This window comes from Pseudomonas sp. Leaf58 (genome assembly GCF_003627215.1).
Taxonomy (GTDB): domain Bacteria; phylum Pseudomonadota; class Gammaproteobacteria; order Pseudomonadales; family Pseudomonadaceae; genus Aquipseudomonas.
In genome coordinates this window covers 1,601,091-1,658,761 of record NZ_CP032677.1, presented here as the reverse complement: position 1 = coordinate 1,658,761, position 57,671 = coordinate 1,601,091, and the positions used below count along the sequence as shown (strand labels likewise).

General features: G+C 64.8%; 48 protein-coding genes and 4 tRNA genes (2 of these 52 cut by a window edge). 19 read left to right on the top strand and 33 right to left on the bottom strand.

Annotated elements, in window-relative coordinates; genetic code table 11:
* Positions 1–685, bottom strand: partial view of a 4-oxalomesaconate tautomerase gene (locus tag DV532_RS07760; protein ID WP_082477173.1) — the 5' portion only. The gene continues 395 nt to the left of window position 1, outside the view; the window shows 685 of its 1,080 coding nt (coding positions 1–685); the start codon lies at positions 683–685; its stop codon lies beyond the left edge, outside the window.
* Between the two features lie 146 nt (positions 686–831).
* On the opposite strand from DV532_RS07760, the gene DV532_RS07755 reads away from it, so the two are divergent.
* Positions 832–1,725 (top strand): LysR family transcriptional regulator, encoded by an 894-nt coding sequence (locus DV532_RS07755; protein WP_056806308.1) that lies wholly within the window; start codon positions 832–834, stop codon positions 1,723–1,725.
* 63 nt (positions 1,726–1,788) lie between these two features.
* On the opposite strand, the gene tcuB is transcribed toward DV532_RS07755, so the two are convergent.
* From tcuB to DV532_RS07740, 3 genes are all read right to left on the bottom strand, one after another.
* Positions 1,789–2,970 (bottom strand): tricarballylate utilization 4Fe-4S protein TcuB, encoded by a 1,182-nt coding sequence (gene tcuB / locus DV532_RS07750; protein ID WP_056806305.1) that lies wholly within the window; start codon positions 2,968–2,970, stop codon positions 1,789–1,791.
* Positions 2,951–4,405, bottom strand: a complete 1,455-nt coding sequence (gene tcuA, locus DV532_RS07745) for an FAD-dependent tricarballylate dehydrogenase TcuA (RefSeq protein WP_056806302.1) — start codon at positions 4,403–4,405, stop codon at positions 2,951–2,953. The genes tcuB and tcuA overlap by 20 nt, the downstream gene beginning before the upstream one ends.
* A gap of 144 nt (positions 4,406–4,549) precedes the next feature.
* Positions 4,550–5,470 carry a LysR family transcriptional regulator gene (locus DV532_RS07740; RefSeq protein WP_056806299.1) on the bottom strand — a complete coding sequence of 307 codons (921 nt, stop codon included), beginning with the start codon at positions 5,468–5,470 and terminating at the stop codon, positions 4,550–4,552.
* A 191-nt stretch (positions 5,471–5,661) separates the two neighbouring features.
* Here DV532_RS07740 and DV532_RS07735 point away from each other — a divergent pair, with 191 nt between their 5' ends.
* The 4 genes from DV532_RS07735 to DV532_RS07720 all read left to right on the top strand — a co-directional run bounded on the left by DV532_RS07735 (position 5,662) and on the right by DV532_RS07720 (position 9,957).
* Positions 5,662–6,444: an aldolase gene (locus tag DV532_RS07735; RefSeq protein WP_056806297.1), complete on the top strand. Its 783-nt coding sequence runs from the start codon at positions 5,662–5,664 to the stop codon at positions 6,442–6,444.
* A gap of 42 nt (positions 6,445–6,486) precedes the next feature.
* Positions 6,487–7,374 (top strand): dihydrodipicolinate synthase family protein, encoded by an 888-nt coding sequence (locus tag DV532_RS07730; RefSeq protein ID WP_056806294.1) that lies wholly within the window; start codon positions 6,487–6,489, stop codon positions 7,372–7,374.
* A gap of 111 nt (positions 7,375–7,485) precedes the next feature.
* Positions 7,486–8,700: a benzoate/H(+) symporter BenE family transporter gene (locus DV532_RS07725; protein ID WP_056806291.1), complete on the top strand. Its 1,215-nt coding sequence runs from the start codon at positions 7,486–7,488 to the stop codon at positions 8,698–8,700.
* Positions 8,701–8,757: 57 nt separating this feature from the next.
* Positions 8,758–9,957, top strand: coding sequence for an MFS transporter (locus tag DV532_RS07720; protein ID WP_056806288.1), 1,200 nt, complete (start codon positions 8,758–8,760; stop codon positions 9,955–9,957).
* Positions 9,958–9,997: 40 nt separating this feature from the next.
* Here DV532_RS07720 and DV532_RS07715 read toward each other — a convergent pair whose 3' ends face one another.
* Positions 9,998–11,308 (bottom strand): DUF2235 domain-containing protein, encoded by a 1,311-nt coding sequence (locus DV532_RS07715; protein WP_056806285.1) that lies wholly within the window; start codon positions 11,306–11,308, stop codon positions 9,998–10,000.
* 229 nt (positions 11,309–11,537) lie between these two features.
* On the opposite strand from DV532_RS07715, the gene DV532_RS07710 reads away from it, so the two are divergent.
* The 9 genes from DV532_RS07710 (at position 11,538) to DV532_RS07670 (ending at position 23,968) form a co-directional block, all read left to right on the top strand.
* Positions 11,538–12,497: a MoxR family ATPase gene (locus DV532_RS07710; RefSeq protein WP_056806282.1), complete on the top strand. Its 960-nt coding sequence runs from the start codon at positions 11,538–11,540 to the stop codon at positions 12,495–12,497.
* Positions 12,498–12,501: 4 nt separating this feature from the next.
* Positions 12,502–13,446 carry a DUF58 domain-containing protein gene (locus DV532_RS07705; protein ID WP_056806280.1) on the top strand — a complete coding sequence of 315 codons (945 nt, stop codon included), beginning with the start codon at positions 12,502–12,504 and terminating at the stop codon, positions 13,444–13,446.
* Entirely contained in the window at positions 13,443–13,937 is a 495-nt protein-coding gene (locus tag DV532_RS07700; protein WP_056806278.1) for a DUF4381 domain-containing protein, read from the top strand. Before DV532_RS07705 ends, DV532_RS07700 begins: the two co-directional genes overlap by 4 nt.
* Positions 13,930–15,006: a VWA domain-containing protein gene (locus DV532_RS07695; RefSeq protein ID WP_056806276.1), complete on the top strand. Its 1,077-nt coding sequence runs from the start codon at positions 13,930–13,932 to the stop codon at positions 15,004–15,006. The genes DV532_RS07700 and DV532_RS07695 overlap by 8 nt, the downstream gene beginning before the upstream one ends.
* Positions 15,003–16,721 carry a tetratricopeptide repeat protein gene (locus DV532_RS07690; protein ID WP_056806273.1) on the top strand — a complete coding sequence of 573 codons (1,719 nt, stop codon included), beginning with the start codon at positions 15,003–15,005 and terminating at the stop codon, positions 16,719–16,721. Before DV532_RS07695 ends, DV532_RS07690 begins: the two co-directional genes overlap by 4 nt.
* Complete coding sequence (locus DV532_RS07685) at positions 16,718–18,352, top strand: BatD family protein (RefSeq protein WP_056806270.1); 1,635 nt, start codon at positions 16,718–16,720, stop codon at positions 18,350–18,352. The genes DV532_RS07690 and DV532_RS07685 overlap by 4 nt, the downstream gene beginning before the upstream one ends.
* 146 nt (positions 18,353–18,498) lie before the next feature.
* Positions 18,499–19,737 carry an exonuclease SbcCD subunit D C-terminal domain-containing protein gene (locus DV532_RS07680; RefSeq protein ID WP_056806268.1) on the top strand — a complete coding sequence of 413 codons (1,239 nt, stop codon included), beginning with the start codon at positions 18,499–18,501 and terminating at the stop codon, positions 19,735–19,737.
* Complete coding sequence (locus DV532_RS07675) at positions 19,734–23,378, top strand: AAA family ATPase (protein WP_056806265.1); 3,645 nt, start codon at positions 19,734–19,736, stop codon at positions 23,376–23,378. The genes DV532_RS07680 and DV532_RS07675 overlap by 4 nt, the downstream gene beginning before the upstream one ends.
* A complete protein-coding gene (locus DV532_RS07670; RefSeq protein WP_056806262.1) occupies positions 23,375–23,968 on the top strand; it encodes a glutathione S-transferase in 594 nt (197 codons plus the stop codon). Before DV532_RS07675 ends, DV532_RS07670 begins: the two co-directional genes overlap by 4 nt.
* Before the next feature lie 25 nt (positions 23,969–23,993).
* On the opposite strand, the gene DV532_RS07665 is transcribed toward DV532_RS07670, so the two are convergent.
* From DV532_RS07665 to DV532_RS07620, 10 genes are all read right to left on the bottom strand, one after another.
* Complete coding sequence (locus DV532_RS07665) at positions 23,994–25,124, bottom strand: lactonase family protein (RefSeq protein ID WP_177339554.1); 1,131 nt, start codon at positions 25,122–25,124, stop codon at positions 23,994–23,996.
* Positions 25,090–25,380, bottom strand: a complete 291-nt coding sequence (locus DV532_RS07660) for a DUF5629 family protein (protein ID WP_056806259.1) — start codon at positions 25,378–25,380, stop codon at positions 25,090–25,092. The genes DV532_RS07665 and DV532_RS07660 overlap by 35 nt, the downstream gene beginning before the upstream one ends.
* A 163-nt stretch (positions 25,381–25,543) precedes the next feature.
* Positions 25,544–27,943, bottom strand: a complete 2,400-nt coding sequence (locus tag DV532_RS07655) for an RND family transporter (RefSeq protein WP_177339553.1) — start codon at positions 27,941–27,943, stop codon at positions 25,544–25,546.
* Complete coding sequence (locus tag DV532_RS07650; RefSeq protein ID WP_056806257.1) at positions 27,940–28,959, bottom strand: YCF48-related protein; 1,020 nt, start codon at positions 28,957–28,959, stop codon at positions 27,940–27,942. The genes DV532_RS07655 and DV532_RS07650 overlap by 4 nt, the downstream gene beginning before the upstream one ends.
* 187 nt (positions 28,960–29,146) lie before the next feature.
* The gene (gene pepN, locus DV532_RS07645) at positions 29,147–31,804 is read right to left on the bottom strand and encodes an aminopeptidase N (protein ID WP_056806254.1); all 2,658 of its coding nucleotides are present in this window, start codon (positions 31,802–31,804) and stop codon (positions 29,147–29,149) included.
* A gap of 13 nt (positions 31,805–31,817) precedes the next feature.
* The gene (locus tag DV532_RS07640; RefSeq protein WP_056806253.1) at positions 31,818–32,648 is read right to left on the bottom strand and encodes a DUF2797 domain-containing protein; all 831 of its coding nucleotides are present in this window, start codon (positions 32,646–32,648) and stop codon (positions 31,818–31,820) included.
* Positions 32,645–32,905: a YeaC family protein gene (locus DV532_RS07635; RefSeq protein WP_056806251.1), complete on the bottom strand. Its 261-nt coding sequence runs from the start codon at positions 32,903–32,905 to the stop codon at positions 32,645–32,647. The genes DV532_RS07640 and DV532_RS07635 overlap by 4 nt, the downstream gene beginning before the upstream one ends.
* A 13-nt stretch (positions 32,906–32,918) precedes the next feature.
* Positions 32,919–33,806, bottom strand: a complete 888-nt coding sequence (locus DV532_RS07630) for a rhomboid family intramembrane serine protease (RefSeq protein ID WP_056806249.1) — start codon at positions 33,804–33,806, stop codon at positions 32,919–32,921.
* Positions 33,803–34,774 carry a metallophosphoesterase gene (locus tag DV532_RS07625; RefSeq protein WP_056806246.1) on the bottom strand — a complete coding sequence of 324 codons (972 nt, stop codon included), beginning with the start codon at positions 34,772–34,774 and terminating at the stop codon, positions 33,803–33,805. Before DV532_RS07625 ends, DV532_RS07630 begins: the two co-directional genes overlap by 4 nt.
* Positions 34,774–35,664 carry an NAD(+) kinase gene (locus DV532_RS07620; protein ID WP_027596710.1) on the bottom strand — a complete coding sequence of 297 codons (891 nt, stop codon included), beginning with the start codon at positions 35,662–35,664 and terminating at the stop codon, positions 34,774–34,776. Before DV532_RS07620 ends, DV532_RS07625 begins: the two co-directional genes overlap by 1 nt.
* 88 nt (positions 35,665–35,752) lie before the next feature.
* On the opposite strand from DV532_RS07620, the gene DV532_RS07615 reads away from it, so the two are divergent.
* The gene (locus DV532_RS07615; protein ID WP_056806244.1) at positions 35,753–36,685 is read left to right on the top strand and encodes a DUF1853 family protein; all 933 of its coding nucleotides are present in this window, start codon (positions 35,753–35,755) and stop codon (positions 36,683–36,685) included.
* A gap of 193 nt (positions 36,686–36,878) precedes the next feature.
* Entirely contained in the window at positions 36,879–37,424 is a 546-nt protein-coding gene (gene cybB, locus DV532_RS07610; protein ID WP_056806243.1) for a cytochrome b561, read from the top strand.
* On the opposite strand, the gene DV532_RS07605 is transcribed toward cybB, so the two are convergent.
* The 3 genes from DV532_RS07605 to DV532_RS07595 form a co-directional block, all read right to left on the bottom strand.
* Positions 37,415–38,305: a 1-aminocyclopropane-1-carboxylate deaminase/D-cysteine desulfhydrase gene (locus DV532_RS07605; protein WP_056806239.1), complete on the bottom strand. Its 891-nt coding sequence runs from the start codon at positions 38,303–38,305 to the stop codon at positions 37,415–37,417. The genes cybB and DV532_RS07605 overlap by 10 nt on opposite strands.
* A 73-nt stretch (positions 38,306–38,378) precedes the next feature.
* Entirely contained in the window at positions 38,379–40,415 is a 2,037-nt protein-coding gene (locus DV532_RS07600) for an NADPH-dependent 2,4-dienoyl-CoA reductase (protein WP_056806238.1), read from the bottom strand.
* 204 nt (positions 40,416–40,619) lie between these two features.
* Positions 40,620–41,069: a tautomerase family protein gene (locus DV532_RS07595; RefSeq protein WP_056806851.1), complete on the bottom strand. Its 450-nt coding sequence runs from the start codon at positions 41,067–41,069 to the stop codon at positions 40,620–40,622.
* A gap of 96 nt (positions 41,070–41,165) precedes the next feature.
* Between DV532_RS07595 and DV532_RS07590 the strand changes: the two genes are divergently transcribed.
* The 3 genes from DV532_RS07590 (at position 41,166) to DV532_RS07580 (ending at position 44,463) form a co-directional block, all read left to right on the top strand.
* Positions 41,166–42,131, top strand: a complete 966-nt coding sequence (locus DV532_RS07590; protein WP_056806235.1) for a GlxA family transcriptional regulator — start codon at positions 41,166–41,168, stop codon at positions 42,129–42,131.
* A 168-nt stretch (positions 42,132–42,299) separates the two neighbouring features.
* The gene (locus DV532_RS07585; RefSeq protein ID WP_056806233.1) at positions 42,300–43,418 is read left to right on the top strand and encodes a nitrilase-related carbon-nitrogen hydrolase; all 1,119 of its coding nucleotides are present in this window, start codon (positions 42,300–42,302) and stop codon (positions 43,416–43,418) included.
* Between the two features lie 4 nt (positions 43,419–43,422).
* Positions 43,423–44,463: an AraC family transcriptional regulator gene (locus tag DV532_RS07580; protein ID WP_056806231.1), complete on the top strand. Its 1,041-nt coding sequence runs from the start codon at positions 43,423–43,425 to the stop codon at positions 44,461–44,463.
* 271 nt (positions 44,464–44,734) lie between these two features.
* Here DV532_RS07580 and DV532_RS07575 read toward each other — a convergent pair whose 3' ends face one another.
* From DV532_RS07575 to DV532_RS07505, 15 genes are all read right to left on the bottom strand, one after another.
* Entirely contained in the window at positions 44,735–45,565 is an 831-nt protein-coding gene (locus DV532_RS07575) for a DUF2242 domain-containing protein (protein WP_056806229.1), read from the bottom strand.
* Positions 45,566–45,765: 200 nt separating this feature from the next.
* Positions 45,766–45,842 (bottom strand) — tRNA-Asp (locus DV532_RS07570).
* A 141-nt stretch (positions 45,843–45,983) separates the two neighbouring features.
* Positions 45,984–46,060 (bottom strand) — tRNA-Asp (locus tag DV532_RS07565).
* A gap of 100 nt (positions 46,061–46,160) precedes the next feature.
* A tRNA-Asp gene (locus DV532_RS07560) sits at positions 46,161–46,237 on the bottom strand.
* Between the two features lie 66 nt (positions 46,238–46,303).
* Positions 46,304–46,379: transfer RNA gene (locus DV532_RS07555), tRNA-Val, on the bottom strand.
* Positions 46,380–46,577: 198 nt separating this feature from the next.
* Positions 46,578–47,351 carry an SDR family oxidoreductase gene (locus DV532_RS07550; protein ID WP_056806228.1) on the bottom strand — a complete coding sequence of 258 codons (774 nt, stop codon included), beginning with the start codon at positions 47,349–47,351 and terminating at the stop codon, positions 46,578–46,580.
* Positions 47,348–48,559 (bottom strand): O-succinylhomoserine sulfhydrylase, encoded by a 1,212-nt coding sequence (locus tag DV532_RS07545; RefSeq protein WP_056806225.1) that lies wholly within the window; start codon positions 48,557–48,559, stop codon positions 47,348–47,350. Before DV532_RS07545 ends, DV532_RS07550 begins: the two co-directional genes overlap by 4 nt.
* Positions 48,560–48,575: 16 nt before the next feature.
* Positions 48,576–50,081: an amidophosphoribosyltransferase gene (gene purF / locus DV532_RS07540; protein WP_056806223.1), complete on the bottom strand. Its 1,506-nt coding sequence runs from the start codon at positions 50,079–50,081 to the stop codon at positions 48,576–48,578.
* A gap of 42 nt (positions 50,082–50,123) precedes the next feature.
* A complete protein-coding gene (locus tag DV532_RS07535) occupies positions 50,124–50,681 on the bottom strand; it encodes a CvpA family protein (RefSeq protein WP_013971612.1) in 558 nt (185 codons plus the stop codon).
* 198 nt (positions 50,682–50,879) lie between these two features.
* Positions 50,880–51,530, bottom strand: a complete 651-nt coding sequence (locus DV532_RS07530) for an SPOR domain-containing protein (protein WP_056806222.1) — start codon at positions 51,528–51,530, stop codon at positions 50,880–50,882.
* Positions 51,514–52,821 carry a bifunctional tetrahydrofolate synthase/dihydrofolate synthase gene (gene folC, locus DV532_RS07525; protein ID WP_056806221.1) on the bottom strand — a complete coding sequence of 436 codons (1,308 nt, stop codon included), beginning with the start codon at positions 52,819–52,821 and terminating at the stop codon, positions 51,514–51,516. The genes DV532_RS07530 and folC overlap by 17 nt, the downstream gene beginning before the upstream one ends.
* Positions 52,821–53,714: an acetyl-CoA carboxylase, carboxyltransferase subunit beta gene (accD, locus tag DV532_RS07520; RefSeq protein WP_056806220.1), complete on the bottom strand. Its 894-nt coding sequence runs from the start codon at positions 53,712–53,714 to the stop codon at positions 52,821–52,823. Before accD ends, folC begins: the two co-directional genes overlap by 1 nt.
* 233 nt (positions 53,715–53,947) lie before the next feature.
* Positions 53,948–54,568 (bottom strand): phosphoribosylanthranilate isomerase, encoded by a 621-nt coding sequence (locus DV532_RS07515; RefSeq protein ID WP_056806219.1) that lies wholly within the window; start codon positions 54,566–54,568, stop codon positions 53,948–53,950.
* 61 nt (positions 54,569–54,629) lie between these two features.
* Positions 54,630–55,490, bottom strand: coding sequence for a tRNA pseudouridine(38-40) synthase TruA (gene truA / locus DV532_RS07510; protein WP_056806218.1), 861 nt, complete (start codon positions 55,488–55,490; stop codon positions 54,630–54,632).
* Between the two features lie 101 nt (positions 55,491–55,591).
* Positions 55,592–57,671: the 3' portion of a FimV/HubP family polar landmark protein gene (locus tag DV532_RS07505; RefSeq protein WP_056806216.1), read on the bottom strand. It continues 638 nt past the right edge of the window; only the last 2,080 of its 2,718 coding nucleotides appear in the window; its start codon lies off the right edge, out of view; it ends in the stop codon at positions 55,592–55,594.

Here is a 57,671-nt window from a genome sequence, read left to right as displayed (position 1 = left end):
CTTCAAGGCGCTTGAGCAGCGGGCCATTGGCGTCGAGTTCGGCCGGGGTTTCCGAGCCAGTAATACCCAACTGGCTGGCCTCGACCACCATCATCGGCATGGCCATGTCGATGCAGGTAACGGTCACCCCGTCGAGCACATCCTTGGCCTGGCCGGTGGGGAACAGCTTGCCGGTCTTGCTGCCCACGGCGTCGAGGAAGGTCAAGTGTACCGGGGCAGCAGTACCCGGTACGCCATCGATCGCCGTGCGGCCTTCGTAGCGCACGATACCGCCGGGGGTTTCCACCAGTGAATTGACGAAGGTGCCGGTGTTCAGGTTGCGGATACGTACCAGCGTCTTGCCTTCCTGCCCCTTGACCAGGCCCTGCTCGATGGCGAACGGGCCAACCGCGCACAACATGTTGCCGCAGTTGGGGGCAGTGTCGACCCGGCGCTGGGCGACCATGACCTGGACGAACAGATAGTCGACGTCGGCGTCGGCATGCAACGACGGGCTGACGATCGCAACCTTGCTGGTCTGCGGGCTACCGCCACCGATGCCGTCAATTTCCAGCTCATGGCCGGAACCCATCAGGTTGAGCAGCAATTCGTCGCGCTCGACCACATTGGCAGGCAGATCCCAGGCATGGAAAAACGGCCCTTTGGAGGTGCCGCCGCGCATGAGTACGCAAGGAATTCGTTGCATGATTTCGCACTCTAGGTGATCAATGGACATCATTGATGCTGTGGGCAAAAGAGTGACAGGGATGGATAAATCATTCCAATGCAAATATCGTAGCGATTATTGCTTTTCACAAAATAATCCTCCGTCAGTCGGGCTAGGGTTTTCTTATGGAATATGAGCTTCAAGACATTCGATCTTTCGTGAAAATCGCCGAACTTGGCAGCTTTCACGAAGCTGCAGAGGCACTTCATCTTTCCCAGCCGGCGCTGAGCCGGCGGATCAAGAAACTGGAGGAAGGGCTGGGTACCTCGCTGCTCGAGCGCACCACCCGTCGTGTCAGCCTGACCAGCGTCGGGCGTGACTTTCTGCCCAAGGCCCGGCGCTTGCTGGACGACTTCGAGGACTCCATCCTGAGCATCCGCGAGCTGGCAGAACGGCAAACCGGCCAGGTCACCCTGGCCTGTATTCCAACGGCGGCGTTCTACTTCCTGCCATCGGTGATCCGCGACTACAACGAGCAGTACCCGAAAATCCGCATCCGCCTGCTCGATCTCAGCGCCAACGAGGGGCTTGAAGCGGTGCTGCGTGGCGAGGCCGACTTCGGCATCAACATGATGAGCGGGCAACACCCGGACATCGAGTTCGTCTCGTTGGTGCAGGAGCACTTTGTATTGGCCTGCCGGCGCGACCACCCACTGGCCGGCCGTGAAGCCGTGACCTGGGCCGAGCTTGCCGACTACCGCCTGATCGGCGTTGGCCGGCTGAGCGGCAACCGCATGCTGCTCGACCACGCGCTGTCTGGGCTCAACCTGCGCCCCAAGTGGTTCTACGAGGTGCAGCACCTGTCCACCTCGCTGGGGATGGTCGAGGCCGGGCTGGGCGTGTCCGCCATGCCCAGCCTGGCCATGCCCAACGCTGACCACCCCACCCTGGTTAGCGTGCCACTGATCGAACCCCAGGTGACCCGCACCCTGGGTTTGGTCTACCGGCGCGGGGCCTCGCTGTCGCCTGCCGCAGAAAAGTTCGTCTCGATCCTGTTGGAGCAGTGGCCCAACCGCTGAGTGGGTGCGGCCGTAAGGCCGACACCCGGTTTTGGCTAACGCTGCTGCCGCGGCGCCCATGGCTCAGTCCCCACCCAGGCCAAGCGTGTCGGGGCGGCGCTTGTCGATGGCGAACTTCAGCAACGCCGCGCTGCGGAACAGGCCGTGGGCGAACTTGCCATAAGGCAACGTGATGAACAGCGCCATCACCGTGCCCAGGTGGATGGCCAACATTATCGCCATAGCCCCGGTGTCGCGCAGCGCCAGCAAAGCCAGCCCGCTGGCACTGACCAGCAACAGCAGCAAGATGAAGGCTCTGTCCATCGGCCGTTGGGCGGGGTCGCCGTGTTCCGGCGCACGTCGCAGGTTCAGCAGCAGCAGGCCCGCCGGGCCAATCAGCAAACCCACCCCACCGGCGGTGCCGAGCAGCACCGGCAGGCTCAGCAGCGGGTAAGGCGCGGCCAGGCCGAGCAAGTAGTGATAACCGGTAGCCACCACCGTGGCCGCGAAGCACAGCATGAAGCCGTAGAAGGTCAAGTGGTGGAAGCGGCGGCGCCACTGGGTGTAGCGATCGTCCTCATTGTTGCAGCCCTGGCCATGCCCACCGTCCAGGTACTTAAGTGTCAGCACTGCCGTCGAGGCCTCGAGTACCGCACCATCGGTGGCCGGCGCCTGGCGTTCGGCGGGCGACACCTGGCGCCAGAACTGCCTTACCGCTACCGCCAGCGCCACAGCGGCCAAGCTGAATACCCCGCCAAACAGCAGTGCCAAGGTGTTGTGCGGGAAAACCGCATAGAAATCGCCCGCCAGCCGCCCCGGCAGCAAGGTGCCGTTGACAGACAAGGCCAACAGCAGGAACAGCGACAGCGCAACGGCAAGCGCGCTGGCGACATACACGCCATTGTGCCGATACAAACGGCCGAACGCGGCCGGCCAGGCATAGTCGGCGTAGGTCTGGCCGCGCACCTTGGCCATGGCCTGGGGCACGTTCACCGCGAACTCATGCGGCGCCGCGTATTGGCAGGCGTGCAGGCAGGCGCCGCAGTTGTGGCACAGGTTCGCCAGGTAATGGATATCGGCCTTGGCAAAGGTCAGCCGGCGGGTCATCGCCGGGAACACCGCGCAGAACCCTTCACAGTAGCGACAGGCATTACAGATACTCATCTGCCGGTTCACCTCCTGCTCGTCCAGGTTCAACAACGGGATCAGGCCCGGGCCTGTTGCAGCAGGGTCGTAATGGCGGGGTTCAGGCAGTTGCGCGGTCATGGCGGGCCTCGTCAGGGGAAGGAATGCGCTGGGCGGCGGCAGCAGCGTGGGTGCCGGCAATGCGGCCGAAGGCGGTGCCGATGGACATGCCGACACCTGCGGTGTAGCCCTTGCCGAGGACGTTACCGGCCATCATTTCACCGGCCACGAACAGGTTCGGGCTGCGCCGGCCAGCGAAGTGCACGGCGGCGGTCTCGTCGGTGCGCAGGCCCAAGTAGGTAAACGTGACGCCTGGGCGCAGTGGGTAGCCGTAGAACGGCGGTGTATCGAGGGGCCGGGCCCAGTGGCTTTTCGCCGGGGCAACACCGACGGTGTGGCAGTCGTCCAGCCGGGTATGGTCGAAGGTGCCGCCCTGGCAGGCCTGGTTGTAGGCCTGCACCGTGTCGAGAAAGGCTGCCACCGGAAGCCCAAGCAGGCCTGCCAGCTCTTCGAGCGTGTTGGCTGTGGTGCCCGGAAACACCGGCGGCATGAACCGGCCCAGGGCCTTTTGGTCGATGATGGAAAACCCCACTTGGCCAGGCTGATGGGCCACCAGCCGGCCCCAGATCGCATAGCGCTTGGGCCAGAAGTCTTCGCCCTCGTCGTAAAAGCGCAGCCCGTCGCGGTTGACCACCACCCCCAGCGACACGCAGTCGATCCGTGTGCAGATACCGCCGTCGTACAACGGCGCGCGGGCATCGATGGCGACCATGTGCGCTTGGGTCGGGTCGCCGATGGCGTCGGCCCCCTGGTCGATCATGCGCCGCAGTAACACCCCCTCATTGAACCGGGTACCGCGCACCAGAAAATTGTCCGCCGGCCACTCGCCGCGCTCGTTCTGCCCCCACGCCTCACGCAACCAGGCGCGGTTGGATTCGAAGCCACCGGCGGCCAGCACGCAGGTACGCGCCTGGATGCGCTCGGCAGGCAAATGGCGCCCCGCCACCTCACGGGCGGGTACATGGGCGGCAACGAAGCGATCGCCGTGCAACTCGATGTCGCACACCGGCGTGTCGTAGCGAATCTGCACGCCCAAGCGCTCGGCACTGCGGAAATAAGCGTTGACCAGCGCCTTGCCGCCGCCCATGAAAAAGGCGTTGGTACGGGCCGTGTGTAATGCCCCAGACAACGACGGCTGGAAATGCACCCCGTGGCGGCGCATCCAGCCCCTGCAGTCGGACGACGCCCTGATCACCAGCCGGGCCAGTTTTTCGTTGGTCTGGCCGCCGGTGACCTTGAGCAGGTCTTGCCAGAACTCCTCCTCTGGGTAGGCGTCGACCAGCACATCCTGCGGCGCATCGTGCATGCAGCGCAGGTTGCGGGTGTGTTGGGAATTGCCACCACGCCAGGCGCGCGGCGCGGCCTCCAGCAGCAGCACACTGGCGCCCGCCTCACGGGCCATCAGCGCCGCGCACAAGGCAGCGTTGCCGCCGCCAATGACAAGCACATCGATCATTTTGCCTCCAGGTCTAGAGGAGCCAGAACGGTCGGTGTGCTCCTCGCGGACCACGGAATCTAATGACACCCTGCACCTGTCGAAACCCGGCTAGTGGGGGGTGGTGTTCAGTTTTTCTAAAGGGTGCGCGGCACCTACGTGGGCTTAAAGCAGGTGCGCCCCTGGCCATTGACCATTGGCGACCAAGTCGCGGGCTACCTCATGCAGCACAATGCGCGCCGCAAGCGCCGCAGGCGAAAGCTCGTCTTCACTCAGGCTGACCACCAGGTTGCGGCGCTGCGCCTGGGCATCGTCGATGGCGAAAACCCGAACGCCCGCCTGCACTGCCCGGGCCACGGCTGCGCCAGGCTGCAAGGTGGCCGCATGGCCGGCCGCTACGCAGTCCATGAGCAACGACAGGCCATCGACCTCCATGACGATGTTGGCTTCAAGCCCCGCCCGCACGAAAATAGCCTGCAAGGTCGAGCGCAAGCCATGCTGGGTGCTGGGCATAACCAGCGGCAGCGTGGCGATTTGCTGCAACGTCAACGATTCGCCCCAGCCGCGCTGCACCAGGGGCGACGGCACCAGCGCGAACAACCGCTCCTGCAGCAAGGGGCGTACGTCCAGGCGCGCCCCCGCCTCCAGCTGAAACAGCACTGCCAGGTCCAGGTGGCGGGCGTTGAGCTGGCTCACCAGGTAGCCCGAGAGCATTTCTACCAGGTGCAGTTGGATGTCTGGGTAGCGTTGGCGCATGCGCTCGATCAGGGCAAGGCCCAGCACCGATGCGGTGGTCGGCGCCAAACCGACGCTGACGTAGCCGCTCATGCGCCCGCTCTGCGCTGCCAGTTTGGCGTGCTCGGCCTGACGCAGCGCCAGCCGCGCATGGTATTCAAAGGCAAGGCCCGCTGCGGTCGGCGCAACGCCGGTACTCGAGCGTGTCAGCAAGCGGGTGCTGAGTTCACTTTCAAGCTTTGACAGCTGCTGGCTCAGGGCGGAGGCGCCCACCCCAAGCTCGAGCGCGGCCCTGCCCAGGCTGCCGTGCTCCAGCACACTCAAGAAGTAGCGAAACTGGCGTAACTCCACATTGACCTCACGATGCCTCGACCCTGCCCCCATTGTACGCATGATCGGCAACTCGAATGGCAATGCCGCCAAGCGCAGTGATGACACATCGCTTGCAAATGACACCTTGTGTCATTAGTATCAGCCATGTGTCCTGATGACGCCCACGTCCATCAGCAATCCTTCGCCCCTTTGCCATGCAGGTACCGCCCATGACGACCACCATGCAGACCCCCAAGGACCAGCTGGTCAAGCTCGCCCAGCAGCAGATGCAGACGGCGCTGGCCGATAGCACCTACACCACGCGGCAGAAACTCGCCCTCACCTGCCGCATCCTGTTCGACGGCGGCCACGACTCTGGCCTGGCTGGGCAGATCACCGCACGGGCGCAGGCGCCGGGTACTTACTACACGCAACAACTTGGCCTGGGCTTCGACGAAATCGCCGCATCCAACCTGCTGGTGGTGGACGAGGACCTCAACGTGCTGCAAGGCCGCGGCATGGCCAACCCGGCCAACCGCTTCCACAGCTGGCTGTACCGCGCCCGGGCCGACGTCAACTGCATCATCCACACCCACCCGCTGCACAGCGCCGCGCTGTCGATGCTTGAAGTGCCGCTGGCCATCTCGCACATGGACCTGTGCCCGCTGTTCGACGACTGCGCGTTCCTCAAGGAATGGCCGGGTGTACCGGTGGGCAACGAAGAAGGCGAAATCATCGCGAAGGCGATCGGCGACAAGCGCGCCATCCTGCTTTCCCACCATGGCCTGTTGATCGCTGGCCGCTCGATCGAGGAAGCCTGCGTGCTTGCCCTGCTGTTCGAGCGCGCGGCAAAAATGCAGCTGCTGGCCATGGCCGCCGGTGACATCCGCCCCATCCCCGCAACACTGGGCAAAGAAGCCCATGACTGGATTTCCACCCCCAAACGTCATGGCGCCGCGTTCAGCTACTACGCGCGGCGTGCCTTGCGTGCCCACGGCGACTGCCTGGGCTGACTGAAGCAGTACTCTTTCTCAACAATGGCAGAGGTGCCTGGTATGTCTACACCTGTAATTCGCGGCGTTATCGGCTACACCATCACGCCCTTCACGGCTGACGGCACGCTTGACCTGGAGGCCTTGGGCACGTCCATCGACCGCCTGATCGCAGACGGCGTGCACGCCATCGCACCGCTGGGCAGCACGGGCGAAGGCGCCTACCTGGCCGACAGCGAATGGGAAGCGGTGGTGCGCTTCAGCCAGGCGCGCATTGCCGGCCGCGTGCCCAGCGTGGTCAGCGTGTCCGACCTGACCACTGCCCGCACCGTGCAGCGCGCGCGCCTGGCGCAGGCATGTGGGGCCACGGCAGTGATGGTGCTGCCCATCTCCTACTGGAAGCTCACCGAGGCCGAAGTGCTTGCCCACTACGCGGCGGTCGGCGCAGCCATCGACATCCCGATCATGCTCTACAACAACCCGGGCACCAGCGGCACTGACCTGTCCGTGGAGCTGATCCTGCGCATCCTCGCTGAAGTGACCAATGTAACCATGGTCAAGGAAAGCACCGGCGACATTCAGCGTATGCACCAACTGTTCAAGGCCACCGATGGCCAGGTGGCGTTCTACAACGGTTGCAACCCGCTCACCCTGGAAGCCCTGGTGGCTGGCGCCAGCGGCTGGTGCACCGCCGCCCCCAACCTGATCCCGGCACTGAACCTGGCGCTGTGGGACGCGGTGCAGCACGGCGACCTGGCCGCAGCCCGCGCACTGTTCTACCGCCAGTACGAACTGCTGGCATACATCACCCGCCGTGGCCTGCCCACCACCATCAAGGCCGGCCTGAACATGCTCGGCCAGGACGTTGGTGCCCCGCGCCTGCCACTGCAGCCGCTGGATGCGCAAGGCAGCAGCTACCTCAAAGGGCTGCTTGACCAACTGGCCAGCTGAGCCTGAGACCTGCCCGGCAGTATGCGCTGCCGGGCAGTCTCTCCCACAGGGCGCCCGCTAACTCACCGAGTTATGCGCTGCTCTTACGCCTGACAACTACCCGAGGCAACCATGGACGCGCCTATACAACGTTCTTCAACCCCGCTACGGCTGGCAGACATCCTCCACCCCGTGGTAGCAGGCATCGTGTCGGTCATCGTCAACTACGGCGGCACTTTCATCCTGGTGTTCCAGGCAGCCAAGGTGGCTGGGCTTAGCCCCGAGCTGACTTCGTCGTGGGTCTGGGCCGTGTCGATCGGCGTCGGCCTCAGCGGCTTGGCCCTATGCTGGTACAGCCGCGAACCGGTGATCACCGCCTGGTCCACACCTGCCGCTGCGTTTCTGGTTACCGCGCTGGCCAGCGTGCCCTATAGCGACGCCATCGGCGCCTACCTGCTATCCGCCGCCGGCTTCGTGGTGCTGGGGCTGACTGGGTGCTTCGAGCGCTTGGTGCGGGTCATCCCCGGCGGGATTGCCGCCGGGCTGCTGGCGGGCATCCTGTTGCAATTCGGCATTGGTGCATTCGCCGGCCTGTCGGTTGACCCCGCCCTGGCCGGGCTGTTGATCGCGGCTTATGTGGCGTTCAAACGCTTTACCGCCCGCTACGCGGTAGTTGGCATTCTGCTGCTGGGCCTGGGCTACCTGCTGCTCCAGGGCCAGCTGGGCCTGGCAGGGCTCACGCTGGCGTTCGCCGCGCCGGTGTTCACCGCGCCCACCTTTTCGCTAAATGCCGCCCTGAGTGTGGCCCTGCCGTTGTTTTTGATCACCCTCACTGGCCAGTACATGCCCGGCATGCTGGTGCTGCGCAACGACGGCTTCAAGACCAGCGCCAACCCGATCGTGGCGGTTACCGGCCTGGGGTCGTTGCTGATGGCGCCGTTCGGCTCGCACGCGTTCAATATCGCCGCCATCACCGCTGCCATCTGCACCGGCAAAGAAGCCCACGAAGACCCGGGCAAGCGCTGGGTCGCGGGCATCGCTGCCGCTGTTTGCTACATCTTGGTAGGGGTGTTCGGGGTGACCCTGGCCAGCGTGTTCATGGCCCTGCCGGCCACCTTCATCACCACCTTGGCCGGCCTGGCCCTATTGGGCACCATCGGCGCCAGCCTGGCCAGTGCAATGGCCGATGCACGTTCGCGCGAGGCGGCACTGATCACCTTCCTGGCCGCCGCTGGCAACATCAGCTTGTTCGGCATTGGCGGGGCCTTCTGGGGGCTGGTCATTGGCCTGCTGGCCTATGCCGTGCTGAACGGCCGCCTACCCGGCTTCAGCCGCTCGCCCCGCTGAGCGGGCCTTCCCCCCTTGCCATGCGCCCGCTGCGCCCACCGCTCAACAGGTATAGACATGCCCTACGCTGGCCCTAAGCTACTGACTCAAATCGCTGCCGTGCACTTTGTCAGCCATGTGCACATCATGCTGATCCCGGCGCTGCTGCCCGTGCTCCCCGGCGTGCTCGGGGTGGGTTTCGTCGAACTCGGCGTGGCCCTGGCCGTGTTCAACATCACCAGCGCCCTGGTGCAGGCGCCGCTGGGCTATGCCGTCGACCATTACGGTGCGCGCAAGGTGCTCAAGGCCGGCTTGCTGCTGGGCAGCCTCAGCTTCCTGCTGATTGCCGCGAGCCCCGGCTATCCGCAACTGCTGGTGGCGATGGCCATGGCCGGCCTGGCCAATGGCGTGTACCACCCGGCCGACTATGCCCTGCTGGCCAACGGCATCGAACAACGCCGCCTGGGGCGGTCGTTTTCGATCCATACCTTTGCCGGCTTCCTCGGTTCGGCAGTAACGCCAGCGGCGTTTCTCGGCATCGCGGCCGTGTTCGGTACACCAGCAGCCCTGGCAGCAGGCGCGGCAGCCGGGGTGGCTGCCTGGCTGCTGATATCGGTGCCGGGCAGTGGTATCTATCAAGTCACCAGGCCTGACACCCAAGGTGGCGGCGGGCCCGCTGCAGTGGGCCGGGTGCGCTTGTTCACGCCCATGCTCGGGGTGCTGACGCTGCTGTTCATCCTGCTCAACCTGAGCACCAGCGCCATCGAAAAGTTCTCCGTGGCCGCCCTCGTCCAGGGCCAAGGCTTGACCCTCGCCTGGGCCAATACAGCGCTCACGGCCTTTCTGCTCAGCAGTGCCGTGGGCGTGCTGTGCGGTGGGGCCTTGGCTGACCGCACCCGGCGCCACGGCCTGGTGGCGGCATTGGCCTTTGCCCTGGCCGCTGGGTTGACGACGCTGGTGGCCCTGGGCCTGCTGTCGGGCTGGGCATTGGTGCTGGTGCTGGGCGCTATTGGCTTGCTGACCGGGGTCATCGCCCCGTCGCGGGACATGCTGGTCAAGGCGGCAGCTCCGCGCGGGGCGGAAGGCAAAGCCTTTGGGCTGGTCTCGACCGGCTTCAACATCGGCGGCGCCCTCGGGCCGGTGGCGTTTGGCTGGATGCTCGACCAGCGCCTGCCCAATGGGGTGTTCGTGGCGTCGATCGTGTTCATGCTGCTGACCGTGCTGTTGACCCTGGCCCAGGAGGCGTACCTGGCCAAAAGGCGCCGACAGCCGGCCTAGGCCGTGGGGCTGCCGGTGCTTGCAGCCCCCCAAAGACGACTCAAACGACTGGATTGGTATGCACCACCCGCCCAGCCGCCGCCGGCCGATTCACGAACAACACCTCCAACACACTGGTGTGCAAGCCCTTCAGCGCATTCCAGTTGGCCGACGCATGCACGTACTTGTCGCGCAACAAACGCTGCTCATCATCGCTCAACCCAGGCTGGTCACACTCACCCAAGGCAAATGCATGCAGCTTGCGGCTGATACCTAGCAACTCCTCCGGTAGCAAATGCTCAGCCTGCCCGCCCAGTGGCGCAAACGGTACGCCTGCACGCACGGCCAATTCACGCATTACGCTCAAGTACACACGGGAAAGCTGCCCCGCCACCTCCCGCTGCCGAAACACCGCCGCATACACTTGCTTTTCCGCCTCATTGCGCTGGCCACCGGCAATTGGCACCTCCCAGGCCAGCACCTGCGGCTTGGGCGCGGCCAGTTCAGCAAACGTCGAAGCCAGCAAGGCCTCGACCGCCGCATACACCCGCGTGCGCTCGGCGCGCATGCCCAGCGGCACGCGTTGTGACTGCGGTTTGCACAGCAGCACCTGCTCTTGCGTGGTTTGTGGGTAACCACCGCCAATGTTCGAGTGCACACCCGGCAGCACGATGTCATGGCTGCTGCCCACCAGCGGGAAGTTGTGCCGCTGCTCGTCCGCCGCTACCAATTGCACCACCTGCTTGGCAATGCCCGCGCCAAGGCCCAGGCGCAAGCCCGCATGGCGCTTGTCGGCAGTGGCGAAGTCACCCTGCAACGGCGCGACGATCGCCGCCACGGTGTCGAACAGGCCAATGAAGTTGATCTCGATGGCGCAGGGCACGGCCAGCAGCCGGCCGCCGCCATCGTGCAGCAGGTTGGCCAAATGCCGCACCGCCGCCGCGCCCCGGCTGAAGCCGAACAGGTCGAACACCACCCGCTCGAGCCTGGCCTGCGGATGCGCCTGGCGCCAACCCCGCAGTTGCTCGGCAATACCCGCCAACGCCTCGGCGACCCGCGCCTCGACCCCCGTGCGCCCACAGCCGGTGGCCGAGGCATACACATGATCTGCCTCGCCCGCCACGGTGCCGATGCCCTCGACATAGCGTTTCAGCAACGCCAGGGTGCCGGCGCCAGTGCCCTCGCCCACCGGGTAGAGTGCGTACAACAGGGCTATATTGGTGAGCGCATTGCCATAACTCCCCTCCTTCCCCCCCGGCTCATCCCCGCGCCTGGCATTGTCCTGGTTGTTACCGGTGCCATCGAAGAACACCCCAAAACGCAGGGTGACCTGCGTAGGAAGGTTCGTGCTGCAGCTGTTCAGGTCCATCATCGTGCCTCTGCTTGCCCAAAAAAGCACAAGCAGGCGCCAGCACCCCGTAGCGAAACATCAGCCAAAGGCCAGCCACCTGCAGGACATTTCTGTACCTGCATGGCCCCTGACACGGATAAATTTCCCAGCCGCCATTGGTCGCCACCCCCCCGGATGGATTAAAGTATCCCCCCTTGCCAGGGCAGCTGCGTTCAGCCCGCCCGCGGCCCCATACCAGGAACCGTCGCCGATGGAACACCGTGACGCGCTGATCGCGCTGCGCACTTTTCTTTCTTCCCAAATCCTGGGCCAGGAAAAACTGGTCGAGCGGCTGCTGATCGTGCTCTTGGCCGACGGCCACATGTTGGTCGAAGGTGCGCCGGGCCTGGCCAAGACCAAAGCCATCAAAGAGCTCGCCGAAGGCATCGAGGCGCAGTTCCATCGTATCCAGTTCACCCCCGACCTGCTCCCGGCCGACATCACCGGCACCGAAATCTACCGCCCAGAAACCGGCAGCTTCGTGTTCCAGCAGGGGCCGATCTTCCATAACCTGGTGCTGGCCGACGAAATCAACCGCGCCCCGGCCAAGGTGCAGTCGGCGCTGCTCGAAGCCATGGCCGAGCGCCAGGTCAGCGTAGGCCGCAGCACCTACGACCTGTCGCCGCTGTTCCTGGTCATGGCCACGCAGAACCCGATCGAGCAGGAAGGCACTTACCCGCTGCCCGAAGCGCAGCTCGACCGCTTCTTGATGCACGTGAAAATCGGCTTCCCCGACGCGGCGGTGGAACGGCGCATCCTGGCCCAGGCCCGTGGTGAAGCCCTGGGCGGCGAAACCAAGCCCGAGCGCCGGGTCAGCCAACAGGCCATTTTCGCCGCACGCAAGGAAATCCTCGGCCTGTACATGGCCGACGCGGTAGAGGAATACCTGGTGCAACTGGTGATGGCCACGCGTACCCCGGCCAAGTTCGACAGTGAACTGGCCGACTGGATCGCCTACGGCGCCAGCCCGCGTGGTTCCATTTCACTGGACCGCTGCGCACGCGCCCACGCCTGGCTGGCCGGGCGCGACTTCGTCAGCCCCGAAGACATCCAGGCGGTACTGTTCGACGTGCTGCGCCACCGTATCATCCTGTCCTTCGAGGCCGAAGCGGCGGGGATCGACCAGGACCGCGTGGTCCAGCGCATCCTCGACGTCGTCGCCGTTGCCTGACCCCATGCCCACCACGCCGTTGGCCGAACCTGGCATCCGCACCGGCCTTGCCGAGCTGATCGACATGCGCCACCGCGTGCGTGAAATTCAGCTGTTTTCCCGGCCCGGCCAGCGCAGCCCGCTGGTGGGCCTGCACCACTCCAAACTGCGCGGGCGCGGCGTGGACTTCGACCAGGTGCGGGTGTACCAGGCCGGCGACGATGTGCGCAACATCGACTGGCGCGTCACCGCGCGCACCCAGGAGCCGCACACCAAGCTGTTCCACGAAGAACGCGAACGGCCGATCTTCATCCTCGTCGAACAAAGCCAACGGCTGTTCTTCGGCTCGGGGCTGATGTTCAAGTCGGTGCTCGCAGCGCATGCCGCCGCGCTGTTCGGTTGGGCCGCACTGGGCCATAACGACCGCATCGGCGGGCTGGTGTTCGGTGACAACGAGCACCACGAAATCAAACCCCGGCGTAGCAAGCAGAGCCTGCTGCAACTGCTCAACCGCCTGGCCAAGGTCAACCAGGCCCTGCACACCGAGGCCACGCCTGGGGCCGACAGCCTCGGCCTGGCCCTGCGCCGCGCCCGCGAAGTGCTGCGCCCGGGCAGCCTGGCCATCGTGATCTGCGACGAACGCTCGCTCACCGCCCAGGTGGAACAGCACCTGGCCATGCTCTCGCGTCATTGCGACCTGTTGTTGCTGCCGGTTTCCGACCCACTGGACCACGCCCTGCCCGCCGCCGGCCTGTTGCGTTTTGCCCAGCGCAGCGCGCAACTGGAGCTCGACACCCTGGATGCCAACCTGCGCCAGGCCTACCGCCAGCAGGCCGAAGCGCGCATCGAACGCTGGGAGCTGATGGCGCAAAAGCTGCGTGTGCTGCTGATGCCACTGAGCACGCAAAGCGAAATGATCGAGCAACTGCGTGAGTACCTCAACGCCCAGCGGCCGCGGAGCGCGTCATGAACCCGCTCGACCAACTGCAGCCGCTGATCGCTCCCGCGCCCATCAGCCTGTGGCCACCCGCACCGGGCTGGTGGGTGCTGCTGGCCGTGCTGCCACTGCTGGGCTGGGGCGTGTGGCGGCTGCGCCGCTGGCGCCCAGGCAAGCGCCGTATCGTGCGCGCCGAACAACCACTGGACCCGGTGCGCGTAGAAGCCCTGGCCGAGCTGGCCCGGCTGCCCCGCCCCTACGACGGCGCCCCGGCTGGGGCCTGGCTGCAACAGATCAACGCCCTGCTCAAGCGCCTGTGCCGCAGCCACTATCCCGGGGCCAACAGCCATACCCTCAACGGCCGGCAATGGCTGGCGTTTCTCGACAACCGCTGCCCGGCCGCCGGCCTGACGCGCTGGATGGTGCTGGTCGAAGGTGCCTACAAGCCCGAGTGCAAGCTCGACGACAAAGCCATCATCGGGCTTAGCCAAGCCGTCGAAACCTGGATCCGCAAGCATGTTTGAACTGGCCTGGCCGTGGGTCTTCGCGCTGTTGCCGCTGCCGTGGCTAGCGCGCCTGGTGCTGCCTGCCGCCGACAGCGGCGAGCCGGTGCTCAAGGTGGGCTTCCTCAACGAACTGGAAGGCCTGGCTGGGCGCCGGGCGCGGCTCAACCTGCCGACTTGGCGCCAACAGGCGCCGTACGTCGTCATCTGGCTGTTGTTGCTGTGCGCCGCCGCCCGCCCGCAATGGCTGGGCGACCCGGTACCGGTGGCGGCCAGCGGCCGCGACCTGCTGGTAGCGGTGGATGTGTCCGGCTCGATGGACTTCCCCGACATGCAGTGGCAAAACGAAGACATCAGCCGCCTCGACCTGGTCAAGGCGCTGCTCGGCGACTTTTTGCAAGACCGTGAAGGCGACCGCGTAGGCCTGATCCTGTTCGGCAGCCAGGCCTACCTGCAGGCCCCGCTCACCTTCGACCGGCGTACCGTACGCACCTTCCTCATGGAGGCGCAGATCGGCATCGCCGGCAAGAACACCGCCATCGGCGACGCCATCGGCTTGGCGGTGAAGCGCCTGCGCCAACGCCCGGCACAAAGCCGAGTACTGGTGCTGATCACCGACGGCGCCAACAACGGTGGGCAGATCCACCCGCTGACCGCCGCCCGCCTGGCCGCCCAGGAAGGCGTGCGCATCTACACCATCGGCATCGGTGCCAACCCCGAGGCCAGTGGCACCCCTGGCCTGCTCGGCCTCAACCCGAGCCTGGACCTGGACGAAGCCTCGCTCAAGGAAATCGCCGAGATCACCCACGGTGCCTACTTCCGCGCCCACGACGGCGCCGAGCTGGGCGCCATCGGTGACACCCTCGACCAGCTCGAACCGGTGGCCCAGCAACCGACCCAGGCACGCACGGCCAAGGCCCTGTACGCCTGGCCCCTGGCCCTGGCGTTGCTGCTCAGCGTGCTGCTGGTGGTGGCCGTGCAATGGCCTGACAACCTGCTGCAGCGGGTGCTGCGCAAGCCGCGCTTCCTGCAGCCGCACCCGGAATGGCGCCAGCGCCTGAAGCGCCTGCGCCTAAGGAGGCGGCGATGAGCGAACTGTGGCCCGAATGGTTACGCCCGCTGTGGCTGCTGGCCGTGCCCCTGCTCGGCTGGCTGTTGTACAAGTTGTGGCACCGCCGCAAGCGGGCCGGGCGCTGGCAGATGATTCTGCCGCCGGCCTTCCATGGCGTGCTGCTGGGCGGCGGCAGCGGCAGCTCCAGCAAGCTGCCGTGGGTGGCGCTGGGCCTGGCCTGGGCGCTGGTGATCATGGCCCTGCTGGGGCCCAGCTGGCAGCGCGTGGAAGAAAGCCAGCAGCGCCCGGCGGACCCGCTGGTGATCCTGCTGGAACTGACCCCGCAGATGCTCGCCGAAGACACCCCGCCCAACCGCCTGGAACAGGCGCGGCGCAAGATCCTCGACTTGCTCGAGCAGCGCCGCGACAGCCAGACCGCACTGGTGGTCTACGCCGGCTCCGCGCACACCCTGGTGCCGTTGTCCGATGACCTCGCCACCACCCGCAACCTGCTCGAAGCGATCGAACCGTCGATCATGCCGCAAGCTGGCCAGCGCGCCGACCTGGCCGTGCAAAAGGGCCTGGCCCTGCTGGCCCAGAGCGGCCTGGGCCAAGGCCGCCTGCTGCTAATTGGCTCGTCGCTCAGCGCCCCCGAGCGCCAGGGCATCAGCCAGGCACTCGGTCGCCAGGGCCCAAGCCTGCTGATGCTGGGGATCGGTAGCCGTGAAGGCGCGCCAGTGCGCCAGGCCAACGGCGAATACCTCAAGGATGACCAGGGCGGCATCCTCCTGCCACGCCTGGACAGCGCCAGCCTCAAGGGCTTTATCAGCAGCACCGGCGGGCGCTACCGGCATGCCCGCATCGACGACCTCGACCTGCGCGGCCTGGGCCTGTTCGACACCCCGCACACCACCCGCCATGACGGCCAGACCCTGCAACTGGACAGCTGGGCCGACCAGGGTTACTGGTTGCTGATCCCGTTGTTGCTGCTGGCGGCCTGCGCCGGCCGGCGCGGCTGGCTATTCTGCCTGCCGCTGCTGCTGGCCCTGCCGCAACCCAGCCAGGCGTTCGAATTCAACGACCTGTGGCTGCGCCCCGACCAACAAGGCCAGCGCCTACTGCTGCAGAACCGCCCGGCCAGCGCTGCGCGCCACTTCCAAGACCCACAATGGCGCGGCATGGCGCTTTATCAGGCCGGCGACTATGCCGCTGCCGCCGAGGCGTTTGCCCAAGGCGATACCGCGCCAGCCCACTACAATCGAGGCAATGCCCTGGCGCGCAGCGGCGAACTGGAAGCCGCCCTGGACGCCTACGAGCAAGCCCTGGAACGCCAGCCCGACCTGCAAGCGGCGCTGGCCAACCAGGCGCTGGTGCAGCAATTGCTGCAACAGCGTGAAGCCAAGGCCGAGGAACAGCCGGCCAACAACGCTACCCAAGGCACGCCTGGCAGCGAAACCGAAGGCAACAGCAGCTCGGCCAGCAGCCCTGCGCAGGGCACACCCGGCAACGACGAACCCGCCAGCGCCGAACAACCCGGTGAAGGCAGCAACAGCAGCCAGGCCACAGCCGGCAACCAGGCGGGTGGCGACGACAGCGTCATTCAGCCGCCGCAGCGCCCGGTGTCGACCAGCCTTGACGCCGAACAGCGCCAAGCGCTGGAACAATGGCTGCGGGAGATCCCCGACAACCCGGCGGAACTGCTGCGGCGCAAATTCTGGTATGAACAGCAATTGCATCAGGAAACCCCACGATGAGTCGCTTCGGCGTCCTTCTGCTTACTACGTTGTGGGCCGTGCTGGCCCAGGCCGAACCGCTGCTCCAGGCCAGTGTCGACCGTACTCGCCTGCAAGCCGGCGAAAGCCTGGAGCTGACCCTGGAAAGCCAGGACGTCACCGAGTTCGGCAAGCCCGACCTGCGCGCATTGGAAGGCGACTTCGAAGTACGCGGCACGCGTCAGCTCAATAGCCTGCACACCCTCGACGGCGAAACCCGCGCCAGCACCCGCTGGATCATCACCCTGCTGCCGCGGCGCAGCGGCAGCCTGCGTATCCCCGAGCTGCAACTGGGCCAGTCACACAGCCAGGCCATCGAACTGCAAGTGCTGCAGGCCGATGCCAGCCGCCAGGACAGCGCCTCACAAGTGTTCATCGAAGCAACGCTGGACAGCGCCGACGTCTACGTCCAGGCCCAGGCCGTGCTGACCCTGCGCATCTACCATTCAGTGGCACTGTACGACGACAGCAGCCTCAGCCCACTGCAACTGGAGAACGCCAAGGTCGAGCCGCTGGGCGAATCGCGCACCTATGAAAAAGAGATCAACGGCGTTCGCCACGGCGTGATCGAAACCCGCTATGCCGTGTATGCCCAGCAAAGCGGTACCCTCGACATCCCGTCACTGACGTTCACCGCCACGGCCGCCGCCAGCTCGGACGAAGCGCCACAGGGCACAGGCACGGTCCGCGCCGGCCGCCAGCTGCAGGTGAGCTCGTTGCCGCTGCGCCTGTCGGTGCGCCCTATTCCTGCCGCCTGGCCCGCGGGTGTCGCGTGGCTGCCGGCCCGTAGCCTGACCCTGGAAGAGCACTGGAACCCCGAACCCGGCAACCAGCAGGTGCAAATCGGTGACTCGCTGACGCGCAACATCACCTTGCGCGCCGAAGGCTTGTCCAGCACCCAGCTGCCGCAGCTGCCGGCTACCGAAATCACCGGCCTGCGCCGCTACCCTGACCAGCCGTTGCTACGCAACGAAATCAGCGAGCGCGGCATGACCGCCAACCGTGAAGAGCGCGAAGCGCTGGTGCCGACCCACAGCGGCACGCTAGCCCTGCCGGCGTTGGAAGTGGCCTGGTGGAACACCCGCGAAGACCACCTGGAGCACAGCAGCCTGCCGGCGCGCACGCTGAATGTGCAGGACAACCCGGCGCTGAGCGCCGACACCCCGGTGAGCGACAGCAGCAGCGCCAGCACCCTGCTGTGGCCTTGGCAACTGGCCACCTTGGTATTCGCGCTGACCAGCGTGCTGGGCTTCGCCCTGTGGTGGCGCGCCCGCTCGCGACCGGCGGTGCTGCGCGCCGCGCAGAGCGGGCCAAGCCCGCGTACCTTGCTGGATGATCTCAAACGCGCCTGCCAGGCCAACGATCCCCACGCTACCCGCCAGGCACTGGATGCCTGGGCCCGCCAGCAGCCGGAAACCCTGGCCGAAATGGCGGCACGGTTCGTGCCGTTGTCGGATGCGCTGGATGGGTTGAACGGGGCGTTGTATAGCGAGGGCGGGCAGTATTGGCAGGGTGAGGATTTGTGGCGGGCGATTGGTACGATACCGCCAGCGGAGCAGGTGTTGTTGCCAGCTGGGGAGAATGGCAGCTTGCCGCCGCTGTATCCCAAGTGAGGTGGGTGGGGGCTGGAGATTGGGTTAGGGCCCCAATCCCCCACCATGCACCCCGAAGCCAGCTTGGGTTACCATACCGCCCTTGCGCAACGCCCATCTCCCAAGCCAAGCCCTCGCTTGCTCGACTCGATACCAACAGGTCATCCATGCGTCTGTTTCATACCTCCGACTGGCACCTGGGCCAAAGCCTGCACGGCCAGGAACGCGATTTCGAACACGCCTGCTTCCTCGACTGGCTGCTCGGCCAGCTGCACCTGCGCCAGCCGGATGCGTTGCTGATCGCCGGCGATATCTTCGACACGGTCAACCCACCGGTCAAAGCCCAGGAGCGCCTCTACGACTTCATCGTCAATGCCCACGAGCAACAGCCCAAGCTGGACATCGTGATGATCGCCGGCAACCACGACTCGGGCTCACGCATCGAGCTGCCCGCCGCCCTCATGCGTCGCCTGCGCACCCATGCCCTGGGCCGTGTGCACTGGCTGGACGAGGGCCAGCTGGACGCCGAGCGCCTGCTGATCCCGCTGACCAATGGCCGTGGCAAAGTCGCCGCCTGGTGCCTGGCTTTGCCCTTCCTGCGCCCGGCCGAGGTCACCGGCCCGAACCTTGGCGATGACTACCTGCAAGGCATCACCCAGGTGCACCAGCAACTGATCGCCGCCGCGCAAAAAAAACGCAAGAAAGACCAGGCGCTGATCGCCATCAGCCACGCGCACATGGCCGGTGGTGCAGTTTCTGAAGACTCCGAACGCAGCCTGATCATCGGCAACGCCGAGGCGCTGCCGGCCAAGCTGTTCGACAAGGCCATCAGCTATGTCGCCCTGGGCCACCTGCACAAGCCGCAGAAGGTCAACCGCGAAGAACGCATCCGCTACAGCGGCTCGCCAATCCCGCTATCGTTCGCCGAAATCAACTACCCACACCAGGTGTTGGAAGTGGAGCTGGATGGCACCGGCCTGGTCAGCGTCGAACCGCGCCCAGTACCGCGCGCCGTGGCCCTGCAACGGGTCGGCCCGGCACCGTTGGGCGAGCTGCTGGAACAACTGGCCAGCCTACCGGTAATCGACCTGCTCGAAGACCCCAACCGCCAGCCCTGGCTAGAGGTGCGGGTGATACTCGACGAGCCGCAGCCCGACTTGCGCCAGCAGGTCGAAACCGCACTGCAAGGCAAAGCCGTGCGGCTGATCCGCATCAACGCCGAATACGCCGGCCGCAACAACGCCGAAGACGATGACCTGGCCTTTGTCGAACTGGCCCAGATGACCCCGCACGATCTGTTCAGCCGTGCCTGGGAGCAGGCCTACGGCAACCCCGCCGACGAGCAGGCCCTGGCCGACTTCGCCCTGCTGTTGCAGGACGTGCAGCTGGAAGAGGAACAGCCATGAAAATTCTCGCCATCCGCCTGAAGAACCTGGCATCGCTGGCCGGCCCGGTCGACATCGACTTCACCGCCGAGCCCCTGGCCAGCGCTGGCCTGTTCGCCATCACCGGGCCGACCGGTGCCGGCAAAAGCACCCTGCTCGACGCCCTGTGCCTGGCGCTGTTCGGCACCGTGCCACGGCTGAACGACATTGGCCGCGAAGCCAAAGTGCCAGACGCGGACGGCGATATCCCCACCTCCGACCCGCGCAACCTACTGCGCCGGGGCACCGGCAGCGGCTTTGCCGAAGTCGATTTCGTCGGCATCGATGGCCGCCGCTACCGCGCCCGCTGGGAAGCCAACCGCGCCCGCGACAAGGCCAACGGCAAGCTACAGCACAGCCGCCAAAGCCTCTGCGACCTGGACAGCGAGCAGGTGCTGGGCAGCGGCAAAAACGAATACAAACAACTGGTCGAAGCCCGCCTGGGCCTGAACTTCGAGCAGTTCACCCGCGCGGTGATGCTGGCCCAGAGCGAGTTCGGCGCGTTCCTCAAGGCCGACGACCGAGAGCGCAGCGAGCTGCTGGAAAAGCTCACCAACACCGCCATCTATACCCGCCTGGGCCAGCGCGCCTTCAGCAAGGCCCGCGAAGCCGGCGAAGCCCACAATGCCCTCAAAGAGCGCGCCAGCCACCTGTTGCCAATGGCCGCCGACGCCCGCACCGACCTCGACCAGCGCCTGGAGCAGGCGCAGCAGCAGTTCAAGGCTGACCAGGCCGGCGAGCGCCAGCTGGAGCAGCAACGCAACTGGCTGAATGAACAATGCCAACTGCAGGCCCAGTACGCCGCAGCCGGCACCGCGCTGCAAGCCGCCGAACAGGCCTGGCAGCAGCTGGCTGAACAGCGCCAGGACCTGATGCGCCTGGAGCGGCTGGCCCCGCAGCGCCATCAGTTCCACCGCCAGCAGACGCTGAGCGCACAACTGGCGCCAGTGGCGGAAAAAATTGCCGAACAACAGCGCCAGCAAGCTGATCTTCAGCTGCGCACCAGCGAACTCGAACAGGCACTGGAAGCCGCGCGCCAGGCGCTTGCCAACCGCCAGGCCCAACACAGCGAAAACGCCCCAGGCCTGCGCCAGGCCTTTGCTGCCCAGGACAACCTGGCCCGCCTGGAGCTGGAGCTGACTGCGCAACGCAACGCCAGCCAGCAGGCCGACCAGCAGGTCGTCGAAGGCCAACAGCAGCTGCAGCAACTGGAAGCCAACCAGCAGCGCAGCCTGCAACAACTGGCGCAAATCGACAGCGCACTCGCCGACAGCCAGCACCTGGCGGGCCTGGCCGATGCCTGGCATGCCTACCTGCCGCAATTGAAGCAGGTGATGCTGATCGGCGGCCGCCTGGCCAAAGGCCGTGAAGAACTGCCCGGCCTGCAGGCCCAGGCCAGCCAGGCCAATGCGCACTTGCAAGCCGAGCGCGACGCCTACGACCTGTTGTTCCGCGAAGCCAAGGCCGAGCCCCAGGCCCTGGCCGAACAGATCGACCTGCTGGGCGGCATGCTGCTGGACAACCGCAAGCAGCAGCGCGCCGTCGAAGAATTGTCGCGCCTGCATGGCCGGGAACTGGAACTGCGCCAGCAACTGCAGAGCGTGCGCGAACGGCAGCAGCAGGCCCAGCAGCAGCGCCAGCAACTGATCGGCGAAGGCACTGCCGCCAAGGCCGAGCTGGAAGCCGCTGAGCAGGCGCTCAACCTCACCCGCCAGTTGCTGGAGCGCCAGCGCCTAGCACGCAACACCAGCGTCGAAGCGTTGCGCGACCAGCTGCGCGACGGCGAACCCTGCCCCGTGTGCGGCAGCGCCGAGCACCCGTTCCACCAACCTGAAGCATTGCTGCAAAGCCTGGGTCGCCATGACCAGGCCGAGGAAGACGCCGCGCACAAGCAGGTCGAAACCCTCAATACCAGGCTGGTGGAGCTGCGTACCCAGCTGGGGGTGGTCAACGCCCAGCTCAAGGACTACCAGCAGCAACAGCAGCAACTGGGCGAACAGCTGCAACCGCTGGTAGCCCAAGTGCAGGCGCACAGCCTCTGGCCCGCGCTTGCGCCGCAGGACGACAAGGCCCGCAGTGCTTGGCTGGACAGCCAGCTACGCCGGCTGGACGCAGAAATCGGCCAGGACGAGAAACGCCAGAGCGCCCTGCTCGCCCTGCAAAAAAACGCCGCCCGCCTCAACCAGCAATTGCAGGCTGCCTACGACGCCCAACAGCAGGCCCAGCGCCACCTGGAGCAACAGCACCAAGCGCTGGCCAACGATGAGCAGCAGTTGCAGCAAGGCCTGAGCGACCTGGCCTGCGTGTTGCCCGAGCAGGCCCTCAAGGCCCTTAACGACGACCCGGCCAATGCCTTCCTCGCCCTCGACCAGCAAATTGCTCAGCGCCAGCAATACATGGAGCAGCGCAAGGACGAGCAAGAAGAACTGCAAGCCCGCCAAACCCAGCTGGACAAGCTGCGCGACCAGCAGCAAGCGCGTGTGCAAACCCAGCAACAGTGGCAACAGAAACTCGCCGCCCTTGACCAACAACGCCAGCAGGCCCAAGCCTCGCTTGGCGAACTGCTAGGCGAACATGCCAGCGCCGAAGCCTGGCAACAGCACATGGACGCCGCCCTGGAGCAAGCCCGCGCCCTTGAGGCCGACACCGCCCAGCGCCTGCAAGCGCTGCGGACCCAGGGCGTGCAACTGGCCGGCGAGCTCAAGGCCAACGCCCAGCAGCAACAGGCGCTGGAGGCCGAGAGCCAGCAGTTGCAGGCCCAGATCGCCCAGTGGCGCAGCGAACACCCAGAGCTGGATGACGCCGGCCTGGGCCGCTTGTTGGCCATGGCGGATGCCCAGGTGAATGAGCTGCGCCAGCACCTGCAAGGCGCCGAGAAGGCTATCGAACAGGGCCGCGTGCTGCTGCAGGAGCGTGAGCAACGCCTGCAACAACATGCCGCGCACATGACCGTGGCCACCTCGGCCGAAGCCTTGGAGCACGCCCTGGCCGAACTGCGTGAACGCCTGGCCGGCCATGAGCAGCAATGCGCCGAATTGCGTGCCCAGCAGGCCGATGACCAGCGTCGCCAGCAGGCCCACCAGGCGTTGGCCGCAGAAATCGAGCAGGCCCGTGAGCAATGGCAGCGCTGGGCGCGTTTAAGCACACTGATCGGCTCGGCCTCTGGCGATGTGTTCCGCAAGATCGCCCAGGGCTACAACCTCGACCTGCTGCTGCACCACGCCAACGCCCAGCTGCGCCAATTGGCTCGGCGTTATCGCCTCAAACGCGGCGGCAGCGCCCTGGGCCTGCTGGTGCTGGACACCGAGATGGGCGATGAACTGCGTTCGGTGCACTCGCTGTCGGGCGGGGAAACCTTCCTGGTGTCGCTGGCACTGGCCCTGGGCCTGGCGTCGATGGCCTCCAGCACCCTGCGTATCGAATCGTTGTTCATCGACGAAGGTTTCGGCAGCCTCGACCCCGAGTCGCTGCAACTGGCCATGGACGCCCTCGACGGCTTGCAGGCCCAAGGCCGCAAGGTAGCGGTCATTTCCCACGTGCAGGAAATGCACGAACGCATCCCGGTGCAAATCCAGGTGCGCCGCCAGGGCAACGGCCTGAGTGACGTGGAGGTGTGCGGGTGATCCTCTACTCGTTCCGCCGCTGCCCCTGGGCCATGCGCGCGCGCTTGGCGCTGCGCTATGCCGGGTGTGAGGTGGAGATTCGCGAGGTGGCGATGAAGCACAAGCCGGCGGAACTGCTGGCCTTGTCGCCAAAGGGCACGGTGCCGGTACTGGATACCGGTGCCGGCGTGCTGGAAGAGAGCCTGGACATCATGCGCTGGGCGCTGGCGCAAAACGACCCGCAGGATTGGCGGCTGCAGGCCGACCCTGCGGCGGCGCAGCTGGCTGAAACGTTGATTACGCGTAACGACAGCACGTTCAAGGCGCAAGTGAACCTGTACAAATATGCCGAACGCTACCCGGCGCATTCGCGCGAGCATTACCGCCAGCAGGCCGAGGGTTGGCTGGCGGAGCTCGAAGGCCTGCTGGTGGGCCGGGCCTACTTGCTGGCCGACCATCCAAGCATTGCCGATGCCGCGTTGCTACCCCTGATGCGCCAGTTTGCCGGGGTCGAACCGCTGTGGTTCGCCGAGGCGGCTTACCCGCGGGTGCGGGGCTGGCTGGAGGGGTGGTTGGCTTCGGCGTTGTTCAGGTCAGTGATGGTCAAATAGTGAGGCAGCGAATTCTTCCCAGCCATCACTCGATGAACTTCAGGTCCGAAGGCGCATCCTGCTGCAACGTCTGCACCGTCTCCAGCAGTTTGCCGCTGCGCGGATCGCGGCGTATGACCACGATCTGGTTGCTCTTCTGGTTGGCCACCAGCAAGAACTTGTCACTCGGGTCGAGGGCGAACTCCGGGGGGTGATCACCCTCCACCGAACGGCGCTGCAGCAACGTCAGCTGGCCGTCCTGCTTGCCCACGCTGAAGGCGACGATCTCGTTGGCCGTGCCGCGGTTGCTCACGTACAGAAAGCGCCCGTCCGCCGACAGGTGCAAGCCACCAGCCGCCTTGGCCGCCGCGTCCTGCTGTTCGCTCAGCGGCAGGCGCTGGCGCTCGAGCAGGGCATTGTCCTTGACATCGAACATCACCACTTCGCCACTCATTTCCAGCGTCAGGTAGGCATGCCGGCCGGGGGCGTCGAACAGCAGGTGGCGTGGCCCACTGCCTGGCGGCAGGTCGACCGAGGCTGGGATTGCCGGGCTTAATGGGCGATCCGGGCTGGCACCGTCGTAGCGGTAGATGAACACCTTGTCTGCGCCCAAGTCGCAAGCGTAGGCATGCTGACCATTGGGCGAGAGCACCAACGCATGCACATGGGCACCGGCCTGGCGCTCGCGGTTGACGCCGCTGGGCGTGTGCCGCAGTTGCTGTACTACCTTGCCGAGCTTGCCGTCCTTGGCCACCGGGATCACCACCAGGCTGCCGCCTGGGTCAGGCTTGACCGCATAGTTGGCCACGAACAGGTAACGCTGGTCACGGCTCAGGCTGGCGTGGGTCGGCTCGTCGCCTTGGGTAGCCACCTGATTGATCGGCTTGAGCTCACCCTTGGCGCTGACACTGAAACTGCTGGCGTGGCCGCCCGCGGTTTCATTGACCGCGAACAGCAGGCGCTGGTCGGCCGACAGCACCAGCCATGAAGGGCTGACGCTTTTCACCACCTGCTGTGGGGTGGGGTCGATGCGGCCGGCCTTGTCGTCGAACTGATAGCGGTAGATACCCTGGCTGGCACCATCGGTGTAGCTGCCCACCAGCAACGTGGCAGCGTGGGCATGAAGCGTCACGCTCATCAGGCTAGCGGTCAGCAGGCTGGTCCAGGTGCGGTTCATCTTGGTCCTCATCCGGGGCACGGAAGGCACTCATACAGACTAGCCGATGCTCGCCGTTGGCATCGTTGAGTTGCCACTCATCACCTACGGCGGTGGCAGCAGCGACTTGCTCAGGGGTAAACGACCAACGACGAAGCTGGCGGCCGTCCATGCACTCGATGCTGAGGCCGGATTCGTCGGCGGTGAAATCGAAGGCGTGCAGGCCATCAATCAGGAGCATGTTGCAGGACTGCAGGGCGGTGGCTAGGGGGGACATGGGGGTACCAATCAGAAAGGAGTTGGCATTATAGCCATGGGGCTGCTTTGCAGCCCATCGCCGGCAAGCCAGCGCCCACAGGGGCCGCACAAATCTGGAGGTTTGCGCTGTACCTGTGGGAACTGGCTTGCCGGCGATGGGCCGCAAAGCGGCCCCCTGTGATTCAATGGGCGAAAATCGAGCCCCCCGCCTTGCCCACCATCTTCTCAGGCTTGATCAGGAACCGCGCCAGCGCCGGCAGCAGCCACAGTGCACCAAACATGTTCCACAGCAACATGAAGGTCAGCATCAAGCCCATGTCCGCCTGGAACTTGATTGCCGAGAAGATCCAGGTGCACACGCCAATGGCCAGGCACAGGCCGGTGAACAGCACCGCCTTGCCGGTCGAGCGCAGGGTCTGGTAATACGCCTCCTGCATCGGCAGACCGGCACGCAGGAAGCTCTCCAACCGGCTGTAGATGTAGATGCCATAGTCCACGCCAATGCCCACGCCCAGCGCCACCACCGGCAGGGTCGCCACCTTGACCCCAATGCCCATGTAGGCCATCAGCGCGTTGCCCAGCACCGACGTCAGCACCAGCGGCAGGACGATGCACAGGGTGGCGGCGAACGAGCGGAAGGTGATCAGGCACATCACTGCCACACAGATGTACACCAGGATGAGGATGGTCAGCTCGGCTGACTTGATCACCTCGTTGGTCGCCGCCTCGATCCCGGCGTTACCCGCCGCCAGCAAGAACTGCAGGCCTTCCTTGCTGTGGCTGTCGGCAAAGGCCTTGGCCACGGCGGTGACCCGCTCCAGCGTTTCGGCCTTGTGGTCGTTGAGGAACACCAGCACCGGCGCCAGCGAGCAGTCGCCGTTGTACAGGCCATCGGCGCGGGCGATGGAGTTGTTGAGGATGTCTGGGTTACGCGACAGGGTCTCCCATTTCAGGCTGCCCTCGTTCATGCCCTTGATCACCTGCTTGGACACGGTCACCAGGGAAATTGCCGACTGCACGCCCGGGGTGTTCTGCATGGTCCACATCAGCTCGTCGATCGGCGCCAGGGTCGAATGGATCGAGCAGCTTTCCGGCGGGGTCTTGACCATGATCACCAGCACGTCGGAACTGGTCGAGTAGTTGCTGATGATGAAGTTGTTGTCCTGGTTGTAACGCGAGTCGGGGCGTAGCTCTGGCGCGCCTTGGTCGAGGTCGCCGATCTTCAGGTTCTGGCTGTACCACAAGCCCCCGGCGAAGGCGACCAGGGCCAAGGCCACCGACACCGGCGCCACCTGGGCACTGGCAAAGTTCGACAGCAGGCGCCAGAACGGGTGCTCGCGGGTGGCGTCCTTCTTGCTGCGCTCGACGGCCTTGTTGCTGATGCCAACATAAGAGATGGCCACCGGCAGCAAGATCAGGTTGGTGAACACGATCACCGCCACGCCGATGGAGGCGCCAATGGCCAGTTCACGGATCACCCCGATGTCGATGATCAGCAGGGTGATGAAGCCCACGGCATCGGCCAGGATGGCGATCATCCCGGGTAGGAACAGCTGGCGGAAGGTGCGCCGGGCCGCGGTAAGGGCGTTGTCGGCGTCACTGGACTGCAGGGCGATGCCGTTGATCTTTTGCACGCCATGGGAAATACCGATGGCGAAAATCAGGAACGGCACCAGCATCGAGTACGGGTCCAGGCCAAAGCCCACCGCATGCATCAGGCCCAACTGCCAGACCACCGCTACCAAGGTGGTGATCAGCACGGCAATGGTGCTGCGAATACACCAGGTGAACCAGTACAACAGCACCCAGGTGATGGCCAGGGCGACAGCAAAGAACATCGCCACCATCACCAGGCCATCGATCAGGTCGCCGACCTTTTTGGCGAAACCGACGATGTGCACCTTCACGTTGGGGTTCTGCGCCTGGAACTTGTCGCGAATCTTCTCTTCCAGCTGGTGCGAGAACTGCTGGTAGTCCAGCTTCACCTGTTTGCCCGGGTCCTGCGGGTCGGGGTAACTCTCCAGCAGCGGTACGTCGACGATGCTCGACTTGAAGTTGTTGCCCACCAGGCGCCCCACCTGGCCGGACTTGAGCACGTTGTCGCGCAGGGTATCGAGGCTGTCCTGCGAGCCGTTGTAGGTGTTGGGGATGACCTCGCCACCGGAGAAGCCCTGTTCGGTGACCTCGCTCCAGCGCACGCTGGGGCTCCACAGCGACTTCAGCCCGGCACGGTCGACTCCGGGGAGGTAGAACACTTCGTCATGGACCTGCCGCAGGGTCTCCATGTAGTCCTTGTCGAAGATATCGCCGTTCACCGCCTCCACCGAGATGCGCACGGTGTTGCCAAGGTTGGCCAGGTCGTTGCGGTGCTCCATCATCTGTTCGATGAACGGGTGCTGCAGCGGGATCATCTTCTCGAAGCTGGTGGACGGGCGAATTTGCGTCGCCTGCCAGAACAGGAAAATGCTGACCAGCACGCACAGGGCAATGACCACAGGGCGGTTGTTGAAAATCAGGCGTTCGAGCAGCGTGGGCGTGTCCTGGTGATGCGGGTGCATGCTGATGCTCTCCCTGCTGGTCATGGCTGCACCTCCTGGTCAGCACCCTGCGCGTTGGCCAGGTGTACACCCCCCTGCCCCACCAGCAGCAGGCCACCATTGGCCAGGCCACTGACACCGGCCAGGGCGATGCGGTCGGCGCGGTTATAGACGCTGAAGGTCTGGCCATCATCGGTGCTGCGCAACACACTGCCGCCGTTGCCGACCAGTACCACGCTGCCATCTTCGACAAGCGTAGCGCCTGCCAGGCCGAATTCGAGGGTGCCGCGTGCGGCCTTGAGCTCGACCGGCTGCCAGCTGTCGCCGAAGTCGCTGGAACGGAACAGGTTGCCGCGCAGGCCGTAAGCCAGCAGGGTGTGCGACTGGGCGGTGCCAAGCACGCCGAACAGCGAGCCCTCGTAAGGGCCTTGGACCCTGGCCCAAGTCTGACCCTTGTCGGCCGAGCGGAACATGCCACCTTGCTCGCCGACGATGAACAGCCCGGCGTCGCGAACCTGGGCGATGCCGTTCAGGTGCAACTGGTCGGGGTTGTCCAGGCGCTCGGCTACGTCCTGCCAGTGCTGGCCGCCATCAGTGGTTTCCAGCAAGGCACCGTAGGCCCCTACAGCAAAGCCGTGCTGGGCATCGAGGAAGACGACATCGAGCAAGGGTGCTTCACGGGAGAGGTCTTCGAACTGCTTGTTCCAGGTGGCACCGCCGTCGCTGCTGCTGAGGATCTGCGCGTCATGGCCGACGGCCCAGCCGCGCTTGTCATCGAGGAAGAACACGGCGGTGAGCAGTTGCCGGGTGGGTACCCGGGCCTGTGTCCAGGTGCTGCCCTGGTCGTCGGAGAACAGGATATGCCCACGATCGCCCACCACCACCAGGCGCGTGCCGGCCTGGACAGCGTCGATCAGCAGGCTTTGGCTGGCCTTGGCCGATTCGGTGGAGTATTCGTCGGCCGGGGCGGCCTGGGCACTGTCGGCCCATACCCCCAATGCCAGTGCCAGCACCGCGCTGGCTGCCCATGGCCAGGCACCGCGCCTGTTCTGCTCCCTCATGACTGCCCCCTGTTGTGTTCTTGTTGGTGGGTCAATGCATTGCAGTTACTGCGAGAAGCCTGATCTAGAGGCCTGCAATAGCTTGAGGGGATCGTAGCGGGGATGTTTGCGGGAAGACAACGGGCGGGGTGTTATGTTTTGTTGTCGGGCCTGAAAAGCCGGGGCTGCTGTGCAGCCCCCTTGGCCCTCAAGCCAAACTCTTGCTCACAACCTCATAGACATCGCTGGACAGCTCACCCGAAGCCAGAACCCGCTCCAGCTCACCCTTCATCAGCGCTTGGCGCGCAGCGTCATACTTGCGCCAGCGGGTCAACGGCGCCAGTTGACGCGAGGCGATCTGCGGGTTCAGTGCATTCAGCTCGATCACCAGGTCCGCCAGGAAGCGATACCCCGAACCATCTGCCGCATGGAAGTTGACCAGGTTCTGCCCGGCAAAGGCACCGATCAAGGCACGCACCTTGTTCGGGTTCTTCAGGGTGAACGCCGGGTGCTGCATCAGCGCCTTGACCCGCGCCAGCCCGCCTGGCAGCGCGCTGGCTGCCTGCACGCTGAACCATTGGTCCATGACCAGCGGGTTGTCCTTGAAGTGCTCGGCAAAGGCCTCCAGGGCCTTGGCCCGCTCGGCCTCGAACGGCGAGTTGACCAGCACCGCCAGGGCGGTGAGGCGCTCGGTCATGTTGTCGCAGTGCTCGAACTGTTCCAAGGTGGCTTCGAGCGCCTGCGGCTTGCCGCTCTGCATCAAGTACGACAGGGCGATGTTTTGCAGGCTGCGGCGGGCAAAGTGCTCGGCAGAAGCCACGTAGGCGGTGTTGCGCGACACTTCGCGGTGGGCCTGGTAACGCGCCCACAAGGCGTCGAACAGCTGCTCGGCGATTTGCTGGCGGGCGAACTCGCGGGCGGCGTGGATGGCATCGACGTCAGCCACCTGGCTGATCTCGGTGAGGTAGGCCTCACCTGGCAGCGACAGCATCTCGGCAACCATGGCCGGGTCCAGCGATTCGTTGCCCAACACGGTGCCCAGGGCGGTGATCAGGCGCTGGTCGAGCTTGAGCGCTTCGCCACGCTGATGCTGGCCGATCAGTTCCTGCAGCACCTGCACCGACAGCTGCTGCCCCGCTTCCCAGCGGTTGAAGCCGTCGCTGTCGTGCTGCATCAGGAACATCAACTGGTCGCGGTCGTAGGGGAAGCTCAGCTTGACCGGCGCGCTGAAGCCGCGCAGCAGCGATGGCAGCGGCTTGGCCCGGATGCCCTGGAAGGTAAAGGTTTGCTCGGCTTCGGTCACCGACAGCACGCGGCTGCCGCCCTGCACAGCAGCTTCGCCAGCCAGTTGCAACGGCAGGTCATTACCCTCGGCATCCAGCAGGCCCAGTTCAACCGGGATCACGAACGGCAGCTTGTCGGCCTTGTCCGGGGTTTGCGGGCAGCTCTGGCGGAAGGTCAGGCTGTAGGTCTGCGCGGCGGCATCATAAGCCTCGCTGACTTCCAGGCGCGGGGTACCGGCCTGGCTGTACCAGCGCTTGAACTGGGTGAAGTCGACGCCGTTGGCGTCTTCCATGGCCTTGATGAAGTCGTCGGTGGTCACCGCCTGACCATCGTGGCGCTCGAAGTACAGGTCGCTGCCCTTGCGGAAGCCTTCGGCGCCCAGCAGGGTGCGGACCATGCGCACCACTTCGGCGCCCTTCTCGTACACCGTCAGGGTGTAGAAGTTGGAAATTTCGATGAAGCTGTCCGGGCGTACCGGGTGGGCCATGGGGCCAGCGTCTTCGGCGAACTGGTGGGTACGCAGGTAAGCCACGTCTTCGATGCGCTTGACCGTGCGCGAGTTCATGTCGGCGCTGAACTCGGCATCGCGGAACACCGTGAAGCCTTCCTTCAGCGACAGCTGGAACCAGTCACGGCAGGTAACGCGGTTGCCCGACCAGTTGTGGAAGTACTCGTGGGCGACCACGCCTTCGACACGCTGGTGCGCGGCATCGGTGGCGGTTTCGGCACGGGCCAACACACAGCTGGAGTTGAAGATGTTCAGGCCCTTGTTTTCCATGGCGCCCATGTTGAAGTCGTTGACCGCGACGATCATGAAGATGTCCAGGTCGTACTCACGGCCATAGACTTCTTCGTCCCAGCGCATGGACTTCTTCAGGCTGACCATGGCGTGGTCGCACTTGTCGAGGTTTTCTTCTTCGACGTAAATGCGCAACACCACCTCGCGCCCGGACTGGCGGGTGAAGCTGCTTTCCACACACCAAAGGTCACCTGCCACCAAGGCGAACAGGTAGGCTGGCTTGACGAATGGGTCTTCCCAGGTTGCCCAGTGACGGCCATCTTCCGCCGGGCCACTGCCCGTTGGGTTACCGTTCGACAACAGCACCGGGTAGCGATGCTGGTCGGCGATCACCGTGGTGGTGAAGGTGCTCATCACGTCCGGGCGGTCGAGGTAGTAGGTGATCTTGCGGAAGCCTTCGGCCTCGCACTGGGTGCAGAACATCTTGCCCGACTTGTACAGGCCTTCCAGCGCGGTGTTGCTCTCGGGGTGAATCTTCACGCTGGTGTCGAGGGTAAAGCGCTCGGCCTTGGGCTGCACGGTCAGGCTGTCGGTACCCAGCTGATAGTCGCCGGGTTGCAGCTCCCGGTCATCCAACGAGGCGCGCAGCAGTTCCAGCTGCTGGCCATCGAGTTCCAGTGGCGGCAGGCCGGCACCGCGTGCCGGGTTGCGGCGCATGACCAGTTGCGCGTGAACCAGGGTGTGGTCCTCGAACAGCTCGAAGGTCAGGTGCGTCTCGTCGATCAGGTACTCGGGCGCCTGGTAATCCTTCAGGTAGATCACTTGCGGTTGTTCGGTACGCATGTGCAGGTCCTTTTTACTGGAGCACGGCCAACTGGTAGGCCGTGTACTTGCGAATATTGATCACACCGGTGTCGAAGATCAGGTACTGGCCCTTGATGCCCAGCAGCGTGCCTTCCACCACCGGATTCTTGTCGAGGTTGAAGCTGACGATCTTGCTCGGGTAGGCCTCGACTGGGTATTTCATCTGCACCACTTCGGCGTCGGCCAGCGGCTGAATCGCCTGCAGGCCAAACCGCCCCTGCAGCTCGCGCAGGCCGTCGGCGCAGGCGTCGAAGACCTGGTCGCGAATGGCTGGCAGGTCGAGCACCTCGGCATCGCCCTTGAGCAATGTGCGCCAGTTGGTACGGTCGGGTACCTGGCTGCGCAACAGGTCCTCGACCAGGCCCGATTGCTGGCGGGTGGCCACACGGATGATCGGCAGCGCCTGGCTGGCGCCCTGGTCGAGCCAGCGGGTGGGCAGTTGGGTGGCGCGGGTGATGCCGACCTTGATCCCTGACGAGTTGGCCAGGTAGACCACGTGGTCGGTCATGCAGAACTGTTCGCCCCACGCCGGTTCGCGGCAGGTGCCGGCGTCGTAGTGGCATTTTTCCGGGGCCATGATGCACACGTCGCACTGGGCCAGCTTGGTCATGCACGGGTAGCAGTAACCTTGGCTGAAGCTGGTCTTGGTGCGCTTGCCGCAATGGCTGCAATGAATGGCGCCGAGGTATTCCAGGCGCAGGCGCTGGCCGATCAGCGGGTTGACCGGCACCTGGGTGTCACCCAGGCGGAAACTGTACTGCACCACCGGCGCCTGCAGGTTTACCGCCATTTTGCTCAACGAGCCACGCGCGAGTTCGATCAATGTACCGAGTCCGACTTGAACAGAATATTGGCGATCGGCGCGGACTTCGACGCGCACTCCTGCGGGCCCATGTAACCGGTGCGCTGGTCTTCGGGCAGGTTTTGCATCTCCCAGGCGATCACCGCCTGCAGCGACAGCTCTTTCTGCTCGGCCGTGAGCTTGCGGCCATCCGCCCATTTGCCGATTTCCACGGCCAGTTTCAGGCTCTGGTAGATTTCCGGTGTGATGTTTTCGATCATTTGCGCGAAAGTGGACATAGTGTCTCCTGATTCAAGCCGACAGTTTACGCCGGGCCAGCGCCCCACCCAAGAGCCCGGTCAGGCATCCGATGAGCAGCCCACCGACGTGGGCGGCGTTGGCGATCTGGCCAAGGCCGAGGGTGTCGATCACACCGCTCAGGCACACCACCAGCCAGATCAGCATCATCACCAACACACCCTTGGGCAGGTTGAAGTAACGGTTGGGCGCCAGCCACTGGTACAGCCAAATGTGCCCGAGCAGGCCGTACAGCACGCCAGACAAACCGCCGAACAGGCTTGGCCCGCTGCTGTAGTGCTGGGCCAGGTTGGACACCACGCTGAACAGCAGGGTTAGCGCCAACAGCGCCCACGGGCCCTGGCGCAATTCGATGCGTTTGCCCAGCTCCCAATACCACAGGCTGTTCATGGCCAAGTGCAGCACGCCGAAGTGCAGCAGCATGGGCGATACCAGCCGCCACCACTGGCCTTGGTCCAGGCTTTGCGCGAGTGGGCTGAAGTACAGGTAGTCGCCCTGGACACGGAAGTCGAGGAAGGTGAACCAGCGGATGGTGGGGAAGTTGTCGCCCAGGCCAGTGAGGCCGGCGACGATGAAGCACAGCAGCAGGATGAGGGTGGTGATTTTGCAGGCGCGGGCCTGTTCAGCCAGCGACGGCTGTGCGGGGCTGTTCGCGGGCGCGCCCGCGCCCACAGGTTGCTCTGTCGCCTGGATGTCGGCGTTGCCGTCGGGGTAGCGTTGGTAGAGTTCGCGCACGTCTGCGGCCAGGGTGTCGGGTGCCCAGAGGACTTGCGCGTCGCCCTCTTCGCTAACCCGGTGCGGCACCTGCAGGCGCTGCAGCAGATGGACGAAGCCACTGAGGTCGACCGACAGCGGCAGGCGCATCACTTCGATAATGTTCATTGGTTGGCCTGTGGGCGGTCGACGTCGACCCAAACGAACTTGTGCGGGTCGATGCGGGTTTCATCATCCAGCCGGTAGGCGGCCAGCTTGCCGTAGAGCACGGCGCTGTAGTCCAGACAGGCCAGGTTAGCGCGGATCGGCGCTGGGCGGCCGCTGCGCCAGTAGTGGCCCACGAACAGCATGGGCTCGTCCTCGGCATAGCGCAGCAGGGCGTTCTTCTGGCTGTGGCTGAGCGGGGTGCTGGCCACTGCCTCGGGCAGGGCATCGGGCTGGAACACGATATCGCCGTAGGTTTGCGGGTCTTCTTCCCAGAACTTGGTGCGGAAGAAGGCGCGGGTGAGGCCGTCGCCGCCGGTCAGGGTGAGGCCGTCTGGCAGGCGCATGTCGGTGCCGCGCAGCAGGCGGTTGCACACCGTGGCGGCGAAGCTGCCGCTGACTGCCGAAGCCTGGATGAAGTGCTCGTCGATGCGCCCGTTGGGGTACAGCTGGCGCAGTGGCTCGATCAGCCGTGGGTCCCAGCAGGCATGCACCAGGCGGAAGCGCCCGGCGTCGACGAACAGCGGCAGCTCATAGAACCAGTTGACGAAGTCGTGCCAGTCGCCTGGATGGTGGGCGAACTGGGTCAGGGTTTCGTCGATCAGCCGGGCATGGCGTGGCGTGTGCTCGCGCACATAGGCCTTGCCACTGCCGGGCAGTGCCGGGGTGACCCAGCCCAGGGCGTTGTATTCGTGGTTGCCCATGATGCAGAACGCCTGGCCGGCCTCGACCATGTCGTGGACGATGTGCAGCGCCTCGCGGATGCGTGGCCCGCGGTCGACGATGTCGCCGAGGAACAGTGCCTGGCGCCGTGGGTGGCGCCATACGCCGCCCACACGCTTGTAACCGAGGGCGTCGAGCAGGCGTTCAAGGGTCAGCGCACAACCGTGCACGTCACCGATGATGTCGAAACTTCGCGCCGGATCGAGCATCAGTCGTCCCTGCTCCCCAGGCGGCTGCCCCAACCGAGCTTGGTGCGGCAGACCTCGTAGTAATTGTGGTCCAGCGGGTGAATCAGGCGCAGTTTCTGCGGCTTCTTGCTCACCGTGATGGTGTCGCCGGGGGCGCAAGTAAAGTGGTTTTGGCCGTCACAAGACACCTGCGGGTAAATCTGCAGGTCCTTGGCCACCACAATCTTCAGTTCGCTGTTGCCGTCGACCACGATCGGCCGGCCCGACAGCGTGTGCGGGTACATCGGCACGATGACGATGGCGTCGAGCTTGGGGTGCATGATCGGGCCACCGGCCGACAGCGCGTAGGCGGTGGAGCCGGTGGGGGTGGCGACGATCAGGCCGTCGGCCTTCTGGCTGCAGACGAACTGGCCATCGATGTAGATTTCGAACTCGATCATGCGCGTGGACTTGCCCGGGTGCAGCACCACGTCGTTCAGCGCATCGCCCTGGCCAATGGCTTCGTGGTGGCGGCGCACTTCGGCCTGCAGCAGAAAGCGGTTTTCCACCAGGTAGTGGCCGTCGAGCACTTCGGCAACCTTCTCTTCCAACTCGTCGGGGCGGATATCGGTGAGGAAACCCAGGTTGCCTCGGTTGATGCCCAGCACCGGAATGTTGTGCCGGGCCAGGGCGCGGGCGGCGCCCAGCAAGCTGCCGTCGCCGCCGACCACGATGACCAGGTCGCAGACCTCGCCCAGCAGCTTGCGGGTGGAGGTTTGCAGGCCGTGGCCGGGCAGCACTTCGGCGATGGTGTCCTCGAGGATCACGTGCAGGTGGCGCTCGAGGAGGAATTTTTTCAGTCGGCGAATGGTGTCGAGCACCTGCGAGCTGCCAAGGCGGCCGATGATACCGATATTGCGAAATTGCTCCATGGGGCTCCTGCGAGGCTCTGCGGCGGGTGACGATGCGCCGATTATGGGCGAAACCACGGGTTAGCGGCAAACCGGCTATGCTCGCAGGATGATGCCATTCGCCCAGCTCCACGACCTGCCCCGGCAGCTACGTCGCCCGACCGTGCGCGACTTGGCTTGGGCCCTGCTGTCGCCACCGTTGCTCAGCACCCCACCCTGCCCCCAGCGCCACCCGCTGGCGGGAAGCCTGTGGGCGGACCAGCCACAGCGCCTGGAAGCCTGGCTACGGCTGCTGGATGACGATGACCGCCCGCTGCGCGACTGGCTGGCGCAACTGGGCAGCCGGCGCCTGGGGCATTACTACGAACGCCTGTGGCAATTCGCCCTGGGCCAGGCGCCAGGCATCGAACTGCTGGCGGCCAACCTGGCGATTCGCGACGGCGGGCGTACCCTGGGCGAGCTGGACGTACTGCTGCGCGACCGCGAGGGCGTGCACCACCTGGAACTGGCCATCAAGCTGTACCTGGGCCCAGTGCACGCCGGCCACGACCCGGCCGCTTGGCTGGGGCCAGGCTGCCAGGACCGGCTGGGCGCCAAGTTGGCGCACTTGGCGGGCCACCAATTGCCGATGTCGACAGGGGCGCACAGCCGTGCGGTGCTGGCTCAGCTGGGTATCGAACAGGTGCAGGCGCATGTGTGGCTCGGTGGTTATCTGTTCTATCCGTGCGCTGGGCATGCCGAGCCGCCGCAAGGTGCCAACCCGCAACATTTGCGTGGCCGCTGGGTGCGTCGGCAGGATTGGGTGATGGCTGAGGGCGAACGTTGGCAACCACTGCAGCGGCATGCCTGGCTGGCACCGGCGCGGGTCGAAGCGGATGAGTGTTGGCCGGCGGAACAGTTTGCGGCATGGCTGCATGTGCTGGAACGCCTGGCACCGGCGCAATTGCTGGTCAGGTTGGCGCAGCAGGCTGATGGCCCCTGGCAAGAGGCCGAGCGGGTGTTTTTGGTGGCTGATGATTGGCCGCATTTGCCCAATTCATGATGTCGCCTGTACCGGCCCTTTCGCGGGCAAGCCCGCTCCTACGCCGGTGTAGCAGCAGGCTTGCCCGCGAAAGGCCGGGGTAGACAACACAATTTTCACAGACCCAGCGCAAAAATTCGTTTCCCCGCAGCAACTACAGTACTCCCCGAGCGCCAACAAGAGCGCCATTCCGACCTGATGACGAGGACCGATCATGGTTTCATCCACCCCTACACCCCATTACGCGCGCCTGTCCATCGCCCTGCATTGGCTGATGCTGGTGTTGCTGGCCGCTGTCTACGCCCTTATCGAATTACGTGGCCTGTTCCCCAAGGACAGCGCCGAACGCAACCTGATGAAAGACCTGCACTTCATGCTCGGGCTCAGCGTGTTCGTGCTGGTTTGGCTGCGCCTGGCCGTTCGCCTGAGCCGCCCAACCCCGCCTATCGTGCCCAAGCCACCAGCCTGGCAGACTGGCCTTGCGCACCTGATGCACCTGGCGCTGTATCTGCTGATGATCGGCTTGCCGGTGGCCGGTTGGCTGATCCTCAGCGCCGCCGACAAACCGGTGCCGTTCTTCGGCCTGGAGCTGCCGCACCTGATCGGCCCGAACCCGGACCAGGCCAAGTTCATCAAAGGCTGGCATGAGCGCATCGGCAGTTGGGGCTATTGGCTGATCGGCCTGCACGCCCTGGCCGGGCTGTATCACCACTATGTGCAACGCGACAACACGCTGCTGCGCATGCTGCCCTACAAGTAACCGCGCCGGCCCTGCAAGCCGCCGGTGTGCACCACGATCAGGCGGGTGCCGGGCGCGAACAGCCCGGCCTCGACCTGCTCACGCAAGGCCAGCAAGGCCTTGCCGGTGTACAGCGCTTCGAACGGCACGCCCGTGTGCCGCTCGCACTCGGCGGTGACGGCCAGCAGCTCATCGTCGAACTTGCCGAAACCGCCACGACAAGCATCGTGTAGCTGGTAGCCGTGCTTACCCACCAGTCCCGCCACCGCTTCTGCTACACCATGATCCTTGGGCACGGCCAAGGCGCCGTGTACGACATGCGCCCCCGCCTCGGCCAGCACCAGGCCGGCCAACGTGGTGCCGGTGCCGGCTGCCAGCCACCAGGCGTCATAGTCCGCCCAACCCAGGGCCGCTCTTTGCGCGCGCGCCTGTTCCATGATCAAAGCGCAACCCTGCGCACCGGCCAGCCCGCCACCGCCTTCGGGAATGCACTGCCAGCCCGGGTAGCGCACTTGCCAGGGCTCCCAGAAACCGGGTTGGTTGCGCGCACGGTAGCCGCCGTAGCCCAACCAGTGCAGCTCCATGCCCAGCGCCTGCAGGTCACGCACGGTTGGCGTGTACTGGGCGTGGCCGCGCAGCAGGCCGGCGGTGGCGAAGCCAAAGCGCTTGCCGGCAGCGGCCAGGGCGTGCAGGTGGTTGGAGTGGTTGCCGCCGAGGCTGATCAGGCCAGGGGCGTTGCTGGCCGTGGCGTGCTGCACATGATGGCGCAGCTTGAACCATTTGTTGCCGCTGATCAGCGGGTCGATCAGGTCCAGGCGCAAGATGGCGGCTTCGACCTTGGCGTTTTGCAGCCAAGGTAGATTCAAAGGGTGTAAGGGGGCTTGGGTTAGGTCGAGGTGCATGGCGCGAGTTTACCAGTGAACACCCGGGCACGCGTGTGGCAAAAGGGCCGCAACGCGGCCCGCATCGACAACCTCAAAGCTCAGCGGCCAACCTCGACCCTTGGTTGATCGCCCGCTTGGCGTCCAGCTCCGCCGCCACATCGGCCCCACCAATCAGGTGCACCGACTGCCCCGCCGCCACCAGCCCGTCTTGCAGCTCGCGCAGTGGCTCCTGCCCGGCACAGATCACCACGTTATCCACCGCCAGCAGCTGCGGCTCGCCATCGGCCACGCGAATGTGCAGGCCAGCGTCGTCGATGCCCAGGTACTCGACGCTGTTGAGCATCTGCACCCGCTTGTTCTTCAGCCCGGTGCGATGAATCCAACCGGTGGTCTTGCCCAACCCGTCCCCCACCTTGGATTTCTTGCGCTGCAACAGGTACACCTGCCGCGCCGGCGCATGGGGTTCGGCCTTGATTCCCGCCACACCACCGCGTGCCTCAAGCCGGGTATCGATGCCCCATTCTTTCCAGAACGCCTCACGGTCTTGGCTGGTGGCGACCCCTTCATGCACCAGGTATTCGGACACGTCGAAGCCAATGCCACCCGCGCCTATCACTGCCACCGCCTTGCCCACCGGCTTGCGCTCGAGCAACACATCCAGGTAGCTGAGTACCTTGGCATGCTCCACACCAGGAATGGCCGGGGTACGCGGGGCAATGCCGGTGGCCAGGATGATTTCGTCGTAGCCGCCATCCACCAGTGTCTGCACATCGACACGGGTATTCAGGCGCAGGTTAACGCCAGTGCTTTGCACCTTGTTGCGGAAGTAGCGCAGGGTTTCGAAGAACTCTTCCTTGCCCGGCACGCGTTTGGCCACGTTGAACTGCCCGCCGATCTCGCCGGCGCCGTCGAACAGGGTCACCGTGTGCCCACGCTCGGCTGCAACGGTGGCAGCAGCCAGGCCGGCCGGGCCGGCGCCGACCACGGCAATGCGCTTGACCACGCGCACGGGCAGGTAGTTGAGCTCGGTTTCATGGCAGGCGCGCGGGTTGACCAGGCAGCTGGTCAGTTTGCCGCCAAAGGTGTGGTCCAGGCAGGCCTGGTTGCAGCCGATGCAGGTGTTGATCTCGTCGCTACGGCCGGCGGCCGCCTTGTTGACGAAATCCGCGTCGGCCAGGAACGGCCGGGCCATCGAGACCATGTCGGCATCGCCTTCAGCGAGCACCGCCTCGGCCACTTCCGGGGTGTTGATGCGGTTGGTGGTGATCAGCGGAATGTTCACCACACCACGCAGCTTGGCAGTGACCTTGCTGAACGCAGCACGCGGCACTTTGGTGGCAATGGTCGGGATACGCGCCTCGTGCCAGCCGATACCGGTATTGATCAGGGTCGCACCGGCCTGCTCGATGGCCTTGGCCAGCCGCTCGATTTCGTCCCAGGTGCTGCCCCCTTCGACCAAGTCGAGCATCGACAGGCGGAAGATGATGATGAAGTTGGGCCCTACCGCACCGCGTACCCGGCTGACGATTTCCACCGCCAGGCGCATACGGTTTTCATAGCTGCCGCCCCAGCGATCGGTGCGGTGGTTGGTATGGGCAGCGAGGAACTGGTTAATGAAGTAGCCTTCCGACCCCATGATCTCGACGCCGTCGTACCCGGCGCGCTGGGCCAGCACCGCGCAATTGACGAAGTCGGCGATTTGCTTCTCGATGCCCGCTTCATCCAGCTCCTTGGGCTTGAACGGGTTGATCGGCGCCTGGATCGCGCTGGGTGCCACTTGCCGGGGGCTGTAGGCGTAGCGCCCGGCGTGCAGGATCTGCAGGCAGATCTTGCCCCCGGCAGCATGCACCGCCTCGGTGACGATGCGATGCTTGTCGGCCTCTTCCGCGGTGCTGAGCTTGGCCGCACCGGAATACACCCCACCTTCATCGTTGGGCGCGATACCGCCGGTGACCATCAGGCCGACGCCACCCCGAGCGCGCTCGGCAAAGTAGGCAGCCATGCGCTCGAAGCCACCGGGACGCTCTTCGAGGCCAGTGTGCATCGAGCCCATCAGGGTGCGGTTGCGCAAGGTGGTGAAGCCCAGGTCCAGCGGGGCGAGCAGGTGCGGGTAGCGGTCGGCGGCCATGGAAAGGTCCCCAGGTGGCGTGATCACGGGATGCAGGTGCCTCACCGGCCGGCGGGCCCCGTCGTTTGTCTGCCTGCGACATTAAACAGCCGTTTGAAGGGGCTCAATGATCGAAACTAACAAGTTATTGATCATGGCGCACAGCGGGACTACCCGAAGACTCGCGAATCCTTGGCCCCGCAGGTTCCAGCCGGACATGTTCTCCTAGGCGTGTGCGAGAAGATGCCGGTAACCGGCAGCGCTAGTGAAATCGGCAAGATGCCAGAGATTCCCGTTCGCACCCCATGTGCCATCGGCGATGTCCACCAGCTGTATCGAAGTCATCAGCATCCGCCCGTCATCCTTGCCAACGCATTGTTCGATGGCCTGGTGCAGGGCCAGCACGTAGTCCTTGCGCATCTGTTCATCGAGGACACCGGCAGGCACCTTCACCATGACGATGCAGGGAATGGCGTGGGCGTGCATGTTCACCCCGCCACATAGCCAATCACCGTCCCGCACCTCCTCAATGAGCACCCAGCACAGGCAGCGCTGCGGTAGAGCGTTACCTATGTGCTCATGCGCGATTGCAGCCTCGCTGACGCGCTTCAACAGATGCTCGCGTTGCGCCTCGTTGAAAGCTCCGGTAGGTGCCTTGATCAGGATATTGGGCATTGCTGATACCTTTGTGATGAGTTGAAGCGCCATTAGGCCTGGCGCTCCTCTCACGCAAAAGTGTCGGATCCGTCCTCTTTCGAGCATAATCCGACAATGCACGATTTCACCATTCTGGTCGTACCGGGGGCATTCGCCGCAAGCGTAGCCTCCACTCTGGACATCCTCGCCAGCGCAGCAACCGTTAGCGAGCGACTCGGCCTGGCCGCACCACGCTGGCGAGTTTGCGGCCCCCAACCGGGACCGGTAGCGCTGGGCCATGGCCTGCAACTGCATGTGCAACCGATCGAGCAAAGCGCCGAGGACCCGTCCTGCTGGGTCATACCGGGCATCGGCGTCAGTGACATCAACCTGCTCGAAAGTCGCCTCGCGGAGCCATGGACAGTGCCCTTTCTCTCTGCACTGAGCGATCACATCGCCAACGGCAAGGAAATTGCCGCGTCATGCTCGGCCGTCTTTCTGCTGCATGCGGCCGGGCTGTTGGACGGCAGGAGGGTGACAACCTCCTGGTGGCTGGCGCCGCATCTGCAGATGCTCGCACCCGGCTGCCGCGTCGACCCGGACTTCATGGTGCTGGCCGATCATCCACTGACCACGGCAGGTGCTGCCTTCGCTCAAACCGACCTCATGCTGCACCTGCTACGCCGGCGCCTTTCGCCTGAAATCGCCCACGCGGTGGGTAAGGCGCTGCTGCTCGACCGCAGGCAACTGCAGTCGCCTTTCGTCATCCCTGCCGTACTGGTGCAAGGTAATGCGCTGATCTCGCGCCTGATCGCAGAGATCGAGAAGTCGCTGCCTGAACTTACGAGCGTCAAGACACTGGCCACAAGCGTCGGCATGTCCGAGCGGACCCTGTCGCGCCATGTTCACAAGGCAACGGGCCACTCCACCCGGCAGCTCATTCAGCGGGTGCAGTTGCACAAGGCCCGAGCACTGCTCGAGTCTGGTGAACATTCCGTCGAGGCGGTCTCGGCGCTGGTCGGCTACCAGGACCCAACGGCTCTCCGACGCTTGATGCGCCGCCTGCTGAACGCGACCCCGCGACAGTTGCGCCAGCGCTGACCGGGAACGGCAGCGGACACTGCAGACCCAGATAGTGCTTTGGTATGATCAAAAACGCGATTTTGCAAAAACAGTGCAACAAGGATTCCCAAGCTGATGAACACGGCCGCACTATGCCCCTGACTGCCTTCATGGCAACTTCATTTTTCTTCGAAAGCTGAAGGCTTCATGCGAAAACTCCTGGCAAGCGCCCTGGCGCTGGTGATGATCTCGGCCCTCTGCGGCTACGGCTTCTGGACCCTGCAGCGCCCGGAAGGCCACTACCTGTCCGACCTGCGCATCGAACTGGCGCTGAACCATGGCGTGCCAGGCGAGCACGGCAACCTGCTGGGCGTCGAACCCCTGCTCTACCCGGGCGATTACCAGAACCTGCAACGCCTGCACCGCAAGCTCGCGGCCTATCTGGAACAGGCCCGCGCCCGGGGGTTGGTGAGCCCGCGTACGGTGGTGGTGATGCCGGAGCACATTGGTACCTGGCTCTGGGCGCGCGGCGAAAAGAACGAGCTGTACCAAGTCACGCAAAGCCGCGAGGCCTTGCAATGGCTGGAGCTGAGCAACCCACTGCGCTATGGCCTGGCCATGCTCGGTGCCCATGGCGATGACTGGCGCGCTGACGCGCACCTGCGCATGAAGGCCGAGCAGATGGCCGCAGACTACCAGCAGCTGTTCGGTGGCCTGGCCAAGGAATTCAATGTCACGCTGGTAGCCGGCTCCATTGTGCTGCCTGCGCCCTACGTGAAACAGGGCGTGCTGCATGCCGGCAGCGGCCCGCTGTTCAACAGCAGTGTGGTATTCGCCGGTGACGGCTCGCTGCTAGGCCAGCCACAGCGCCAGCAGTTCCCCGACAGCGAAATGCGCCGCTACGTCCACGACGGCCGACAGCACCCGTTGCAAGTGGTGCAAACCCCCGCCGGGCGCCTGGGCGTTCTGGTGGGCAGTGACAGCTGGTACCCGGAAAACCACCAGCAACTGGCACAACAAGCGGTACAACTGATCGCCAACCCGGTGTTCCTCAGTGGCAAGGGCAGTTGGCAAGCGCCATGGCGCGGTAATCGCCATCAGGATGCCAGCGCCGGGCTGGCCTTGCAGCGCGGCGAAGTCAGCGAACAGACCGCTTGGCAACGCCTGACCGAAGCGACCGGGGCCAGTGTCAGCAGCATGAGCGTGTTCATGCGCGGGCAGTTCTGGGAACAGGGCAGCGATGGCCAGGGCTTTGCCCGCCAGGCGGGTGAACTGCTGGCGGGTACCCCGAGCCCTGGCGCTCGCTTGCTGAACCTGTGGCTGTAAGCCCATGGCCCGCCCCCGCGTGCGCCTGGGCGACCTGTCGGTTGGCTTTGTCCAGCCGCTGACCGAGGCCCTGCGCGAACTGGGCCACGACCCCGAGCCGCTGCTGCGCCGCTATGGCCTGGATGCTGCGCGCCTGGGCGAAGCTGGCGCGCGCTTGTCGATCCCCCGCTACATGCACCTGGGCCACGCCGCCATCGAGCTGTGCGGCGAGGCTGCACTGGGCCTGCACATGGGGCGCCTGAGCCGCCTGGCGCATGCCGGCCTGGCCGGGGTCACCGCCGCCCAGGCGCCGACACTGGGCGAGGCAGCGCGCACCCTATTGCGCTTCGAGCCGCTGTACGCCACCAACTACCGCGGCCATTCCAGCTTTCAGGAAGATGCCCAGGGCGCCTGGCTACGCTTCTACTCCATCAGCCCGTACAACGCCTATAACCGTTTCGTGGTCGATTCGCTGCTCGCCGGCTGGCTGGCACAGCTTGCCGACCTGGCCGGCACAGCGGTGCAGGCCGAACACCTGGACATAGAATTTGCCGCGCCCGCCTACGCCGCGCGCTACCAGCCGCTGTGCAGCGCGCCCGTACAGTTCGCGGCCGACGGCAACCAGCTGCGCCTGAGCCGTGCCACGCTGCAGCTGGCCAACCCCAGGCATTGCCCCAGCACCTGGCAGCACCTGCTGCAGCTGTGCGAGGCGGAAATGCTGCAGCGCACGCGGGTACGCAGCCTGGGTGAGCGCATCACCCACCTGCTGGGCCCCTTGCTCAATGGTGGCCGTGAACCGGACCTGGAAGAAGTGGCGCAGCAGCTGCAACTGCCGACCTGGACCTTGCGCCGCAAACTGGCCGAGGAAGGCACGCGTTTTCGCGACCTGCTCAGCGAAACACGGCGCGACCTGGCCGAGACCTACATTCGTGATACGGCGTTGGCCTTTGGCGAGATTGCCTATCTGTTGGGGTTTGCATCGGCCGAGGCCTTCCAGCGCGCGTTCAAGCGCTGGACGGGCCTTACACCGGGGGAGTACCGCCGCAGCCAGCGGCGGGTGGGCTAGAGCTCAGTGGCGTCGTCGGCCGGTTCCGGGGTGTCCAGTTCGTACGCCTGGAATTCGAGAAGTTCTTCCTGGTATTCATCCATAGCCCTGCGTCCTATTTACTCATGATGTCTTCGTAGGTGTTCCCTTCAACCTAAGCAGGTGGCATGAAGGAATGATGACAAGCTTATGAGTGGTAAACGTAGCAGGTGTTCAGCACATTATGTCCGGGCTTCTGTAACAGGGAATGTTTGCAGCCTGTGCCCGCGAAGAGGCCGGTACAGGCAACCCATCAAAGGGCGGGGGATGCGGTCTCGGCAGGCTGGGCCTCTTGCTGCACCTGAATCGGCGCTGCCTCCACTGGCGGCGCAACCGGCTGCGAGCCCTGACTGTCATCCACCACCGGCGCGGCTACTGCCTCGCTGGCCGGGGCAACGGCAGACGGGGCTGGCGCCGCTTCAACCAAAGATGCAGGCGCCGGGGCTGGTGCCACCGGTGCCGCCGCGGCCTGCTCTGGCAAGCCCAGGTCAACGGCCGGCTTTTCCACCTTGGGCGCTGGCGCCTCGGCCTCGGCCTTGCTTACCTTCTTCGGCTTGGGCTTAGGCAGGTAGCTTTCTACCAAAGCGAAATAACGGTCGTAGAACTGCGTTGCGGTCACTGTTTCGCTGGCCACCTTGACCATCGAGTCGTCACTGGAGCCAATCGGCATCGACACCGACCCCAGTACACCTACGCCAAGGCTGGCGGAAGTGTTGGACTTTTTCAGGGCGTAGCGGTCTTGCAGGGCGTTGGCAAACATGGTCGAACGCTGCTCGTCACTCACATCTGGCGCGCAGGTGACGTTGAAGCTGATCTGCATGTGGTTTTCGCTGTTCTGCTGAAAGCTCTTGTTGCCCATCACCTGGTTGGCGCCACTGCTGGTGATGATGTAGCCCTGGCTGAGCAAGGCACGCCGGGCAGCCTCACAGGAGCCAGCATCGCTGACGGGGAAGCTGCGCGAGAAGGTGCCCGAGTCGTCGAAGTTTTCGTGCTCGTAGACAGCGGCTTTTTTTGAGGAACAACCGCTCACGCCCGCCAGCACCAGGGCCAGCCCGAGCGCACCAAAGACGGATGATCTGGTCATTGCGAATTCCGGGGATGTCAATAAGGTGCCTATTGTGCAACACCGCGGGCAGACACTGAAACCGCTGGTCGGTGAAGAGTCTGTCAGGTTCGTGTAAATCTGGGACCAAGACAGGGAATTGCCAGGCGTAGAAACGAAAAAAGCGACCCAAAGGTCGCTTTTTCGTGCTTCGAGGCGTTCAAGGGGCCTCGAGGCGAAGATGGCGCAGCGGACGGGACTCGAACCCGCGACCCCCGGCGTGACAGGCCGGTATTCTAACCGACTGAACTACCGCTGCGTATCATTCAGGCTTTCGCCCGATTGAAACCTGGGTCTACCCTTCCGGCCAGATGGCCTCAGGGCAGGCACAAAAAAAGCGATAACGTGATCGCTTCTCTTGTGTTTGCTTCAAGGTGTTCAAAGGGCCTTGAAGCGAAGATGGCGCAGCGGACGGGACTCGAACCCGCGACCCCCGGCGTGACAGGCCGGTATTCTAACCGACTGAACTACCGCTGCGTATCGTTCAGGCTTGCGCCTGAGTGAAACTGGGATCAGCCCGAGGCATGTTGCCTCGTGGCTTCAGACCGATGCCAAGCACCCATCTGTTACTAAAAAATGGCGCAGCGGACGGGACTCGAACCCGCGACCCCCGGCGTGACAGGCCGGTATTCTAACCGACTGAACTACCGCTGCGCAGTGCGTTCCTCTCTGGCTATCGGCTTCTTGCGAAACCTGATGCACCAGGAACATCTCAGGAAGTGGTGGGTGATGACGGGATCGAACCGCCGACCCTCTGCTTGTAAGGCAGATGCTCTCCCGGCTGAGCTAATCACCCTCGCGATGTTGCTTGTTGCGTTTGCTTCGCTGAGGCCGCGAAATTTACGCAGGTGGTGAAGCTAAGTCAATAGCCCCATTGAATTTTTTTCAAAAAAGACAAAAGCGGTTCGCTTGCCTGTACCGGCCTCTTCGCGGGTAAACCCGCTCCTACAGCTCCTGTACCCGCGAAGAGGCCGGTACAGGATGAGCAGACTGCTCAGGTGTAGATCATCTTGCGGCTCATACCGCCATCGACCACGAACTCCTGACCGGTAACGAACGCCGCCTGGCGTGACAGCAACCATGCCACCATGGCCGCCACGTCTTCCACGGTCCCTACCCGGCCCGCTGGGTGCTGGGCATGGTCGGCTTCGGTCAATGGCTCGGCACGGCGCTGTGAGGGGTCACGGGCATCGATCCAGCCTGGGCTCACCGCATTGACGCGGATCTCCGGGCCCAGGCTCATGGCCAAGGCATGGGTCAAGGCCACCAGGCCACCCTTGCTCGCCGCATAGGCCTCGGTGTCAGGCTCGGACTGCCGCGCCCGGGTGGAGGTAAGGTTGACGATCGCCCCATTGTGCGCCCGCAGGTACGGCGCACAATGCTTGGCCAACAGCATCGGGCCATTGAGGTTTACCGCCAGCACGCGGTTCCACTGCGCCAGGCTCAGGCTTTCCAAGGTCTGGTTGTGTGGATTGGCAATGGCCGCATTGCACACCAGCGCGTCCAGGCGGCCAAACTGCCCCAGCACCTCGGACACCCCAGCACTGACCTGGGCCTCGTCGGCCACGTCCATGGTGATGAACCAGGCATTGTCACCCAGGGCCTTGGCTGCCTTGCCGCCGCGTTGGCGGTCGAGGTCGCTGAGCACCACCTGCCAACCTTCACAGATCAGCCAGGCGGCAATGCCCAGGCCGATGCCGCGCGCGGCACCGGTAACCAGGGCTACCCGGCCGTTGTGGCCGGGCGTGCTACCGCCAATTTCGATCACAGTGCCGCCAGCCCGCGTGCCAGGTCGGCCTGCAGGTCAGCCACGTCTTCCAGGCCCACGGCAACACGGATCAGGCTGTCGCGGATACCGGCAGCTTCACGCTCCTGCGGCGCCAAGCGACCGTGGGAGGTGGTGGCTGGGTGGGCGATGGTGGTCTTGCTGTCACCCAGGTTGGTGGTGATGGAAATCACCCGGGTAGCGTCGATAAAGCGCCACGCGCCCTCCTTGCCACCCTTGACCTCGAAGCTGACCACCGCACCAAAGCCACTCATCTGGCGCTTGGCCAGTTCGTGCTGCGGGTGGCTCGGCAGGCCGGCGTAATGCACCTTCTCCACGCCCTCCTGCTGCTCCAGCCATTCGGCCAGTGCCTGGGCGCTTTCGCAGTGCGCACGCATGCGCAGGCGCAGGGTTTCCAGCCCCTTGGTGAAAATCCAGGCGTTGAACGGGCTGAGGGTTGGGCCTGCGGTACGCAGGAAGCCCACCACTTCTTTCATCTGCTCGGCACGGCCGGCAACCACGCCACCCATGCAGCGGCCCTGGCCGTCGATGAACTTGGTGGCCGAGTGGAACACGATGTCGGCACCCAACTTCAGCGGCTGCTGCAGCGCCGGGGTGCTGAAGCAGTTGTCCACCACCAGCATAGCGCCATGGGCATGGGCGATTTCGCTGAGCGCGGTGATATCGACCAGCTCGGCCAGCGGGTTGGACGGCGACTCGACGATCAGCAGCTTGGTATTGGCCTTGATGGCTTTTTCCCAGCCGCTGAGGTCGACCAGTGGCACGTAGTCCACCTGCAGGCCAAAGCGCTTGAAGTACTTCTCGAACAGGCTGATGGTCGAGCCGAACACACTCTGCGAAACCAGCACGTGGTCACCGGCGCTGCACAGCGACATCACCACGGCCAGGATCGCCGCCATGCCGGTGGAGGTGCCCACGGCCTGCTCGGCGCCTTCCATGGCCGCCAGGCGCTCCTCGAAGGCACGCACCGACGGGTTGGTGTAGCGCGAATAGACATTACCCGGCGTTTCGCCGGCAAAGCGCGCAGCGGCATCGGCCGCCGTGCGGAACACATAACTGGAGGTCAGGAACAGCGCTTCGCTGTGCTCGCCCTCCGGCGTACGGTTTTGACCGGCGCGCACCGCCAGGGTGTCGAAACCGACACCCTCGAGGTCACTGTCCAGTCGCCCGGCATCCCATTGATCCGTCATGCCGTCGCTCCCCAAATCAGTTGTTGTAGAGGTCGATGATCGCGCTGACTGCCTGGTTCTTGACCTTGGCCAGGTCATTACGCGCCTGCTCGATACGCTCGAGGTAGGCGTCGTCGATATCGCCAGTGACATACTCACCATTGAATACCGCGCAATCGAAGTGATCGATCTTGACCTTGCCGCCACCGACCGAGTCGATCAGGTCCGGCAGGTCCTGGTAGACCAGCCAGTCGGCGCCGATCAACTCGGCCACCTGTTCGGTGGTACGGTTGTGGGCGATCAGTTCGTGAACACTCGGCATGTCGATGCCGTAGACGTTGGGGTAGCGTACTGCTGGGGCTGCGGAGCAGAAATAGACATTTTTGGCGCCGGCTTCACGGGCCATCTGAATGATCTGCTTGCAGGTGGTGCCGCGCACGATCGAGTCGTCCACCAGCATCACGTTCTTGCCGCGGAATTCCAGCTCGATGGCGTTGAGCTTCTGGCGGACCGACTTTTTGCGCGCGGCCTGGCCAGGCATGATGAAGGTACGGCCGATGTAACGGTTCTTGACGAAGCCTTCGCGGAACTTCACGCCCAGGCGGTTGGCCAGCTCCAGCGCAGCCGTGCGGCTGGTGTCCGGGATCGGGATGACCACGTCGATATCGTGCTCAGGCCGCTCGCGGGTAATCTTGTCAGCCAGTTTTTCGCCCATGCGCAGACGGGCCTTGTACACCGACACGCCGTCCATGATGGAGTCCGGGCGGGCCAGGTAGACGTGCTCGAAGATGCACGGCTGCAATTGCGGGTTGGTCGCGCACTGCTTGGTGAACAGCTGGCCTTCTTCGGTGATGTACACCGCTTCGCCCGGCGCCAGGTCGCGGATCAGGGTGAAACCGAGCACGTCCAGGGCCACGCTTTCCGAGGCGATCATGTACTCCACGCCTTCGTCGGTGTGACGCTGGCCGAATACTACTGGGCGGATGCCGTTGGGGTCGCGGAAGCCGACGATGCCGTAGCCGGTGATCATCGCCACCACGGCGTAACCGCCAACGCAGCGGCTGTGCACGTGGGAAACAGCGGCAAACACGTCCTCTTCGGTCGGCTGCAGCTTGCCGCGCACCGCCAGCTCGTGGGCGAACACGTTCAACAGCACTTCCGAGTCGGAGTTGGTGTTGACGTGGCGCAGATCGGACTCGTAGATCTCCTTGGCCAGCTGTTCGACGTTGGTCAGGTTGCCGTTGTGTGCCAGGGTGATGCCGTACGGGGAGTTGACATAGAACGGCTGGGCTTCGGCCGAGGTCGAGCTGCCCGCAGTTGGGTAGCGCACGTGGCCAATGCCGATGCTGCCGACCAGGCGCTGCATATGGCGCTGCTGGAAGACATCGCGCACCAGGCCATTATCCTTGCGCAGGAACAACCGGCCGTCATGGCTGGTCACGATACCGGCAGCGTCCTGGCCGCGGTGCTGGAGGACCGTAAGCGCGTCATACAGCGCCTGATTGACGTTCGACTTACCGACGATACCGACGATGCCACACATGCGACGCAACCCCTACATTGACGAAACTTGAGTGAATAGCGCTCAGGGCTTTGCCGGCCCGAGCAACTGTTCCTTGAACGGAAGATCAGCCGGAGTGCCGATCAGCCCACTCGGTGTCCACTGGCCTGTAAAACCCAGGATCAGGTTTTTCGACCAATCGGCGACCAAGAGAAATTGTGGTATCAGGCGTGATTCCTGCCACCAGGTGTCTTGTTGAACCGGCCCCAGGCTAATCAGCCCGATGGCCACCACCACCAGCAAGGCCCCGCGCGCGGCGCCGAAGGCCATGCCCAGGAAACGATCGGTGCCGGACAGCCCGGTCACACGGATCAGCTCACCGATGAGGAAGTTGATCATGGCCCCCACCAGCAAGGTGGCGACGAAAAGAATGGCGCAGCCAGCGATGACGCGCATCGACGGTGTTTGAATGTAGCTTTCAAGATACACCGAGAGCGAACCGCCGAACATCCAGGCAACCGCACCGGCAATGATCCAGATGAGCAAGGACAAGGCTTCCTTGACGAAGCCGCGCTTGAGACTGATCAGTGTGGAGACGGCGATGATCGCGATGATCGCCCAATCAACCAGGGTAAATGCCACGGTGCTGCCTGCAGACGTTTGAGGCGGCGCATTTTACCAGAGCGGCAGGGGCTTGGGTAAGCGGAATGTCAGGTTGATTGGGGTTGACTTAATCGCCGGCAAACCAGCCCCCACAGGGATTGCCCATGGCTTGAGGCAGGCGCGGTCGGGGTGGGGGCTGGCTTGCCGACGATGGGCGGCAAAGCCGCCCCAGCGATATCAGCTGCGCTCGGGCTGGAAGCGCACCACAAAGCCCTTGAGGCTGTTCTGGCGGTTGATCGCGTCACGCACGCGCTCAGCCTCCGCACGCTCGATCAGCGGCCCCACATACACCCGGTTCATGCCACCTGCCGAGCGGATATAGGCGTTATAACCTTGGCTACGCAAGGTTTGCTGGAGCTTTTCGGCACCGGCGCGGTTGGACAGACTGGCCAACTGAATCGACCAGCTGACCGGCAGGCCATTGACGTCGATTTTCGAGGGCGCGGCTGGCGCTGGCGCTGCAGCAGGCTTGGCCTCGACTTTGGCCGCTGGCGCGGGCGCCTGCGGCTTGGCCGGCTGGACCTGCACCTGGGTTTGCGGCGACGGCGTGATTGGCTGGCTGGGCGTGCTGGCCGGCGCAGTTGACTCGTTGACCACCACCGGCGCCTGCTGGGGCTGCTCCGGGATGACCTGCGGCTCCGGCACCACAACCGGCTCCACCTTCACTTCCGGTAGGCTAGGCATTGCCGGTGCCTGGGGGGCTTCGACGCGCACTTGGCGCATCTCGTCCTCGCGGGTGAACAGCATCGGCAAGAAAATCACCGCCAGCGCCACCAGCACCAGCGCACCCACCATGCGCTGTTTCATCCCTTTATCCAGCACTGCCATCTACTCCACCCTCCTGGGCGTGCCGCGCCAGCCATTCCAGCGCCTGGGCGACACAGAAAAACGAACCGAACAGCAAGATCTGGTCATCCGCCGTCGCCTGCGCACATTGCCCTTCAAGGGCGGCGTCGACGCTGGCATAAGACTTCACTGTGGCACCGAGGTTCGTCAAGGCCGTGGCCAGCTCCGCAGCCGGACGGCTGCGCGGGGTGTCCAGCGGCGCCACGGCCCAGTCGTCGACCAGCCCCAGCAACGGCGCGACAACACCGCTCAGGTCCTTGTCGGCGAGCAGGCCGAACACGGCCAGACGACGCCCCTTGAGCGGCCCAGCAGCCAGGCGCCGAGCCAGGTACGCTGCGGCGTGCGGGTTGTGCCCGACATCCAGCAGCAGCTGCACCGGCATGCCCTGCCAGTGCAACAGCCGCCGGTCGAGGCGCCCGGTGATGCGGGTGTCCAGCAACGCCTGGCGAATTTGCCCAGCGTCCCAGGGCAAGCCCATCAGCAGGTAGGCCTGCAGGGCCAGCGTGGCGTTCTCCATGGGCAGGTCGAGCAACGGCAGGTCGCGCAACTCTACCTGCCCACCATCCGCCGCCGTACCGCGCCAGTTCCAGTGGCCATCGGCACTGGCCAGGTCGAAATCACGCCCGCGCAGGAACAACGGCGCAGCCAGTTCGGCAGCCTTGTCCAGCAACGGCTGGGGTGGGTCCAGGTCGCCGCACAGGGCCGGTTTGCCCGCACGGAAAATGCCAGCCTTCTCGAACGCCACCAACTCGCGGGTATCACCCAGGTAATCGACATGGTCGACGCCAATGCTGGTCACCAGGGCCAAGTCGGCATCCACCACGTTTACGGTGTCCAAGCGGCCACCAAGGCCCACTTCGAGCACCACGGCATCCAGCTGCGACTGGTAGAACAACCAGAATGCGGCCAAGGTGCCCATCTCGAAATAGGTCAGGGAAATATCGCCCCGCGCCGCCTCGACGGCAGCGAAGGCTTCGCACAGGCGCTTATCGCTGGCCTCTTGGCCATCGATCAGCACTCGCTCGTTGTAACGCAACAGGTGCGGCGAGCTGTACACGCCGACCTTCAGCCCCTGGGCACGCAGCAGCGAGGCCACGAAGGCGCAGGTCGAGCCCTTGCCGTTGGTGCCGGTGACCGTCACCACGCGTGGCGCCAGCTTGCCCAGCGCCAGCCGGGCCAGCACCTGCTGCGACCGCCCCAGGCCCATGTCGATGGCCGAGGGGTGCAACTGCTCGAGGTAGGCGAGCCATTCGCCCAGGGTTCGTTGTTTCATCACGCGACAGCTGCCGCCTCAAGCGCTTGTTCCGGGGTTTCCTGACCGGTCATCTGCGCCAGCAGGCGGGCCAGACGCGGGCGCAGTTCGCCACGGGAAATGATCAGGTCGATGGCGCCGTGCTCCAGCAGGAACTCGCTGCGCTGGAAGCCTTCTGGCAGCTTTTCGCGCACGGTCTGCTCGATCACGCGCGGGCCGGCGAAGCCGATCAGCGCCTTCGGCTCGCCGACGATCACGTCACCGAGCATGGCCAAACTGGCGGAAACACCACCGTACACCGGGTCGGTCAGCACCGAGATGAACGGGATGCCTTCTTCGCGCAGGCGCGCCAGCACCGCCGAAGTCTTGGCCATCTGCATCAGCGAGATCAGCGCTTCCTGCATGCGCGCACCGCCCGAAGCGGAGAAGCAGACCATCGGGCAGCGGTGCTCCAGGGCGTAGTTGGCGGCACGCACGAAACGTTCGCCGACGATGGCACCCATGGAGCCGCCCATGAACGAGAACTCGAAGGCGCTGACCACGATCGGCATGCCCATCAGGGTGCCGCTCATGGAGATGAGTGCGTCTTTTTCGCCGGTCTGCTTCTGGGCACCGGTCAAACGGTCCTTGTACTTCTTGCCATCACGGAACTTCAGGCGGTCGACCGGCTCCAGCTCGGCGCCAAGCTCGGCACGGCCTTCGGCGTCGAGGAAGATGTCGATACGTGCACGTGCGCCGATACGCATGTGGTGGTTGCACTTGGGGCAGACATCCAGGGTCTTTTCCAGCTCCGGACGATACAGCACGGCCTCGCAGGCGGGGCACTTGTGCCACAGGCCTTCAGGCACCGAGCTCTTCTTCACCTCGGAACGCATGATCGAAGGGATCAGTTTGTCGACTAACCAGTTGCTCATGCTTTCTTTCTCCAGTATCGGCAGGCGGGGGCCGGTGTCGCCAGCCCTGCCCTGCCCTTGAGCTCACAATCTTTTATGAAACGATGATGGACCGGCCGCTGGACCTGCCAGCGCGCCACTCCACCGTTAATGTGTTGTTCTGCCGCCCCTGCATAGACGCATGCACAGGCGGCTGCCCCGGAGGGCTGCGATAGCTATGGACGATGGCGCGCAGCCAGCCGTCACATCTGCCATTACGCCTGCTTTACCGCACGCATGAACGCCTCGATCTTCGCGGCATCCTTGATGCCCTTGGCCTGCTCCACGCCGCCACTGACATCCACCGCATAAGGCTGTACCTGGGCAATGGCCTGGCCGACATTGTCGGCCGACAGCCCGCCCGCCAGGATAATGGGCTTGCTCAGGCGCGCCGGCACCAATGACCAATCGAACGCTTCACCGGTGCCCCCGGGCACACCGGCTACGTAAGTATCCAGCAGAATGCCCCGGGCACCGGCGTACAGCTGGCAGGCTGCCTCAAGGTCGTCGCCCGGGCGCACGCGCAGGGCTTTGATCCAGGGGCGGTGGTAGCCTTCGCAGTCCTGAGGGGTTTCGTCGCCGTGGAACTGTAGCAGGTCCAGCGGAACCACTTCGAGGATCTCTTCAAGCTCGCAACGCGAGGCGTTGACGAACAGCCCGACCGTGGTCACGAATGGCGGCAGCTCGGCGATGATCGCCCGTGCCTGGCGCACATTCACGGCACGCGGGCTTTTGGCATAGAAGACCAAGCCGATGGCATCGGCCCCCGCTGCGGCAGCGGCCAATGCGTCTTCGATGCGGGTAATCCCGCAGATCTTGCTGCGAACATTGCTCATGGACAGCGAACCCTGCTTGTTACGGTGAAAGGCCGGATGTTAGCAAATGACTTTTCGTCCGTCAGTCTGCCAATGCCTCGTAGCCCGTCAAAAAGTGTGGGCCGATGTAACGCTTGGGCAGTACATACTCCTCGGGGTACTCCACCTGCACCAGGTAAAGCCCATACGGGTGCGCCGTGACCCCGCCTTCGCGGCGATTACGCCCTTCCAGCACCTCACGCGCCCAGCTGACCGGGCGCTCGCCAGCGCCGATGGCCATCAATACACCGGCAATGTTACGCACCATGTGGTGCAGGAAGGCGGTGGCGCGAACATCCAGCACGATCATCTGGCCGTGGCGAGTGACGCGCAGGTGATAGATGTGTTTGATCGGCGACTTGGCCTGGCACTGGCTGGCACGGAAGGCGCTGAAGTCGTGGGTACCGAGCAAATACTGCGCGGCTTCGGCCATGCGCTCGACATCCAGCGGGCGGTGGTTCCAGGTGACTTCCTCAGCCAGGTGCGCCGGGCGGATCGGGTCGTTGTAGATGACGTAGCGGTAACGCCGGGCACAGGCCTTGAAGCGAGCATGGAAGTCGGCCGGCATTGGCCGCGACCAGACCACGCTGATGTCATGGGGCAGGTTGAAGTTAGTGCCCATGGTCCAGGCGCGCTCGTCACGCACGGCGCTGGTGTCGAAGTGCACGATCTGCCCGCAGCCGTGTACACCGGCATCGGTGCGCCCGGCGCAAATTACCGAAATCGGCTCGTTGGCCACCGTGGACAGCGCTTGCTCCAGCGCCTGCTGAACACTGGGCACGCCACTGGCCTGGCGTTGCCAGCCACGGTAACGCGCGCCTTTGTATTCCACGCCCAGGGCGATGCGGGAGTAGCCTTCGGCCGCGGATTCAGCGGCGGCGGTGTCGATGATGTCCAAGAGCATGAAACCTGTGGGGTGTACGAAATGGCGGGGATTATAACGACAACGGCAGCCGTGTAGGGCTGCCGCTGAATGTGCACTGCTTTTCGGGGCCTCTTCGCGGATCAAACCAAGCGGGAAAGCATGTCTTCGGCTTCCTGGCGTTGGTTGTTATCGCCATCCTTGACCACTTCGTCGAGGATGTCCCGCGCACCCTGGTTGTCGCCCATGTCGATATAGGCGCGTGCCAGGTCAAGCTTGGTGGCCACTTCGTCGCTGCCAGAGAAGAAGTCGAAGTCCAGGTCGTCCAACGGCTCGGGCTCTGGCTGGGCAACCGCGTCTTCCGTGGTGAAGTGCGGCTCCAGCGACGGCGACTCGAGGTTTTGCGACAACTTGTCCAGCTCGGCGTTGACGTCGTTCAGCTCCGAAGCAAAGCTCTTGGCGGCCGGCGAATCGTCTTCCAGCGACAGCGACAGGTCGAAGTCGGACGGCAGGTCGAACTCGGACAGCGGGTCGAATGCGGGCTCGCTGTCGAAGGCCGCCAGCTCGGCGGCGACATCTACCGGGGCCTCTGCGACCGCGTCCGGAGCGGCCGGGGTAACCGGCTCGCTGACATCGAGGTCGAAATCGGACAAGTCCACGGCTGGCTGTGGCTCGGCCTGGGCCAACATAGCTTCGAAATCGGCGTCGGCTTGCAGCTCGGCGTCCAGGGCAAATGGCGCTTCCTCTGGCTGAACCTCTTCCAAGGCGGGCTCATCCAGTACCGGTTGTTGCAGTACCGGCTCGTCCAGCACAGGTTCTTGCGCCAGCGGCTCGTCAAGCGACGGCGCTGCCAGCGGGTCTTCTTCGGGCAGGTCTTCACCCAGGGCCAAGTCGAAGGCACTGTCCAAATCCGGTGCGTCGAGGGTCGGCACATCAGCGAAAGCATCGACCTCGGTTTCAGGCTCGACCGCTGCCTCAGGCTCCGCCGACGCGACCAGCTCAGGTTCTGCCAGTGCATCAGGTTCGAGTTCCGGCGCTTGCTCAGCCACCACGTCGGCAACCACCGGCGCCTCAGGCTGATCCAGCAGCAGTTCCTGAACGTACTGCTCATCCATTTCGGCCGCCAGCGCTGCGGCACCCAGGCCGGCAGCCGCCAGGCCCAGCATGGCCGGGTAGCGCGCCTTCAACCCAGAGACTTCAGCGGTGTTCTGCTCGGTGGCCGGCAACTTGCGCTCCTGCTCACCGAAGGCGCTCTGGTCACCCTGGCGGGCATACACGTCCATCAGCTTCAGGCGCAGATCGTCACGCTCCGGCGCGGCAGCCACGGCGGGCTCCAGCAGGTCGGCGGCATGGTTCAGGCGGCCTTCGGCCAGGCTTTGCTCGACTTCCGCCAGCAGCGTGGCGTGCGGATCTGCCTGCAACTCGGGTTCGGCGACTGCTGGTTTGTCTGCGGCAGCGGCGGCGGCGGCCGAGGCGGCCACCACAGCTGGCGACAGGGTCACGCTCGGCGCCGAAACATCAACACCATCGAGGCTCTCACGGTCGATATCAAAATCTGCGCCCTGCTCTTCCTCCAGCGCGCGCGCCATGCGCAGGTGCTTCTCCGCTTCTTGCTGGGCCTTGCGCTTGCGCGCCAGCAGCAACAGCAGAAGCAGCAGCACGAGGAACGCGCTACCGGCAATCAAACCAAGCAACAACGGGTTGCCCATGATGTCGTCAACGGCACTGCGCGGCTCGCCCACAGGCGCAGCCTTGTCAGCAGGCCCGGCTTCAGCTGCGGCGGCAGGTGCGGCATCGGCGACAGGCGCTGGTTGCTCTTCCACCGGGGCATCCGCCGCGGGCGCCGGCACGGTTACGCCCTGGGCTTCAAGACGCGCCAGCTGGTTGTTTTTCAGCTCGATCAAGCGCTGCAATTTGTCCAGCTGGCTTTGCAGGTCGGCCATGCGGCTCTGCAGCTCTTCGTTGTCGCGCCGACTGGTGTCCAGGCTTTCCTGGGCCACAGCCAGCTTGTCGTTGAGCGCCTTGCCCTGGCCGGCACCTGCCCGGCTGCCCGGGCTGACCAGGCGCAGGTTGTCGCCCTGGGCGATGCGCGCCGGGGTTGCCTCGGCGGCCCCGCGGCGGGTGGCATCCAACTGACGGGCACGTGGCCCCAGGCGTCGGCCTTCACGCCAGGCGGCGTACTGCTCGGCCACTTCGCTGTTGGCCTCGCCTTGGGCGATGCTC

Bases quoted from the DNA above. Each gene is read 5' to 3' on its own strand.
- DV532_RS07650 (WP_056806257.1), bottom strand. From the start codon at position 28,959: ATGAGGGAGCAGAACAGGCGCGGTGCCTGGCCATGGGCAGCCAGCGCG.
- DV532_RS07690 (WP_056806273.1), top strand. From the start codon at position 15,003: ATGAGCGAACTGTGGCCCGAATGGTTACGCCCGCTGTGGCTGCTGGCC.
- DV532_RS07575 (WP_056806229.1), bottom strand. From the start codon at position 45,565: ATGACCAGATCATCCGTCTTTGGTGCGCTCGGGCTGGCCCTGGTGCTG.
- folC (WP_056806221.1), bottom strand. From the start codon at position 52,821: ATGAAACAACGAACCCTGGGCGAATGGCTCGCCTACCTCGAGCAGTTG.
- DV532_RS07585 (WP_056806233.1), top strand. From the start codon at position 42,300: ATGCGAAAACTCCTGGCAAGCGCCCTGGCGCTGGTGATGATCTCGGCC.
- tcuA (WP_056806302.1), bottom strand. From the start codon at position 4,405: ATGATCGATGTGCTTGTCATTGGCGGCGGCAACGCTGCCTTGTGCGCG.
- DV532_RS07515 (WP_056806219.1), bottom strand. From the start codon at position 54,568: ATGAGCAATGTTCGCAGCAAGATCTGCGGGATTACCCGCATCGAAGAC.
- DV532_RS07530 (WP_056806222.1), bottom strand. From the start codon at position 51,530: ATGGCAGTGCTGGATAAAGGGATGAAACAGCGCATGGTGGGTGCGCTG.
- DV532_RS07615 (WP_056806244.1), top strand. From the start codon at position 35,753: ATGATGCCATTCGCCCAGCTCCACGACCTGCCCCGGCAGCTACGTCGC.
- DV532_RS07725 (WP_056806291.1), top strand. From the start codon at position 7,486: ATGGACGCGCCTATACAACGTTCTTCAACCCCGCTACGGCTGGCAGAC.
- cybB (WP_056806243.1), top strand. From the start codon at position 36,879: ATGGTTTCATCCACCCCTACACCCCATTACGCGCGCCTGTCCATCGCC.
- DV532_RS07625 (WP_056806246.1), bottom strand. From the start codon at position 34,774: ATGCTCGATCCGGCGCGAAGTTTCGACATCATCGGTGACGTGCACGGT.
- DV532_RS07545 (WP_056806225.1), bottom strand. From the start codon at position 48,559: ATGACGGATCAATGGGATGCCGGGCGACTGGACAGTGACCTCGAGGGT.
- DV532_RS07665 (WP_177339554.1), bottom strand. From the start codon at position 25,124: ATGAACCGCACCTGGACCAGCCTGCTGACCGCTAGCCTGATGAGCGTG.
- DV532_RS07720 (WP_056806288.1), top strand. From the start codon at position 8,758: ATGCCCTACGCTGGCCCTAAGCTACTGACTCAAATCGCTGCCGTGCAC.
- DV532_RS07755 (WP_056806308.1), top strand. From the start codon at position 832: ATGGAATATGAGCTTCAAGACATTCGATCTTTCGTGAAAATCGCCGAA.
- DV532_RS07660 (WP_056806259.1), bottom strand. From the start codon at position 25,380: ATGTCCCCCCTAGCCACCGCCCTGCAGTCCTGCAACATGCTCCTGATT.
- DV532_RS07605 (WP_056806239.1), bottom strand. From the start codon at position 38,305: ATGCACCTCGACCTAACCCAAGCCCCCTTACACCCTTTGAATCTACCT.
- DV532_RS07675 (WP_056806265.1), top strand. From the start codon at position 19,734: ATGAAAATTCTCGCCATCCGCCTGAAGAACCTGGCATCGCTGGCCGGC.
- DV532_RS07680 (WP_056806268.1), top strand. From the start codon at position 18,499: ATGCGTCTGTTTCATACCTCCGACTGGCACCTGGGCCAAAGCCTGCAC.
- DV532_RS07630 (WP_056806249.1), bottom strand. From the start codon at position 33,806: ATGAACATTATCGAAGTGATGCGCCTGCCGCTGTCGGTCGACCTCAGT.
- DV532_RS07715 (WP_056806285.1), bottom strand. From the start codon at position 11,308: ATGATGGACCTGAACAGCTGCAGCACGAACCTTCCTACGCAGGTCACC.
- DV532_RS07730 (WP_056806294.1), top strand. From the start codon at position 6,487: ATGTCTACACCTGTAATTCGCGGCGTTATCGGCTACACCATCACGCCC.
- DV532_RS07620 (WP_027596710.1), bottom strand. From the start codon at position 35,664: ATGGAGCAATTTCGCAATATCGGTATCATCGGCCGCCTTGGCAGCTCG.
- DV532_RS07685 (WP_056806270.1), top strand. From the start codon at position 16,718: ATGAGTCGCTTCGGCGTCCTTCTGCTTACTACGTTGTGGGCCGTGCTG.
- DV532_RS07655 (WP_177339553.1), bottom strand. From the start codon at position 27,943: ATGACCAGCAGGGAGAGCATCAGCATGCACCCGCATCACCAGGACACG.
- DV532_RS07580 (WP_056806231.1), top strand. From the start codon at position 43,423: ATGGCCCGCCCCCGCGTGCGCCTGGGCGACCTGTCGGTTGGCTTTGTC.
- DV532_RS07695 (WP_056806276.1), top strand. From the start codon at position 13,930: ATGTTTGAACTGGCCTGGCCGTGGGTCTTCGCGCTGTTGCCGCTGCCG.
- accD (WP_056806220.1), bottom strand. From the start codon at position 53,714: ATGAGCAACTGGTTAGTCGACAAACTGATCCCTTCGATCATGCGTTCC.
- DV532_RS07700 (WP_056806278.1), top strand. From the start codon at position 13,443: ATGAACCCGCTCGACCAACTGCAGCCGCTGATCGCTCCCGCGCCCATC.
- DV532_RS07735 (WP_056806297.1), top strand. From the start codon at position 5,662: ATGACGACCACCATGCAGACCCCCAAGGACCAGCTGGTCAAGCTCGCC.
- DV532_RS07710 (WP_056806282.1), top strand. From the start codon at position 11,538: ATGGAACACCGTGACGCGCTGATCGCGCTGCGCACTTTTCTTTCTTCC.
- DV532_RS07600 (WP_056806238.1), bottom strand. From the start codon at position 40,415: ATGGCCGCCGACCGCTACCCGCACCTGCTCGCCCCGCTGGACCTGGGC.
- DV532_RS07705 (WP_056806280.1), top strand. From the start codon at position 12,502: ATGCCCACCACGCCGTTGGCCGAACCTGGCATCCGCACCGGCCTTGCC.
- pepN (WP_056806254.1), bottom strand. From the start codon at position 31,804: ATGCGTACCGAACAACCGCAAGTGATCTACCTGAAGGATTACCAGGCG.
- tcuB (WP_056806305.1), bottom strand. From the start codon at position 2,970: ATGACCGCGCAACTGCCTGAACCCCGCCATTACGACCCTGCTGCAACA.
- DV532_RS07595 (WP_056806851.1), bottom strand. From the start codon at position 41,069: ATGCCCAATATCCTGATCAAGGCACCTACCGGAGCTTTCAACGAGGCG.
- DV532_RS07635 (WP_056806251.1), bottom strand. From the start codon at position 32,905: ATGTCCACTTTCGCGCAAATGATCGAAAACATCACACCGGAAATCTAC.
- purF (WP_056806223.1), bottom strand. From the start codon at position 50,081: ATGTGTGGCATCGTCGGTATCGTCGGTAAGTCGAACGTCAATCAGGCG.
- truA (WP_056806218.1), bottom strand. From the start codon at position 55,490: ATGCTCTTGGACATCATCGACACCGCCGCCGCTGAATCCGCGGCCGAA.
- DV532_RS07590 (WP_056806235.1), top strand. From the start codon at position 41,166: ATGCACGATTTCACCATTCTGGTCGTACCGGGGGCATTCGCCGCAAGC.